At 66.1% G+C, this 57,671-nt stretch carries 47 protein-coding genes, 1 tRNA gene and 1 pseudogene (2 of these 49 cut by a window edge); 18 read left to right on the top strand and 31 right to left on the bottom strand.

Going from position 1 to position 57,671, the window contains the following annotated elements:
* The 11 genes from AB4Y68_RS01820 to AB4Y68_RS01770 all read right to left on the bottom strand — a co-directional run.
* On the bottom strand, positions 1-668 hold the 5' portion of the coding sequence (locus AB4Y68_RS01820; protein WP_441453532.1) for an efflux RND transporter periplasmic adaptor subunit. Its footprint begins 556 nt before the window's first position; 668 of the gene's 1,224 nt are visible here — the first part of the coding sequence; the start codon lies at positions 666-668; its stop codon lies beyond the left edge, outside the window.
* A 301-nt stretch (positions 669-969) separates the two neighbouring features.
* Entirely contained in the window at positions 970-2,010 is a 1,041-nt protein-coding gene (gnd, locus tag AB4Y68_RS01815; RefSeq protein ID WP_441453530.1) for a phosphogluconate dehydrogenase (NAD(+)-dependent, decarboxylating), read from the bottom strand.
* 7 nt (positions 2,011-2,017) lie between these two features.
* Positions 2,018-4,870, bottom strand: a complete 2,853-nt coding sequence (locus AB4Y68_RS01810; RefSeq protein ID WP_441453528.1) for a bifunctional transaldolase/phosoglucose isomerase — start codon at positions 4,868-4,870, stop codon at positions 2,018-2,020.
* A complete protein-coding gene (tkt, locus tag AB4Y68_RS01805; protein WP_441453526.1) occupies positions 4,867-6,930 on the bottom strand; it encodes a transketolase in 2,064 nt (687 codons plus the stop codon). Before tkt ends, AB4Y68_RS01810 begins: the two co-directional genes overlap by 4 nt.
* 173 nt (positions 6,931-7,103) lie before the next feature.
* Positions 7,104-7,832, bottom strand: coding sequence for a ligase-associated DNA damage response endonuclease PdeM (gene pdeM, locus AB4Y68_RS01800; protein WP_441453524.1), 729 nt, complete (start codon positions 7,830-7,832; stop codon positions 7,104-7,106).
* A complete protein-coding gene (locus tag AB4Y68_RS01795) occupies positions 7,829-10,270 on the bottom strand; it encodes a ligase-associated DNA damage response DEXH box helicase (RefSeq protein ID WP_441453523.1) in 2,442 nt (813 codons plus the stop codon). The genes pdeM and AB4Y68_RS01795 overlap by 4 nt, the downstream gene beginning before the upstream one ends.
* A 53-nt stretch (positions 10,271-10,323) precedes the next feature.
* Complete coding sequence (locus tag AB4Y68_RS01790; RefSeq protein WP_441453521.1) at positions 10,324-11,940, bottom strand: cisplatin damage response ATP-dependent DNA ligase; 1,617 nt, start codon at positions 11,938-11,940, stop codon at positions 10,324-10,326.
* Positions 11,940-12,959, bottom strand: a complete 1,020-nt coding sequence (locus tag AB4Y68_RS01785; RefSeq protein ID WP_441453519.1) for a ligase-associated DNA damage response exonuclease — start codon at positions 12,957-12,959, stop codon at positions 11,940-11,942. The genes AB4Y68_RS01790 and AB4Y68_RS01785 overlap by 1 nt, the downstream gene beginning before the upstream one ends.
* Positions 12,960-13,211: 252 nt before the next feature.
* Positions 13,212-13,502, bottom strand: coding sequence for a monovalent cation/H(+) antiporter subunit G (gene mnhG, locus AB4Y68_RS01780; RefSeq protein WP_441453517.1), 291 nt, complete (start codon positions 13,500-13,502; stop codon positions 13,212-13,214).
* A gap of 47 nt (positions 13,503-13,549) precedes the next feature.
* On the bottom strand, positions 13,550-13,834 hold the full coding sequence (locus tag AB4Y68_RS01775) for a K+/H+ antiporter subunit F (RefSeq protein ID WP_441453515.1): 285 nt from the start codon (positions 13,832-13,834) through the stop codon (positions 13,550-13,552).
* Between the two features lie 89 nt (positions 13,835-13,923).
* Positions 13,924-14,958 (bottom strand): proton-conducting transporter transmembrane domain-containing protein, encoded by a 1,035-nt coding sequence (locus tag AB4Y68_RS01770; RefSeq protein ID WP_441453514.1) that lies wholly within the window; start codon positions 14,956-14,958, stop codon positions 13,924-13,926.
* Between the two features lie 166 nt (positions 14,959-15,124).
* Here AB4Y68_RS01770 and AB4Y68_RS01765 point away from each other — a divergent pair, with 166 nt between their 5' ends.
* Positions 15,125-17,203 carry a catalase gene (locus AB4Y68_RS01765; protein WP_441453512.1) on the top strand — a complete coding sequence of 693 codons (2,079 nt, stop codon included), beginning with the start codon at positions 15,125-15,127 and terminating at the stop codon, positions 17,201-17,203.
* 50 nt (positions 17,204-17,253) lie between these two features.
* Here the strand turns inward: AB4Y68_RS01765 and AB4Y68_RS01760 are convergent, their stop codons facing one another.
* The 5 genes from AB4Y68_RS01760 to AB4Y68_RS01740 are packed head-to-tail and all read right to left on the bottom strand — an operon-like array spanning position 17,254 to position 22,661.
* The gene (locus AB4Y68_RS01760) at positions 17,254-18,348 is read right to left on the bottom strand and encodes a serine hydrolase domain-containing protein (protein ID WP_441453509.1); all 1,095 of its coding nucleotides are present in this window, start codon (positions 18,346-18,348) and stop codon (positions 17,254-17,256) included.
* A complete protein-coding gene (locus tag AB4Y68_RS01755; RefSeq protein WP_441453508.1) occupies positions 18,345-18,836 on the bottom strand; it encodes a YybH family protein in 492 nt (163 codons plus the stop codon). Before AB4Y68_RS01755 ends, AB4Y68_RS01760 begins: the two co-directional genes overlap by 4 nt.
* Positions 18,833-19,723 carry a GNAT family N-acetyltransferase gene (locus AB4Y68_RS01750; protein WP_441453506.1) on the bottom strand — a complete coding sequence of 297 codons (891 nt, stop codon included), beginning with the start codon at positions 19,721-19,723 and terminating at the stop codon, positions 18,833-18,835. The genes AB4Y68_RS01755 and AB4Y68_RS01750 overlap by 4 nt, the downstream gene beginning before the upstream one ends.
* A 4-nt stretch (positions 19,724-19,727) precedes the next feature.
* The gene (locus AB4Y68_RS01745) at positions 19,728-21,809 is read right to left on the bottom strand and encodes an alkaline phosphatase D family protein (protein ID WP_441453505.1); all 2,082 of its coding nucleotides are present in this window, start codon (positions 21,807-21,809) and stop codon (positions 19,728-19,730) included.
* Positions 21,810-21,824: 15 nt separating this feature from the next.
* The gene (locus tag AB4Y68_RS01740; protein WP_441453503.1) at positions 21,825-22,661 is read right to left on the bottom strand and encodes a TrmB family transcriptional regulator; all 837 of its coding nucleotides are present in this window, start codon (positions 22,659-22,661) and stop codon (positions 21,825-21,827) included.
* 122 nt (positions 22,662-22,783) lie between these two features.
* Between AB4Y68_RS01740 and AB4Y68_RS01735 the strand changes: the two genes are divergently transcribed.
* Entirely contained in the window at positions 22,784-24,595 is a 1,812-nt protein-coding gene (locus tag AB4Y68_RS01735) for an aspartyl protease family protein (RefSeq protein WP_441453502.1), read from the top strand.
* Positions 24,596-24,632: 37 nt separating this feature from the next.
* Here the strand turns inward: AB4Y68_RS01735 and AB4Y68_RS01730 are convergent, their stop codons facing one another.
* Both AB4Y68_RS01730 and AB4Y68_RS01725 read right to left on the bottom strand, forming a co-directional pair.
* Entirely contained in the window at positions 24,633-25,373 is a 741-nt protein-coding gene (locus AB4Y68_RS01730) for an NYN domain-containing protein (RefSeq protein WP_441453500.1), read from the bottom strand.
* Positions 25,374-25,440: 67 nt separating this feature from the next.
* Positions 25,441-25,779 (bottom strand): hypothetical protein, encoded by a 339-nt coding sequence (locus tag AB4Y68_RS01725; protein ID WP_441453499.1) that lies wholly within the window; start codon positions 25,777-25,779, stop codon positions 25,441-25,443.
* A 378-nt stretch (positions 25,780-26,157) separates the two neighbouring features.
* On the opposite strand from AB4Y68_RS01725, the gene AB4Y68_RS01720 reads away from it, so the two are divergent.
* Together AB4Y68_RS01720 and AB4Y68_RS01715 are read left to right on the top strand one after the other, a co-directional pair.
* Positions 26,158-27,579, top strand: coding sequence for an MFS transporter (locus tag AB4Y68_RS01720; protein ID WP_441453497.1), 1,422 nt, complete (start codon positions 26,158-26,160; stop codon positions 27,577-27,579).
* A 35-nt stretch (positions 27,580-27,614) separates the two neighbouring features.
* Positions 27,615-28,775, top strand: a complete 1,161-nt coding sequence (locus tag AB4Y68_RS01715) for a M20 aminoacylase family protein (protein WP_441453495.1) — start codon at positions 27,615-27,617, stop codon at positions 28,773-28,775.
* Positions 28,776-28,944: 169 nt separating this feature from the next.
* Here AB4Y68_RS01715 and AB4Y68_RS01710 read toward each other — a convergent pair whose 3' ends face one another.
* On the bottom strand, positions 28,945-30,342 hold the full coding sequence (locus AB4Y68_RS01710) for an amino acid permease (protein ID WP_441453493.1): 1,398 nt from the start codon (positions 30,340-30,342) through the stop codon (positions 28,945-28,947).
* A 165-nt stretch (positions 30,343-30,507) separates the two neighbouring features.
* Here AB4Y68_RS01710 and AB4Y68_RS01705 point away from each other — a divergent pair, with 165 nt between their 5' ends.
* The 4 genes from AB4Y68_RS01705 (at position 30,508) to AB4Y68_RS01690 (ending at position 34,566) form a co-directional block, all read left to right on the top strand.
* Positions 30,508-31,131, top strand: a complete 624-nt coding sequence (locus AB4Y68_RS01705; protein WP_441453491.1) for an alpha/beta hydrolase — start codon at positions 30,508-30,510, stop codon at positions 31,129-31,131.
* 300 nt (positions 31,132-31,431) lie between these two features.
* Positions 31,432-32,448 (top strand): transferrin-binding protein-like solute binding protein, encoded by a 1,017-nt coding sequence (locus AB4Y68_RS01700; RefSeq protein WP_441453489.1) that lies wholly within the window; start codon positions 31,432-31,434, stop codon positions 32,446-32,448.
* A gap of 68 nt (positions 32,449-32,516) precedes the next feature.
* Positions 32,517-33,797 carry a surface lipoprotein assembly modifier gene (locus AB4Y68_RS01695; RefSeq protein ID WP_441453487.1) on the top strand — a complete coding sequence of 427 codons (1,281 nt, stop codon included), beginning with the start codon at positions 32,517-32,519 and terminating at the stop codon, positions 33,795-33,797.
* A 388-nt stretch (positions 33,798-34,185) separates the two neighbouring features.
* Positions 34,186-34,566, top strand: a complete 381-nt coding sequence (locus AB4Y68_RS01690) for a hypothetical protein (protein ID WP_441453485.1) — start codon at positions 34,186-34,188, stop codon at positions 34,564-34,566.
* Here AB4Y68_RS01690 and AB4Y68_RS01685 read toward each other — a convergent pair.
* From AB4Y68_RS01685 to AB4Y68_RS01645, 9 genes are all read right to left on the bottom strand, one after another.
* Complete coding sequence (locus tag AB4Y68_RS01685) at positions 34,563-35,501, bottom strand: hypothetical protein (RefSeq protein WP_441453483.1); 939 nt, start codon at positions 35,499-35,501, stop codon at positions 34,563-34,565. The genes AB4Y68_RS01690 and AB4Y68_RS01685 overlap by 4 nt on opposite strands.
* Positions 35,501-37,942, bottom strand: coding sequence for a hypothetical protein (locus AB4Y68_RS01680; protein WP_441453481.1), 2,442 nt, complete (start codon positions 37,940-37,942; stop codon positions 35,501-35,503). Before AB4Y68_RS01680 ends, AB4Y68_RS01685 begins: the two co-directional genes overlap by 1 nt.
* A 10-nt stretch (positions 37,943-37,952) precedes the next feature.
* Positions 37,953-38,645, bottom strand: coding sequence for a fimbrial biogenesis chaperone (locus AB4Y68_RS01675; protein ID WP_441453480.1), 693 nt, complete (start codon positions 38,643-38,645; stop codon positions 37,953-37,955).
* Between the two features lie 182 nt (positions 38,646-38,827).
* A complete protein-coding gene (locus tag AB4Y68_RS01670) occupies positions 38,828-39,424 on the bottom strand; it encodes a hypothetical protein (RefSeq protein WP_441453478.1) in 597 nt (198 codons plus the stop codon).
* A gap of 1,046 nt (positions 39,425-40,470) precedes the next feature.
* Positions 40,471-41,145, bottom strand: a complete 675-nt coding sequence (locus AB4Y68_RS01665; RefSeq protein WP_441453476.1) for a hypothetical protein — start codon at positions 41,143-41,145, stop codon at positions 40,471-40,473.
* Between the two features lie 24 nt (positions 41,146-41,169).
* Positions 41,170-43,212 (bottom strand): hypothetical protein, encoded by a 2,043-nt coding sequence (locus AB4Y68_RS01660; RefSeq protein ID WP_441453474.1) that lies wholly within the window; start codon positions 43,210-43,212, stop codon positions 41,170-41,172.
* The gene (locus tag AB4Y68_RS01655) at positions 43,212-44,747 is read right to left on the bottom strand and encodes a hypothetical protein (protein WP_441453473.1); all 1,536 of its coding nucleotides are present in this window, start codon (positions 44,745-44,747) and stop codon (positions 43,212-43,214) included. The genes AB4Y68_RS01660 and AB4Y68_RS01655 overlap by 1 nt, the downstream gene beginning before the upstream one ends.
* Before the next feature lie 9 nt (positions 44,748-44,756).
* Positions 44,757-45,233: a hypothetical protein gene (locus AB4Y68_RS01650; RefSeq protein ID WP_441453471.1), complete on the bottom strand. Its 477-nt coding sequence runs from the start codon at positions 45,231-45,233 to the stop codon at positions 44,757-44,759.
* A 727-nt stretch (positions 45,234-45,960) separates the two neighbouring features.
* The gene (locus tag AB4Y68_RS01645) at positions 45,961-46,896 is read right to left on the bottom strand and encodes a LysR family transcriptional regulator (RefSeq protein WP_441453469.1); all 936 of its coding nucleotides are present in this window, start codon (positions 46,894-46,896) and stop codon (positions 45,961-45,963) included.
* 531 nt (positions 46,897-47,427) lie between these two features.
* Between AB4Y68_RS01645 and AB4Y68_RS01640 the strand changes: the two genes are divergently transcribed.
* From AB4Y68_RS01640 to benD, 5 genes are read left to right on the top strand one after another with little or no spacing between them, the layout of a single operon-like run.
* On the top strand, positions 47,428-48,318 hold the full coding sequence (locus tag AB4Y68_RS01640) for a dioxygenase family protein (RefSeq protein ID WP_441453467.1): 891 nt from the start codon (positions 47,428-47,430) through the stop codon (positions 48,316-48,318).
* Positions 48,319-48,345: 27 nt separating this feature from the next.
* Positions 48,346-49,728: a Rieske 2Fe-2S domain-containing protein gene (locus AB4Y68_RS01635; protein WP_441453465.1), complete on the top strand. Its 1,383-nt coding sequence runs from the start codon at positions 48,346-48,348 to the stop codon at positions 49,726-49,728.
* The gene (benB, locus tag AB4Y68_RS01630) at positions 49,725-50,231 is read left to right on the top strand and encodes a benzoate 1,2-dioxygenase small subunit (protein WP_441453463.1); all 507 of its coding nucleotides are present in this window, start codon (positions 49,725-49,727) and stop codon (positions 50,229-50,231) included. The genes AB4Y68_RS01635 and benB overlap by 4 nt, the downstream gene beginning before the upstream one ends.
* Before the next feature lie 17 nt (positions 50,232-50,248).
* Positions 50,249-51,277: a benzoate 1,2-dioxygenase electron transfer component BenC gene (gene benC / locus AB4Y68_RS01625; RefSeq protein ID WP_441453461.1), complete on the top strand. Its 1,029-nt coding sequence runs from the start codon at positions 50,249-50,251 to the stop codon at positions 51,275-51,277.
* A complete protein-coding gene (gene benD / locus AB4Y68_RS01620) occupies positions 51,274-52,050 on the top strand; it encodes a benzoate diol dehydrogenase BenD (RefSeq protein WP_441453459.1) in 777 nt (258 codons plus the stop codon). The genes benC and benD overlap by 4 nt, the downstream gene beginning before the upstream one ends.
* A 15-nt stretch (positions 52,051-52,065) precedes the next feature.
* Here benD and AB4Y68_RS01615 read toward each other — a convergent pair.
* A pseudogene (locus tag AB4Y68_RS01615) lies at positions 52,066-52,638 on the bottom strand (transposase); the annotation flags it as partial.
* Between AB4Y68_RS01615 and AB4Y68_RS01610 the strand changes: the two are divergent.
* Positions 52,546-53,202 (top strand): hypothetical protein, encoded by a 657-nt coding sequence (locus tag AB4Y68_RS01610; protein ID WP_441453457.1) that lies wholly within the window; start codon positions 52,546-52,548, stop codon positions 53,200-53,202. The pseudogene AB4Y68_RS01615 and the gene AB4Y68_RS01610 overlap by 93 nt on opposite strands.
* Before the next feature lie 194 nt (positions 53,203-53,396).
* Here AB4Y68_RS01610 and AB4Y68_RS01605 read toward each other — a convergent pair.
* Together AB4Y68_RS01605 and AB4Y68_RS01600 are read right to left on the bottom strand one after the other, a co-directional pair.
* Positions 53,397-53,486, bottom strand: a tRNA-Ser gene (locus tag AB4Y68_RS01605).
* 69 nt (positions 53,487-53,555) lie between these two features.
* Positions 53,556-54,500, bottom strand: coding sequence for a DMT family transporter (locus tag AB4Y68_RS01600; protein WP_441453455.1), 945 nt, complete (start codon positions 54,498-54,500; stop codon positions 53,556-53,558).
* A gap of 126 nt (positions 54,501-54,626) precedes the next feature.
* Between AB4Y68_RS01600 and AB4Y68_RS01595 the strand changes: the two genes are divergently transcribed.
* The 4 genes in view from AB4Y68_RS01595 to AB4Y68_RS01580 are tightly spaced (at most 37 nt apart) and all read left to right on the top strand, a layout consistent with a single transcriptional unit that may run on beyond the window.
* Complete coding sequence (locus AB4Y68_RS01595) at positions 54,627-55,463, top strand: septal ring lytic transglycosylase RlpA family protein (RefSeq protein ID WP_441453453.1); 837 nt, start codon at positions 54,627-54,629, stop codon at positions 55,461-55,463.
* Positions 55,464-55,500: 37 nt separating this feature from the next.
* Positions 55,501-56,127 carry a dTMP kinase gene (tmk, locus tag AB4Y68_RS01590; protein WP_441453451.1) on the top strand — a complete coding sequence of 209 codons (627 nt, stop codon included), beginning with the start codon at positions 55,501-55,503 and terminating at the stop codon, positions 56,125-56,127.
* Entirely contained in the window at positions 56,124-57,104 is a 981-nt protein-coding gene (locus AB4Y68_RS01585; protein WP_441453449.1) for a DNA polymerase III subunit delta', read from the top strand. Before tmk ends, AB4Y68_RS01585 begins: the two co-directional genes overlap by 4 nt.
* Positions 57,101-57,671, top strand: partial view of a TatD family hydrolase gene (locus AB4Y68_RS01580; RefSeq protein WP_441453447.1) — the 5' portion only. It continues 215 nt past the right edge of the window; only the first 571 of its 786 coding nucleotides appear in the window; it begins with the start codon at positions 57,101-57,103; the stop codon falls past the right edge of the window. The genes AB4Y68_RS01585 and AB4Y68_RS01580 overlap by 4 nt, the downstream gene beginning before the upstream one ends.

The following is a 57,671-nucleotide window of genomic DNA, read 5'->3' as shown; positions in this document are numbered from 1 at the left end:
CCGGCTGGCGTGACATAGGCGCCCAGATCCGCCGTCCGCAGTCCGATCCGGCCGCTGACTGGGGCCGAGACCCGGCTGAAGGTCAGGTTCAGCCTTGCTGCGCCGATGGCGGCGCGATCGCCGGCTACGGCGCCCGCCAGTTGCTTGACGGTCGCGGCCTGGGTGTCGACATCCTGGCCGGCGATTGAGTCCTGCGCCGACAGGGTGCGGTAACGGTCCAGGGTCAGCTGGGCGATTTGAAGCTGCGCCTCGTCGCGGGCGAGGGCGGCTTCGGCCTGTTGCAGGGCCAGTTGGAACGGGCGCGGGTCGATCACGACCAGAGGCGCGCCCTTGGCGACGATCTGGCCCTCCCGATAGAGGACGGCGGCGATCACGCCTGAAACCTGCGGCTGTACCGCCACCTCGGCCAGAGGCGTGACCGTGCCGAGCGCATCGACCTGGATCGGGACCGACCCCTTGGTCGCCGCCGCCACGGCGACAGCCAGGGGCGGCTTGTGGCCCGCGCGCGCCTTGTCCGCGTTGGAATTTCGATGGGTCAGAAACCAGGCCAGGGCCAGAAGCGCCGCTATGGACAGGAGCAGAATCCAGATCCCTCGCTTTCGGCCGACGCGCCCGCGTCTTTCAGCGTCGGTCGTCGAGCGTTCAGGGGCGGCGGGATGTTCGTCCATGGTGCCTGACTGAAATGTCTGTGCAGCGTGGGATCAGAGGGAAGGCGCTCACTAATTGGCGCGTTAAGGCGAGGGGCTGGCGGAGATCAGAAGAACACGTCGGCGGGCTTTGGCCAAGGCTTAGGGAGAGATTGCAAAAACGAAGATATGCGACGCTAGATCGTCGGGATGCGCAGGGATGATCTGACCGCAGGTTTGTTCGCCGGGCTGATGTCGCCGGGGGCGGTGGCGGGAAAGGCGCTTTGCTCTGAAGACTTAAGCTGACAGGTCGCATGCGAGCTAACGCATCGCTGGACACGTCCTAGTCCGGCCCGGGCTTCGACGGCGCTCGCCCTGCGGCGCCCGATGCGGGCGCGGGATCAATCGCCTCGGCGCCTTCGATATGGCCGCCGAAGCCGAAGCGCATGGCCGACAGCATCCGGTCGGCGAAGGTGTGGTCCCGGCGCGAGCGGAAGCGTGCATAGAGGGCGGTGGACAGCACGTCCGCTGGTACCGCTTCCTCGATGGCGGCCTCCACGGTCCAGCGGCCTTCTCCGGAATCCTGAACGAAGCCGGAATACTCGTTGAGTTGCTCGTCCTTGACCAAAGCCGCGGCCCCCAGGTCGAGCAACCAGGAGGTAATCACGCTGCCGCGCCGCCAAACCTCGGCGATATCCGCCAGATTCAGGGTGTAGCGTTCGTCCTCCGCTAGATCCTCGGAGATCTTGTTGCGCAGGATGTTGAAGCCCTCGGCATAGGCCTGCATCAACCCATACTCGATGCCGTTGTGCACCATCTTGACGAAGTGCCCTGCGCCGGCGGGACCCGCATGGATGTAGCCGCGCTCGGCCTGGCAAACCTCGCCGGTGCGCCCGAGCGTGCGGGGGATGTGGCCGACACCGGGGGCCAGGGCCTCAAAGATCGGGTCGAGACGGGCGACGGCCTCCTGGGGTCCGCCTATCATCATGCTATAGCCGCGCTCCAGGCCCCAGACCCCGCCCGAGGTGCCGCAGTCGACATAGGCGACACCCTTTTCGCCTAGGAGTTTGGCCCGGCGGATGTCGTCCTTGTAGAAGCTGTTGCCGCCGTCGATGATCGTGTCGCCGGTCTCAAGCAAATCGCGCAATTGATGGACAGTCTCTTCGGTGGCCTGTCCGGCGGGTAGCATGAGCCACACCGCGCGCGGCTTTTGCAGCTTGCCGACCAGGTCCGCCAGCGAGTCGGCGGCCGTGGCGCCCTCCTTGGCCAGGACGTCGCGCGCCTTAGCGTCCAGGGCATAGACCACGCAACTGTGCCCAGCCGCCATCAAACGGCGGGACATATTGCCCCCCATGCGTCCAAGTCCGATCATCGCGATCTGCATGGGGCCGTCACTCCTTCGAGCGGCGCGGTTGCGCGAGCGCCGCGTCCAGGGCTTGGGCCAACTCGGCTAGCCCAGCGTCGACATCGGTCAGATGAACGCGGAGCGCCCGTCGGCCGCGTTCGACCAGCACCTCCAGATCGCCGCGCGCCTGCGCCGCCTTGACCACGCCAAAGCTGTAGCCGTGGCCCGGCACATGGATGTCGGCCGGGTCGTCGCAGGTGAGTTGCAGGAATAGGCCGCTGTTGGGTCCGCCCTTGTAGGTCTGGCCGGTCGAATGCAGGAAGCGCGGCCCGAAGCCCAGGCAGGTTGCGGCCCGGGTCTTGTCGCGGATACGGGCCCGGATCGCGGTCAGCGCCTGGCTGTGGCGCTCGTTGCGCTCGATATAGGCCAGGAGCGCCACGTAGTCGCCCGCGTGAAGACGGTCCAGATGGCTCTTCAGGTAGCCCGACAGGCTGTGGTGCCGGCCAAGGTTGGCGGCGTTGCGCGGATCGGCGTAGAGGGCGACCCCCTTGCCGCGAAACAGCGGCGCCTCTTCGGGCAGGCTTTGCGACGTCTCATAGGCCTTGGTCAGGGCCTTGGTCTTGGCCTTGCTGGCCTCGACATCGAGCTGGTCGAACGGGTTGATGGCGATGATCGCTCCGGCCACAGCCACGGCGATCTCCCAGCGGAAGAACTCCTGGCCGAGGCGCCAGATGTCCTTGATCGTGATGCGTACGACGGGGTGGCCGGCCTGCTCCAGTGCTTGCACCGCCTGGCGCAGTGCGGCCTCGCCCCGACCGTCCAGCTCGATATAGGCGAACAGCCGGTCTTGGCCGTAAAGGTCGGGGGAGGCCAGCGGTTCGTCGGCCAGGGGGACGAGGCCGCGTTCCTGCTTGCCGGTGCTCTCGGCCAGGAGCTGCTCCAGCCAGGCGCCGAGAGGCTCGATGCCCGGCGAAGTGATGATCGTCACCTTGTCGCGGCCGAACTGCCTGGCGGCCACGCCCAGCAGAACTCCAAGCTGCACGCTTGGATTTTCCGCAGGTGGGACGTCGGGTCCGCAGGCGTGCTGCATCGGCTGGGTGGTGCGAAGCAGGCGTGCAACATCCAGGCCCATGGCCGCCGCCGGCGCCAGGCCGAAATTGGACAGCACCGAATAGCGCCCGCCGATGGAGGGCGCGCCGTAGAAGATATGGCTAAAGCCCAAGGTTCTAGCGCGCGTCTCCAGCGAAGACCCGGGGTCGGTTACGGCGATGAACTGCTCGCCCGCCTTGCCCTTGTCCTGGCCCCGCACCGCGACCACGCGGTCCATGAAGTAGTCCAAGAAGATATTGGGCTCCAACGTGCCGCCAGATTTGGAAGAGACGATGAACAGGGTCCGGCCGATATCGACCGCCTGTTCGACGGTCTTGATCTGGGCCGGATCGGTGCTGTCGAGCATATGGAAACGCGGCGCGCCGGGCTGGCGGCCGAAGGTCTCGCCCAGGACGGCCGGCCCCAGGCTGGAGCCACCCATGCCCAGCAACAGCACGTCGGTGAACCCGCGCTGCTGGACGTCCTTGGCCAGGGCCTGCAGCGGTGCGAGCTCGGCCAGCGCCTCGTCCACCGCGTCCAGCCAACCCATCCACTGGTCCTCGTCGGCATCGCTCCACAGCGTCTTGTCCCCGGCCCAGAGCCGGCGAATGCGGCCGTCCTTTCGCCACGCCTCCATCATCCTGGTCACGGCAGCCTCCAGTTCAGGCGAGCCGCAGACGATCTGCTGGTTGGAGCCTTCGCCGTTCAGTTGGCTGCGCTGGCGGGCGATGACGGCGAACAGCCTGTCGAAGGCGTCGGCGAACTGCTGGACGCCATCGGCGACCAGGGCGTTGGTGACGGCCTTCATCGACACGCCCTGCTGCTCCAGCGCCACGAGCAAGGCGCGGGCCTCGTCCACGCCCTGTTCGATGGCGTCGGCCGTGGCGACGCCATGATCGCGGAAGGCGTCCATGGTCGCGGGCGGCAAGGTGTCCACGGTGTCGAGACCGATCACCGCCTCGGCATAGAGGGTATCCTTGTAGGTCGGGTTCTTGGTGCTGGTGGAGGCCCATAGCAGGCGCTGGGTCTTGGCCCCGGCTGCGGCCAGGGCTTGCCAGCGCGGGCCGGAGAACAGAGCCTGGTAGCGGCTATAGGCCAGTGTGGCGCTGGCTATGGCCGCCTTGCCGCGTAGCCCATCCGCCAAGGCCTTGTCGTTCAGCTTGTCCAGCCGCTTGTCGACCGCAATGTCGATGCGGCTGAGGAAGAAGCTGGCGACGCTGGCGATCTTGGACAGGTCGCCGCCCGCCCGTTGCCACTGCTCGAGCCCGGACAGATAGGCCTCGACCACCTGTTCATAGGCGTCCAGGGAAAACAGCAGGGTGATGTTGATGTTCAATCCACGCCCGGTCAGCTCGCGGATCGCGGGGATGCCGGCGGGCGTCGCCGGAACCTTGATCATGACGTTGGGTCGATCCAGCGCTTGATGCAGACGCAGGGCTTCGACGATGGTCCCTTGGGTGTCGTTGGCCAGATAGGGCGAGCATTCCAGGCTGATGTAGCCGTCCCGGCCCTCGGTCTGTTCAAAGACCGGGCGCAGAACCGCGGCGGCCGCCTGGATGTCTTCGATGGCCAGGTGTTCGTAGATGTCCGCGACGCTGTGGTCCGCGTCGGCCTGAAACGCCTTGATGGCGTCGGCGTATTCGTCGCTCTCGGCGATGGCCTTCTCGAAGATCGAGGGGTTGGAGGTCACGCCCTTCAGCCCATCATTGTCGACCAGGGCCTTCAGGCCGCCCGTCTGGATCAGGCTGCGCTTCAGATAGTCCAGCCAGATCGCCTGGCCGCAGGCCTCAAGCTGCCGCAACGGGTTCATGCGCCTTGTCCCTTTGCTTGCGCCAACTGGGCCTTGGCGGCTTCGACCACCGCGTCCGGCGTGAATCCGAACCGGGCCATCAGGTCCTTGGCGGGGGCCGACGCCCCGAAGCAGCGCATACCGATCCTGGCGCCGTCGGCCCCGACGTAGCGGTCCCAGCCGATCACAGAGCCGGCTTCCACTGACACGCGCGCCGTGACGTGGGGCGGCAGCACCCCGTCGCGATAGGTCTGGTCCTGTTGCTCGAACAACTCCCACGACGGCATGCTGACGACCCGGGCGGCCACGCCTTGGTGTTTGAGGGTCTCGAAGGCCTTCACGCAGACGCTGACTTCGCTGCCCGTGCCGATCAGGATCACGTCAGGGTCTTTGTCCTGGGCGTCCGCCATGACATAGGCGCCGCAGGCCAGCCCCTGGGCAGAGCCGTAGAGCGAGCGGTCGAAGGTCGGCAGCGCCTGACGGCTTAGCACCAGGCAAGCTGGCTGATGCTTGAGTCCGCCGATGACCCACCAGGCCTCGACCACCTCGTTGGCGTCTGCCGGCCGCAGGACGACGAGGTTTGGAATGGCGCGCAGGCCAACAAGCTGTTCGACCGACTGATGGGTCGGACCATCCTCGCCGAGGCCGATGGAGTCGTGGGTATAGATATAGACGACAGGCAGTTGCATCAGCGCGGCGAGGCGGATGGCCGGCTTCATGTAGTCGGAGAAGATCAGGAAGCTGGAGCCGTAGGCGCGCAGCCCGGAGAGCGCCAGGCCGCTGAGGATGGCCCCCATGGCGTGCTCGCGAATGCCGAAATGCAGGTTGCGGCCGCCGTATGAGCCGGCTTCGAAACTGCCGGCCGTCTCGAAGGTGAGGTTGGTCTTGGTCGAGGGCGACAGGTCCGCCGAGCCGCCGATCAGCCAGGGATAGCGCGGCGCGATGGCGTTGATCGCCTTGGCCGACGACTCGCGGCTGGCCATGCCCTTGGCGTCGGCGAGGAAGTTGGGGAGGTCGGCGTCCCAGCCCACCGGCGGCTCGCCCTTGGCCATCTGGTCCAGTTGCTCGGCCAGGTCTGGATGCTGCGCACGATAGGCGTCGTAGCCTTTCTGCCAGGCCATTCGCACCTGCCGGCCGCGCAGGCCGATGCCGGCGTCGAAATGCTCGCGCACGCCCTCGGGGACGAGGAACTGGGCGTCTTCCGGCCAACCGTAGCTGCGCTTGGCCAGGCGGACCTCTTCCTCGCCCAGGGGCTCGCCATGGGCGGAGCTGGTGTCCTGCTTATGCGGCGCGCCATAGCCGATATGACTATCGACAATGATCAGGGTGGGCGTGGTCTCGGTGTCGCGGAACTGCGCAAGGGCCTCGGCTATCCGCTGGGTGTCGTTGGCGTCGCCGACATGGATCACGTTCCAGCCGTAGGCGAGGAAACGCGCCCCGACATCCTCGGTGAAGGCCAGATCCGTGTGACCTTCGATGGTGATGTTGTTGGCGTCGTAGATCCAGCAGAGGTTGCCCAGCATCAGGTGGCCGGCGATCGAGGCGGCCTCGCTGCTGACCCCTTCCATCAGGTCGCCGTCGCTGCACAGGACATAGACGTCGTGGTCGAAGACGGCGAAGTCGGGCTGGTTGAAATGCTTGGCCAGCCAGCGCTCGGCGATGGCCATGCCGACGCTGTTCCCGCAGCCCTGACCGAGCGGACCGGTCGTCGTCTCAACGCCCGTCGTGTGGCCATACTCCGGATGACCCGGGCATTTGCTGTCCAACTGGCGGAAGGCCTTGATGTCGTCGAGCGAGACGGCGGGGGCGTCCAGAAGCTCCTGATCCGGGCCCGTCGCCATGACCCCGGCCAGATGCAACATCGAGTAGAGCAGCATCGAGGCGTGGCCGTTGGACAGCACGAAGCGGTCGCGGTTCAGCCACAACGGGTCGGTGGGATCGTAGCGCAAGAAGCGCTGCCACAGGGTGTAGATCACGGGCGCCAAGGCCATCGGCGTGCCGGGGTGGCCGGACTCGGCCTTTTGTACGGCATCCATCGACAAGGTGCGGATGGTGTCGATGCAAAGGCGGTCGATGGTCATGACACCCTGTTTCGCCTCGTCGCAATCCGGCTGCCCCATTTCGAAACTCACGGGGGAAAGCGAAGTTGCAGCGGCCGGAGAAGGCGCCTGCGGAATAAGCTTGCAGCGCCAAGCGGCAAACCGACGCCTGAAGCCGGAATCAGAGATCCGGGTTTCTTTGAATTTCAGCTAGTTCAGCGGGTGAAGGCGGCGCGATCAGGTCTCAAATGTTCATGGGCCACCGCCGTCACGCGCCGCCCGAGAGCGAAGCCGACGGGGAGGGCTTCGAACAGGGGCGTGAAGGCCTCGTCACGCAAGTTCAATCCACCGGCATAGGCGCCGAAGGCGGGCAGGATCAGGCGGCGACCGTCCGAGGCGAAGCAACGGCGCCGCACGCTGCCCGCGGGGCCGTGGATGCGAGCACAGGGGTGCAGGTGTCCGGCGACCTCGCCGAGTGCGGGATAGGGGGAGGGATCGTGGCGGAGGGTCAATCCGGCGACCGCGACAACCGCCGCCGTCTCGCCGCCCAGGTCGCCGGCGCCGTCGGGGTCGTGGTTGCCGCAGACCCAGATCAGCCGTAGCCGATCCGCCAGGGCGGCGATCCGCGCCCGCTCTGATGAGGCGATGCGGGTCTCCGCGTCGCCGTCGTGCAGGGTGTCGCCCAGCAGGACGACCGAGCGAGGCGCCAGTGCGCCGACCTCGCGCTCCAGCCGGTCCAGGGTCTCACGCGTGTCGTAGGGCGGCAGCAACTGACCTCGTGCGGCGTAGGCTGAACCCTTTTCCAGGTGCAGGTCCGCGACGACCAGCATCCGTTCCTGCGCCAGCCAAAGAGCGCCTGAGGCCCGCAGCACGACCTCGACGTTGGCGACGCGGATGGTCAGGGCGCCGTCGTCGGTCGCCGCGCCGATCCCCAAAGCGGTCAAGACATGGCCTCGTCTATTAGGGCGGCGTCCTCCAGCATCATGTCGACCGCCGAAGTCCCCGGCGCCCGCTCTTTTCCGATCTCCATCAGCAGGGGAACGGCAAAGGGGGACAGATGCGCCAGCCGCTCGACGCGGATGCGGCCGGATATCCGCGTCAGCAGTTCGCCCAAACGCGCGACGTCCAACAGGCCTCGCGCTGCATCTTCGCGCGCGCAGGACAGCAGCAGATGGTCGGGGTCGTGTCGGCGCAGGGTGTCGTAGATCAGGTCCGCCGAGAAGGTGACCTGACGGTTGTTTTTCTCATGCCCCGGCATACGTCGCTCGATCAGGCCGGCGATCAGAGCGCACTCCTTGAAGGCGCGTTTCATCATGAAGCTTTCGTCCAGCCAGGCTTCCAGATCATCCCCCAGCATGTCCTGCTGGAACAGGGCGTCGAAATCGAGGCCGTCCATCGACCGCATGGCCCAGACGCACAGGGCGTAGTCGTTGGCCAGATAGCCGATCGGTCCGACCCCGGCGCGGTCCAGCCGCCGCGTGACCAACATGGCCAGGGTGGTGTGCGCCAGGCGCCCCTCGAACGGATAGCAGATCATGAAATGCCGTTTGCCCCGGCTGAAGGTCTCGACCAGCAGATCGTCTTCGCCCGGGAGGCTGGAATGCTCCTTCTGGGCGTGCAGCCATTCGCAGACGTCGGGCGGCAGGCGCGACCAGGAGGCCTCGTCGCTCATCATCTGTCGTACCCGCTTGGCCAGATAGGTCGACAGGGGGAATTTCGAGCCGCCCCAACTGGGGACCTTGGGCTCTGTTTCCGCCGAGCGGGTGACGATGGCGTCGGCGCCCTCGACCCCTTCAAAGCGCCAGACCTGGCCGGCGAACAGGAAGCTGTCGCCTGGCGAAAGTTGCTCGAAATAGGCTTCCTCGGCCTGGCCGATCTTGCGGCCGGCGCCGCGCCGTCCAGGCAGGCGGATGTTCAGCGTCTGGGCGGTGACTATGACGCCGACGTTCATGCGGTGACGCCGCGCCATCTCCTCAGTGCGGACCCGCCACAGGCCGTCAGGACCTCGGATCAGACGCCGGAAGCGGTCATAGGTCCTGAGCGCATAGCCGCCGGTCGAAACGAAATCGACGACCTGTTCGTAGGCCTCCCACGTCAGGTCGGCATAGGGCGCGGCGCGGGTCACCTCGGCGTAGAGCGCCTCCAGATCGAACGGCTCCGAGCAGCCACAGCCCATGACGTGCTGGGCCAGGACGTCCCGGGCGCCGGTGCGGGGCGGATCGCCGTCCAGGGCGTTCTCGGCCACGGCCTCCGCCGCCGCCTGGCACTCGAGCATCTCGAACCGGCTGGCGGGCACGAGGACGGCGCGCGAGGGCTCGTCCAGCCGGTGGTTGGCCCGGCCGATCCGCTGCACCAGTCGCGACGAGCCCTTGGGCGCGGCCAATTGGATGACCAGGTCCACCGATCCCCAGTCGATACCCAGGTCCAGCGTCGAGGTGCAGACCACGGCCCTTAATTCGTTGCGCGCCATCGCCGCCTCGACACGCCGACGCTGTTCGGCCGACAGGCTGCCGTGGTGCAGGGCTATGGGCAGATTGTCGTCGTTCAGCCGCCACAGTTCCTGGAAGGCGAACTCGGCCTGCCAGCGGGTGTTGACGAAGACCAGGGTCGTGCGCGCGCTCTTGATGGTCTCATAGACCTCGGCCATCGCGTGCTGGGCGGTGTGGCCGGCCCAGGGCACGCGGTTCTCGGACAGCAGGACCTCCAGCTGCGGCGGCGCGCCCGGCTGGCCGAAAACGATGTCGTCGCCCCGGTCCGACAGCCAGCGCCGCACGCGCGCTGGATCGTCCACCGTCGCCGACAGGCCGACGCAGCGCAGGTGCGGCGCGAAGGTCCGCAGACGGGCCAGCCCCAGCGACAGCAGGTCGCCGCGCTTGGAGCCGTGGATGGCATGAATCTCGTCGATCACCACGCAGCGCAGATTCTCGAAATAGCCGCGCGCGCCCTCCCAGGCGCAGAACAGGGCCAGCTGTTCCGGCGTGGTCAGCAGGATGTCGGGCGGCGCGACCCTCTGGCGCTGGCGTCGGGCCTGGCCGGTGTCGCCGGTGCGAGACTCGACCACGATGGGCAGGTCCATCTCGCGCACCGGGGTCAGCAGGTTGCGCTCCACGTCGACGGCCAGCGCCTTCAGCGGGGATATGTAGAGGGTATGGACGGACTTGGGCCCGTTGCGCGGCCCGCGCTGGGCCAGGTCGATCAGGCTGGGCAAGAAGCCGGCCAGGGTCTTGCCCCCGCCGGTCGGCGCGACCAGCAGGACGTCGGCGTCTGCGTCAGCCTTTTCGATCATGGCCAACTGATGCGCGCGCGCCGACCAGCCGCGTCCGGCGAACCAGTCGCGGAAACGGGGCGGCAGGAGATCGGGAGCGGAGACGCTGAGATCCAAGTCGGCGGGTCCTGAGGGCGAAGCGACGAATATAGGGGCGTTCCCCTTCCGTTTCATCTCTCGATCTGATCCAGCATCCGCTCCAGCGTCGTCAGTTCGTCGGCCTCCTTGGCCGGCTTGTCCCAGCGGATGCGGCTGATGCGGGGAAAGCGCATGGCCACGCCGGACTTGTGGCGTTTCGACCGCTGCAGGCCCTCGAACGCCACCTCCAGCACCAGGCCGAACTCGCGCGTGGCGGTGACCGAGCGCACCGGGCCGAAGCGTTCGACGGTGTGGTCGCGCACGAACTTGTCGAGCTGTTTCAACTCCTCGTCGGTGAAGCCGAAATAGGCCTTCCCAACCGGGGTGAGGGCGTGGATCCCGTCCACGTCCTCGGTCCAGACGCCGAAGGTGTAGTCGGAATAGAAGCTGGACCGCTTGCCGTGGCCGCGCTGGGCGTACATCAGCACGGCGTCGATCAGGTGCGGGTCGCGCTTCCACTTGAACCACGGACCGCGTGGACGGCCCGCCTCATAGACGCTGTCCAGCCGTTTCAGCATCAGGCCCTCGGCGGATTGCGGATCGCCGGGCGGCGGCGCGGCCCGTCGGGCGGCGAGATCGTCCCAGCGGTCGAAGGGCACCAGCGGCGACAGGTCGATGCGGTCCGATCCTGTCGCGGCGACGAAGCTTTCCAGCCGGGCGCGGCGCTCGGCGAAGGGCAGGGGGCGCAGGTCCTCGCCGTCGGCGGCCAGCAGGTCATAGGCGCGGATGCCCGCCGGATGGCTGGCCATCAGCCTGGCGTCCGCCGTCTTGCGGTTCAGCCGCTGCTGCAGGTCGCCGAAGGGCGCGACCCGGCCCTCGCGCAGCACCAGCAGTTCGCCGTCGATCACGCCGTCATAGGTCAGGGCGGCGACCACGTCAGGGAAGGCGCCGGACACGTCCTCGCCGGTGCGGCTGTAGAGGCGTTTGACGCCGCCCTCGCTGACGGCCTGGACGCGGATTCCGTCCCATTTCCATTCGGCGGCGTAGGCGGCGGGGTCCAGCTTGGGCAGGTCGACGGCCTCGTCGATCGGTTGGGCCAGCATGACGGGGCGGAAGCGGCCGTGGGCCATGGCCGAGGGACGCTCGGCCTTGCCGTCCAGCCAAGCCAGAAGGTCGGCGTAGGGCGGGTTCTGGGCGTGCCAGACCTCCTGAATGTCCGCGACTTCGACGCCGCCGAAATCCGCGGCCGCCTGCCAGGCCAGCCGCGCCGAGACGCCGACGCGCAGGCCGCCGGTCACCAGTTTCAGCAAGGCCCAGCGCCCATCGGCGTCCAGGGCGTCGAGCCAGCCTTCCAGCAGGCCCTGAACCTCGCCGCGTTTGGCCGTGTTCAGCGTGTCGACCACCTCCGACAGCTCCGGCTCGCGGTTGGCCCCGTGACGGGTCGGCCAGATCAGGGCAGCGGTCTCGGCCAGATCGCCGACGTAGTCGTAGGACAGGCGGAACAACTCGGGATCCACCCGCGCCTCGACTGCCTGACGGATCATGGCCGGCTTGGCGGCGGTGAAGGACAGGGCACCGGTCAGGGCGGCCAGGGCCCAGCCCCGGTCGGGATCGGGCGCGTCGGCCAGATGGTCGCGGATCAGCCGCAGCTTGGCGTTGCGCGACGCCGTGAACGACAGGCGGTCCAGCAGGGCGGCGAAGGCGCGCATCAGTCGTCGTCCTCGTCTTCGTAGCCGACAAGGTGTAGGGCGCGCGCCGTCAGCCCCTGCAGTTCAGCCCAGCGGCGCAGGGCGTCGTCGCGGCCATGGGTGATCCAGATCTCCTGTGGCGACAGTTCGGTCAGCGTGGCGGTCAGCTCGTCCCAGTCGGCGTGGTCCGACAGGATTAGCGGCAGTTCGACGCCCCGCTGGCGGACCCGCGCCCGCACGCGCATCCACCCCGAGGCGAAGGCCGTGACCGGATCGGGGAACCGTCGGCTCCAACGGTCGGCGATGGCCGAAGGCGGGGCGATGATGATCCGTCCGGCGAAGTCCGCCTTCGATCCTGTCGCGGGGGCCAGGGATCCCAGGTCGACGCCGAAATGCTCGTACAGCCGGTTCAATCGCTCCAGCGCGCCGTGGACATAGATGGTCTCGTCATAGCCAGTCTCTCGCAGCAGTCTGATCACCCGCTGCGCCTTGCCGAGCGCATAGGCCCCGACCAGGTGGGCGCGCTCGGGAAACTGGACCACCGAGCGCAGCAGGCGACCGATTTCCAGAGTGTCCGGCGGATGGCGAAAGACCGGCAGGCCGAAGGTCGCCTCGGTGATGAAGATGTCGCTGGGCACCGGCTCGAAAGGGGCGCAGGTCGGGTCGCGCCGGCGTTTGTAGTCGCCCGAGGCCGTGACCGTCAGTCCGTCCTGCCGCACCGTCGCCTGGGCCGAACCCAGGACGTGACCGGCTGGCGCCAGAGACACCTCGGCGCTCCCCATCCTGAGCCGTTCGCCATAGGCCAGGGCCTGCGTCCGCCCGGCGAAGTCCGCGCCGTAGCGTTCGCCCATGATGGCCAGGGTCTCGGCGGTGGCCAGGACGGCGCCGTGGCCCGCCCGGGCATGGTCGGCATGGCCGTGGGTGATGACCGCCCGGTCCACCGGGCGCGACGGGTCAATGTAGAAGTCGCCTTCCGGGCACCACAGGCCAGCGGGTGTGGGTCGGAGAACGGAAACGGGACGATGATCGGACAGAGTCATGATCGGGGGGGGGCGGCCTTGGAAGTGATGAAGCAGCGGCAAGCCTTTCAGGCGTCGTCGCATTCAAGACCCAAGAGAAGGCGTCACAGGGGGGAATGACAAGGGCGGGGAATAGGGAACGCGGCTTATGAAGCGGCGTTGCAAATCGCCCGACGGCGCGCGGATGTAAGGGGCTTGGTTCCGCCGCGCTGCCATATGCGCCGCGTGTTCAATCGGCGCAAAAAAGGAAGAGACCGCCGCCGCACCCAGGCCCTATTCAGACGGAGCGTCGTCCTTGCCCTCGACGCGGTCGCGATAGACGGCGGCGCGAGCCAGGAGGATCAGGGTCACGGGCGTCGTGACGGGCAGGAAGACGCCGATCAAAAGATCTTTGAGCGCCAAACGTCCTTCAGAAAGCGACCAGAACGTCACCGAGGCGATGACGATCAGCGCCATGCCCAGCGTGGCGCCGAGCGTGGGCGCATGCACGCGCTCGTAGAAGCGTTTGAGCACGACAAGGCCGATTGAGCCGGTGAGCGCGAGCAGGCTGCCGCCGAGCGTCACGGCGACGATGATCCAGGCCGCCCAAAGCGGCAGGTCCGACGGGGTATTCATTCGATCACCTCGCCGCGCATGAGGAACATGGCCAAGGCGACCGTCGCGGTGAAGCCCAGCATGCCGATGATCAGGGCCGCCTCCAAGTACAGGCCGACGCCGCTGCGCATGCCCTGGACGAGGATCAGCAGCATGGCGTTGACGTAGAGGGTGTCGAGACCGAGCACGCGGTCCTGCGCGCGAGGCCCGCGTATCATCCGCCAGGCCGCCAGTAACATGGCCAGCAGCAGCAGAGCCTGGGCCACGCCCAACCCCCAGTAGAGGATGACGTAGGCGCTCAAGGGAAAATCTCCAGCAACAGGCGTTCATAGCGACCCTTGATCAGGTCGATCCACTCCTGCTCTTCGGTGTGGGGGAGAAGGGGGGCGGATCATGACCCGCTTCCCAGTACGGCGCTGATATAGGCGCGCGGCGAGGCGAGCCATTCGCCGGTCTTCTCGGCGTAGGTCAGGCCGGCGGCGGCTCCGATGCTCAGCCACAGACAGCACAGGACCAGACCGCCAATGGCCAGGAACTCCGGACTGCGGACCTTGTGCGGAGCCGCGTTCTCGCGACGCCAGAAGCCGGCGACGCCAAAGCGCGTCAGCGCGATCAGGGCGGCGAAGCTGGACAGGATAAGGACCCCGACAAGCGTCCAACCAACGGCCGACGAGACGCCGTCGCCGGACAGAAGCGCCGCGAAGATGCCGAGCTCGCCGGCGAATCCCGCCAGCGGCGGCAGGCTGACCGTCACCAGTCCTGCGAGGATGAAGGCACCGCCCAGGAAGGCGGTCGAGGCCGGCAGAACGCGTCCCACCTCCTGCACGTCATCTGCGGCAAAGGGATCGTCATATTCGTCGTCGAACACGGCCTCGTCCGGCGACACAGCCTGATCCTCGCCGCGCGCCAGAATCTCGGCGATCAGGAACAGGGCGCCGGCCGCCAGGGTGGAGGCCGCCATATTGAAGAGGGCGCCGCCGATAGCGTCCGGATCGGCTGTTCCGGCGACCGCCAGAACGGTGCCGGAGGAGGTCATGACCGCATAGCCAGCCGCTTGCTCGAGGCGGCGGGAGGCCACCATGCCGGCGGCGCCGAAGACGATCGTCGCTATACCCGCCGACAACAGCCACAGGGTTCCGAAGCCTGTCGAGGCGCCGGCCTCGGCGCCGAAGAGCAAGGTCGCCAGCCGCAGGATCACATAGACGCCGACCTTGCTGAGAATGGCGAAAACGGCCGCGACCGGAGCGCTGACGGCGGCATAGGCGCCCGGCAGCCAGAAGCCGAGCGGCCAGGCCGCCGCCTTGACCAGGAAGGCCACGCCCAGGATGGCGCAGCCCACGTGGAAGAGGGCCCGGTCATGCTCGGGAATGGCAACCCGGTTGGCGATGTCCGCCATGTTCAGCGCGCCGGTGACGCCATAGATCAAGCTGACCCCGATCGGCCGCCATTGGACGCATCTGGGGTAGGGGCGAGCGTTCCTCTTTGGGGGTGAGCCAGGCCGTTTGCGGCTCTTTCCGCTCTCCTGCGCCGAACGACCTGAGGCCCCGAGCATTAAACCTTCGGTTCCTAACAATCGACCTGAAGGAAACGCCATGGCCAAGCCGCCCGTCGCCGCCCACCCCGGCCAAGCTGGTGAACTCCACCAGACCGCTTCAACCCCCGAGACACGCACCACCACCAACCATGGCGCGCCGATCAGCGACAACCAGAACTCGCTCAGGGCCGGCCCGAGGGGCTCGACCCTGCTGGAGGACTTCATCCTTCGCGAGAAGATCCAGCACTTTGACCATGAGCGCATTCCCGAGCGGATCGTCCATGCGCGCGGCTCGGCCGCCCACGGCTTCTTCGAACTGACCGAGAGCCTGGAGAAATATACGACGGCGAAAATCCTGACAGAGGTGGGCAAGAAGACTGAGCTCTTCACTCGCTTTTCAACGGTCGCCGGCGGCGCGGGGTCAGTGGATACGCCGCGCGACGTGCGGGGCTTCGCCGTGAAGTTTTATACGACCGAGGGCAATTGGGACCTGGTCGGGAACAACATCCCCGTCTTCTTCATCCAGGACGCGATCAAGTTTCCCGACCTGATCCATGCGGTGAAGATGGAGGCGGACCGCGGCTATCCCCAGGCGGCCAGCGCCCATGACACCTTCTGGGACTTCATCGGCCTGATGCCTGAGAGCACCCACATGGTCATGTGGGCCATGTCGGACCGAGCCATTCCGCGGTCGCTGCGCATGATCGAAGGCTTCGGCGTCAACACCTTCCGCCTGATCAACGCCAAGGGGGAGGCGACCTTCGTCAAATTCCACTGGCGGCCCAGGCTCGGGACCCAGTCGACCTGCTGGGATGAGGCGGTGAAGATCGCCGGGGCCGACCCCGACTACCACCGCCGCGACCTGTTCGAGGCCATCGATCAGGGCGACTTCCCGGAGTGGGAGTTCGCGGTCCAGCTTCTAAGCCAGGCCGAGGCCGACGCCCTGCCATTCGACATTCTCGACGCGACCAAGCTGATCCCCGAAGAGGATCATCCTCTGCGGGTCATCGGCCGCATGGTCCTGAACCGAAACCCGGACAACTTCTTCGCCGAGACCGAGCAGGCCGCCTTCCTGCCGACCAACATCGTGCCGGGCGTCGACTTCTCGGAAGATCCCCTGCTGCAGGGGCGGCTCTTCTCCTATCAGGACACCCAGCTGTCGCGACTGGGGACCGTCAACTTCCATCAGATCCCGATCAACCGGGCCAAGGGTTGTCCCTTCCAGAACTTCCAGCGTGACGGCCATATGCAGACACAGGTCTTCAAGGGGCGCGCGAACTACGAGCCCAACAGCCTAGCCGAGGCAGGGGAGGAGGGCGGATCGCGTGAGGATTCGCAAGGCGGCTTCCGCACCGCTGCGGTGCCGATGGACGGCGAGAAGGTCAGGGTGCGCGCGGAGAGCTTCGCCGATCACTACAGCCAGGCCCGGCTCTTCTTCCGGTCGCAGACGGAGATCGAACAGGCCCATCTGGCCAGCGCGCTTGTGTTTGAGCTGTCGAAGGTAACGCTCGACCACGTCCGGGCGCGCGTCCTGGCCAATCTTCGCAATGTCGACGAGACCCTCGCCAAGCGGGTGGCGGAGGGCATGAGCGTGTCCCTGCCCCAGGCGTCAGCGCCGGCCGCGGCACCCATCGACCTCGAACCGTCGCCGGCGCTGCGGATCGTCGGCAAGTACCCGGGTACGCTCAAGGGCCGCAAGGTCGGGATTCTGGTCGCCGACGGCTCCGACGGCGCTGTGGTCGAGGCTGTTCGCAAGGTCGTGGAAGGGGACGGGGGCGCCGTATTCATCGTCGCGCCGAAGATCGGTGGGGCGAAATTGGCGGACGGATCCGTCCTCGCCGCTAACGGCCAACTCGCCGGAAGTCCGTCAGTGCTGTTCGACGCCGTGGCGATCATCCTGTCGGACGACGGCTGCATCCAGCTTCTGAAGGAGGGCGCCGCCGTCGACTTCGCCAAAGACGCCTTCGGGCATCTCAAGGCCATCGGTCACACGCCGCAGGCCCGGCCGCTGCTGGACAGGGCGGGCGTTGAGCAAGGCGACGGCGTGGTGGACGTCGCTGCCTCCGCCAAGGCCTTCCTGTCGCCAGCGCGCACCCGTCAGTGGGAGCGCGAGTCCAGGGTGCGGACGCTGGCCTGAAGACGGCATGCTCCACCCGGGCGAACACCCCGGCCCGACGGGGTGGTCGTTTAGCTCGACGCGTTGCAGGAGGACGATGCGAGCGTTTCCGCAAACTTGCTGAGCGCGCGGAAGCCGTCCTGATTGGTGGTGGCGGCGGCGACAGCCGTGCCTTGCGCGGGGGCATAGTAGGCGACGGTGCCCCAGAAGCCGGAGTGCCAATAGGTTTCGGCCTCGCCGTCGCGTCGGGCCATGAGGCCCAGTCGATAATGATCTCCGCCCGGATGTTCGGCGGGGCGGATCATCGTATTCAAGGTGTCCGGGCGGTCGAAGATCCGTCCTTCGAACAGCGCCGCCATGAAGCGCGCCACGTCGCGCGTCGACATCACCAGACCTCCGCCTCCATACAGATCCATGGAGGCGTGGATGTCGGTGGCGTCGCGTTCGCCAAGAAACTGCCGGGCGCGTGGGGCTGCGCCGGGGGGTGGGGCTTCCATCTCCTCCCACCAAGTCGCGGTCAGACCCAGGCGATCGAGGTGCAACTGCTCGCGTACGGCGGCGGCGATCGTACTGCCGGTGATCCGCTCGATGATGTCGCCCAGCAGGATATAGCCGGTGTCCGAGTAGAGGAATTTCTCGCCCGGCAGGCCTTGCGGGCCGGCGTACTCCATCGACAGCCGCACCAGGTCCTCACGCGACCAGCGCCGGTCGGGCGCGGCGAACAGAGTCTGGATGAAGCGCGGGTCCGAGCCGTGGTCGTAGAGGCCCGAGGTATGATTGAGCAGTTGGCGCACCGTGATCCGCGCCGTGTCGTAACCGCGCTCGCGCAGGATCAGGTCCAGCGCCGGCGTCAGCAGGGGGCGGATCGGCGACTCGATATCCAGCCGGCCTTGTTCCCACAGGCGCAAGGCCGTGGCGGCGGTGAAGGTCTTGGTGTTGCTGGCGATGCGCAGGGGCGTATCGACCGTCATCGGCCGGCCGGTCTCGGGATCGGCTGGGCCGGAGGCCGCGCTTAGCCCGCCCAGCTGGCAGCGCCCTTCGATGGAGACGGCGCTGGGCCGAGGCAGGTCGGCGAGGGCGGATTGAAGATCCCGCTCCGCGGCCACGCTGTCGGTCGGCGAAGCGGCCAGCAGCATGGCCGCCATCAGGCTGAGGGCGCCGGTCACACGGAAGCCGGACGGGTGTCGGGGGTCAGTTGTTCGTAGGCGAGGCGCCAGCCCGCCGGGGTGCGACGCATCAGGTTCACGCCCTGGCCCCCGCCGCTGAGGCGTCGGCCATCGGCCATAGTTCCCCGATAGGTGTAGCGAAACGCGCAGGCGGCGGCGTCCGCGCCGTCGATCAGCCATTCGGGGTCGGTCATCTCATAGACCTCGTCCGGCAGGATTGACCATGTGCGCTCGAACCCGGCGCGCACGGCGGTGATGCCCGCGTCGCGTCGGTCGGAGAAGACGAAGATCGCGTCGGACGCGATCACCCGCTGCTCCAGCAGGTTGAATTCATGGGCGTTGATCAGGCCGCGATAGAGTTCGAACAGGCCTTCGGCCGTGGCGCTGTCTGGGCCGCGAGCCAGGGCACCGCTGGTGGGCAGGGCAGTTGCGGCGCCGGCGGCCAGAGACAGCAGCAGCCGTCGGTTCAGGGGGGCGGGGGGTGTCATGCAAAGGCCTCCGAACGGACCTTGGCGGGCTCCGCGACGCTTGAGGGCGGGTTGAGACGCAGCATTTCGAACCTCTGGGTGCGAGGGGTGGCGCCGAAGCGTTTGAACGCGCGGGCAATGGGGGATTGAGCGGGCTCGTCGGCGAGGCTGAGGCGACGCCCGCGGGTTCGCGCGGCGAGCGAGGCGATCAGGGCCTCGGCGGCCTGGTCGTTTTCCGCCGCTGCGTCGATGAGGTAGGTGACGCCGCTGCGAGCCTGTTCAACCGCATAGGCGGCCAAGCCCGTGGGGCTGCGCCACCCCAGGATGGTCAGGCGGTCCCGCCGCACGGCGCGCTCGACAGCCTCCAGTTCACGCTGCCAGGGCGCGGCGCTGACGCCGACGTGCATGCGGCGATGCAATCGGGCCAGGTCGTCAGGCGGAATAACCTCAAGCGGGTCCGCGCCGCCGCCCACGGCGGCGCTGTTGAAGCTGTCGAGCCGCCGACGGTCGATGAAGCCGGCCGAGGCGTAGAGGCGGCGCGCCTTGTTCGTGGTCATGACCTCCAGCCGCGTCGAGACGATGCCGGCTGCCTCCAGAACGCGGCATTGATGGCGCAGCAAATCCGAACCGACGCCGGTGCGTCGGTGGGCCGCGACGACGCCGAAGCCGCCGATCCAGGCCTCGCCCTGGGATCTCGCGGCCAGGGACAGGCCGACCGGCGTATCGCCCACGGTCGCGACCTGAGAGAGCGGCAGATCGACGCCTGACCCCTCGATGAAGCGCGCCAGTTCGTCCTCGGTGAAGGGCAAGGGGACGGGATAGTTGGCGTAGATTTCACGCCACAGCAGGGTCAGTTCGCCGGGCGGCAGGACGTCTGCGGGATGGTTCCCGGTGGGCGAGGCTTTCAAGGCTTCAGGCTCCCGGATCAAGGTCGAGGATCAGGGGCGCGCGGCCCGCCTGTCGCGTGCGCTCCAGGCGCGGCGTCTCGCCGGTCGTCCAGGCAGGCAGGCGGTGCGCGACGCGATAGGCCAGGGGGATGCCCGCTTCGCCCTCGGTGGAGCGGGTTGGACGCGGCGTGGCGACGAATTCGACATCCAGGGCCTCGTCGGTCGCGGTCACGACGGCAAAGCCGTGGCCGCCCATGTCGGCGAACGCCAGGTGAGGCGCGACGTCGGGATTGGTGGCCGCCAGGGCGTCCTCGATCCGACCCGTCGCCTTCAGCGCATAACAGGCCTTCACGCCGTGCCGGATCGCCAGATTCATCGCCGGCTGAACCGGCGCTGCCTCCGTCGGGCGGTGCAGATAGACAGGCGAAAGGGGGCGGTCCAGCGGCAGGGCCGCCTCGGCGGCCTCGAAACTGGACGGCGTCGATATGGAGCCGACCACGAATTCGGCGGCCACGGGCGCGAAGTCGCCGGGGGGCAGTTCGGGCGCCAGGAGCCCCGCGAAGAAGCTGTGCCGATCACCGACCAGGGTGGCGATATTGGTCACGCCCGCATCGCGGATGAAGTCCAGCAACTCGCGTCGCTCGGCCGGGAAACCGCACCAGTCGTCCGTGTCGTAGAGGCCGTAGCCCTCGGACGGCCAGTCCGCCGCCACCTCGTCCGGCAGATTCTGGAAGTCGGTGCGGCGGTGCAGCATGCCGACCGAATTGCCCCACAGCTTCCAGCGGGCGGTCGAGGTGCGCAGGCGCTCCTTGAACCAGCGCTTCTGCTCGGCCCCCAGCATGCTGCCGGGCGTGGCGTCGCGTCGGGGATTGGGCGCGTCCTTGCCGTCGAAACGCAGGGTGGCCGGCGGCGCGCCCTGGGCCCAGTTTCGCCCGGCATCCAGCACGTCGATCACATCCTGCGCCGCGAACCAGGGAAAGCCCCGGACGGCGAAGGGGGCGGCCGCCTCGCTCTCGGCCACGGCCTGGGCGCGGAAAGAGCGGTTGTGGGTCAGGATCAGCTCGATATTGGCGCCCCAGCGCAGGGACCGCGCGATCTTCAAGCTGTTGATCGCGGCCAGATTGCCGGGCTCATGCGACAGGCCGTCGGCGTCGACGGCGTCCAGCGGCGCGTCTGAGACCGTCGGCGCCAGAAACCGCTCCAGCCTCAGGGTCGCGCCGGAAACCCGGGCGGGGATGTATTCGAACCAGGCCTGATTGGCGGCCAGCTTCAGGTTCTGGGCAGGGCGCGATCCGTCGTAGTTGATCTGGCTCTGCCAGCAGCGGTTAGAGAACTCGTGGTTGTCCCAGACGCAGATGAAGGGCCACAGGGCGCGCGCATCCTGGATGTCGGGATCGGCCAGATAGGCCTGATAGACGTGGCGATAGTCGGCGACCGTGGTCGGAACCTGCAGGGCGCCGACGCGGGCGCCGGTCGGCAGCGGCCCGATCTCGCGCACTACGCGGCCCTGCATCGTCGGCTGGTCCTGGGGCGACCAGATCATCTCATAGATGAAGTCGCCCAGGTGCAGGACGAAACGGATGCGCTCGGCCTCGGGTAGGGCCGCGTCCTCGACGATCATGCGCCGATAGGGGGTGGCGTAGCCCAGGTTGACGTTCTGGCAACTGACGAAGGCGAAGCGGGCAGGGGCGGCGTCGGTCTCGACTGGGGCGGTGAAGGTGCGCCCGGTGCGGCTGGCGGCGCCGTCGGTGTCAATGAAACGATACCAGTAGGCCCGTCCCGGCTTCAGTCCCGCGACCAGCACGCGGCAGGTCCAGTCCGCCGCCGCCTCTGGCGTGACCGAGGCGCGGGCGACCACCCGGCAGAACCCTTCGTCCTCGGACGCCTCGACCGTCAGGGCGCCTTCGACGCCACCCGCGAAGGGCGGGCGGCGGGTCCACAGGATCACGCTGTCCGGGCGGGGGTCGCCGGAGCCCACGCCCTGGGGGAAGCGATCGGGCGCCGGGCGCACGGGGCGCGATCCGGCGACGGCCGGACCGGCGATGGCCAGCACGGCTCCTAAGGATGCCGCGGCGGCGAGGAATTCACGACGGTCCGAGGTGCTCATGGGCAGGGCGCAACTTCATTCATGGGGGATGGGGCTTCCGTCGGACGTCAGGCCGAGGAGGCTGCGCAGACCTGGCGGGTGCATGCCCGCGACGGTCAGCTGCGGGGCGACTTCACGTTCGGGAGCCGGCAGGGCGTGCAGGCGCAGTTCGGCCGACAGGGCGTAGTGCTGCTGTACCGACAGATAGATGCTGTCGCTCCACAGGGCGTGGCGAACTTCGGTCAGGTCGCGGGTCAGCAGGGCCAGCAGATGCTGGGTCGCGTCGGCGGCCAGCCGCAATTCGGCGCCGGGCCAGCGTTCCAGAACCCGTTCGGCCGTCCGTGAACGGACGACCTGATAGCCGCCGTGCCGTGCCTGGGCGTCGTCATAGGCCACGCCAGACACCACCACGCCGCGCTCGACGGCGCGTCCGAGGGCGCCGGCCAGTCGCGCCTCGACCTGAGGGAAGCAGTCGAACAGCAAGGTTTCGGTCGCGGCGTCGATCATCGCCTCGGCCTGGGCCCAGACCTGATCCGGCGAGCGCAGTTGATAGAGGCGATCCTCGGGCTCATGCGATTTCAGGCTCGCCAGGGCGTCTGCGGCGGCTTGGGTTTGGTCCGCGAAACGGGTGTTGAGCGCGGCGATCAACTGATCGGGCGCTACTGCGCGAAACGAGCGCGGATCGCCGCCATCGTCGATGACCGCGCCTTTCTGACTCAGGGTCGACAGGGTCTTGTAGGTGTTGGCCTGCGCTTTCCCGATCCCTTGCGCGATCCGATAGCCGGTCGCAGGGCCGGTGCGCAGCAACTCGCAGTAGGCCAGAGCTTCGGTCTCGGTGAAGCCGAGAGGGATGAGGGCGTCTTCGGGAGCCATGGCATAAACCTATTTGTAATCGCTGCTATCAAAAGTGAAAACGGCGTAATCTGACGCCACAATTTAATCCTTACCATTTTCTCATTTGACGACTAGTCGTTGCTACTAGTCTTCATGGGGCCATGAAGATTCACGCTTTCGCTCTGTCCGCTGCGGCCCTCCTGGCCGCGACCGCGACCGCTTCGGCGGAGACCCCGCCGTCCCCTGAGGAACTGCTGCAACGCCACGCCGCCTGGCGTGGCGGCCCCGCCTTTGAAGGCCTGACGGGGCTGCACCAAACGGGCGTCGTGACCACGACCGGCCTTCAAGGCGTGGCGCAGTGGTGGATCGCCGCCGGGCCCGACGGCGTCCGCCGCGCGCGTCAGGCCTCCGAACTGGGGCCGGTGCACGAGGAGACGGGCGCGACCGAGGGCGACGCCTGGAGCCGCACCATGAGCGGCCAGATCGAAACCCTGTCCCGACTGCAGGCCGAGGACGAGCTGAACGGGGCGGCGTTGATGCTGGGTCTGCTGCCGCGCGGCGCGCGCTCGATCGTGGGCCAGGCCGAAATGCTGGACGGCCGCGCCTGCGCACCCGTGGCGGCGGACGCCGGGCGTCGGCGCTATGAACTGCTGATCGAGGTTTCGAGCGGCGTCCTGTGCGGCGTGCGCGCGTCCTCGCCGGGCAAGAGCCGCACCACCCTCTACTCCGACTGGCGCTGGGTCGACGGCGTGCGCCTGCCCTTCCGGCACGCGGTGGACGATAGCGACGACAACCAGGACGGCCAGATCGTGATCGACAGCCTGTCGCTGAATCCGACGCTGGACGCCGCCACCTTTTCCCGGCCGGAGGCGGCGCGCGTGGTCCGGTTCGATCCGGGGCGGACCGACAGCGGCTGGGTGGATTTCGAACTCTTCTCGCAGCGCCGCATCTTCATTCCGGTGTCCGTTCAGGGGCGTCCTGTCGAGGCCATGCTCGACAGCGGGGCCGAGGTCACGGTGGTGGACCGCGCCTTCGCCGAGTCGATCGGCCTGATCGCCCAGGGCGGGGTCACGGCGATCGGCACCGGAGGCACGGAGACGGTATCCATTGCGCCGGGCTTCGACGTCCGTTTCGGCGAGGCGACGCTGAAGGGCATGACGGTCGCGGTGATGGATTTGTCGGCGATCGCTCAGGCGCTGGGCCGCCCCGTCCCGGTTCTGCTCGGCAAGGAGCTGATGAACCAGTCGATCACCGACATCGATTTCGCCGCAGGCCGGATCAGGCTGGTCTCGGCCGAGGGCTTCGCGCCGCCGCCGGGCACGGTCGAGCTGCCGCTGACGCCGGTCGAGGGCCTGCGTGCCGTGCCTATCACGATCGAGGACGGGCCGCCTGTCCTGGCGATGTTCGACCTGGGCAACGGCTCGGCGCTGTCGCTCTATCCCGGCTACGCCGCCGAGGCTCGTCTGCTGGAGGGTCGCCGGGTCTCGGCCGCTATGGCCGGCGGCGTCGGTGGCGCCGCGCCGTCTGCCTTGGTCAGCCTGAGCCGCATCAGCATCGGCGGCTACGTCTTCGCGAATGTGCCTGCCACCTTGCGCACCAGCGGCGGAGTGTGGGCGCGCGACGATGCGGCGGCCAACATCGGCCTGCCCATCTTTTCCCGTTTCCGCCTGATGATCGACTTCGGCGGCGACAGGCTGTTCCTGCTGCCGGGTCAAAACATGTCGGCGCCCTTGGCGCGCAACCGGTCGGGTCTGAACACCGTGATCAGCAACGGCAAGCGGGTCGTTCGCTACGTGGCGCCTGGCTCTCCGGCCGAGGCCGGAGCCTGGAAGGCGGGCGACGTTATCGTCGATATCGACGGCCAAGGCATCGATCCAGAGAACCACTGGGGCGAGGCGGCGGCCGGGCGGACGGTGACCCTGACGCTCGAGGGCGGGGAACGCCGACAACTCACCCTCGCTGACTATTTCTGACGCGGTGCAAGCGGGGCGTCTGATCAGGTCGCGGGGTCTAGGCCTTGTCGCGAATCCGCATCGACCCGCCGTTGCTGGTCTGGACCTCGAACCGCCCCGTGGCGCGAATGAGATCCGACAGCTTGGGGTAACCGTAGCTGCGCTGGTCGAAATCTGGGTACGCGTTCCGGAGGCGATCCCCCAGGCCGCCGACCGCTACCCAGCCGTCGCCGTCCTCGTCCATGTCGGCGATGACAGTGGCGACGAGCCGTGCGGCTTCCGACGCCGGGCGGCGCGCGTCGGACGACCTGAGCGAACGCCCCGCAGGCGCCGCCCCTTCGGGAGCTGCAGAGACGCTGAGGTTTTCAGTATAGATGAACCTGGTGCAGGCTTGGCGGAAGCTCTCTGGGGTCTTCTGCTCTCCAAACCCGTAGACCGCGACGCCTTCCTCGCGAATTCTCGAGGCAAGGCGCGTGAAATCCGCGTCCGAAGACACAAGGCAGAAGCCGTCGAACCGACCGGAGTGCAGCAGGTCCATGCCGTCGATGACTAAGGCGATGTCTCCGGAATTCTTCCCTTTGGTGTTGGCGAAGTTCTGCTGGGGCTGAATGGCGAACCTCGCCAGAACCTTGGTCCATCCGCTCAACTGGGCGCTGGAGAAGTCGCCGTAAATGCGGCGGGCCGACGCCTCTCCGAGCGTGGCTATCTCGGTAAAGAGGGTCTCCGCTATACGGGCGGAGGCGTTCTCCGCATCGATCAGCACGGCCAGACGAGGCGCATTAACCTGAGAAGACATCATCAACTAATACCAAAGCGCCGCCGCCTCGACTCGAGGGGGCTGACCGAACTGCAGGCTGGCGCGCAACTCAGGCGGCGATCAAACGCAAGGACGGCGACGGGGCCGCAACGGCGTCAAGCGAATCGGCGATTCGGGTCAGGAAGACAAGGCGCCGTTCCGCCGCCTGCACCGGATTTGCATCTTTCAACATGACCCGACCGGTGAATTCAGGCGCCACATCTCGAAGCCGGCGGATCAGGGCGTCCAGATGCCCGGGACCCTTGCGCGCATCCATGATCGCCGCGTGGGCGCGAGCGTCGGCAAGACGCTTGTCGACGGCGGCATGGACATCCTGGCCGAGCTCGGACCGGCCGGCCATCTGCACGAAGTCATGGGCGTAAAGGCGGACGTAGGCGTCTTCGATCATGTGGGAACCTCGGGAGGGGCGGGGTGGGGCGGCTGCGCCGATACAAGGGCTAGAAGTCCTTGTGGCCCGCATTAGTCCTGTGAGATGGGGATGATAGGGCTTTGGCGCAACCATCAGGCGACGATCCGGCGCCGCGCAGTAGGTGCCTCTCAACTTTGCCGGGTTAACCTGACAGTGCTGTCAGATCACCTTGGCGAGCCAGCGGAACGGAGTGTCGGGCCTGGCAGTTCAGCTATCCGGTAGAGTGACGAAAATTCCAGGGCTCCTGCGCCCAACACCTTCTCGCTCTCACCTTGCCGATCCTTGCCTGCGAACAGACGGTAAAAGGAGGCTTTTGTGGACCCCGCCGCAACAGAGGCTTACCGCGGCAACGATAGGTTGCTGTACGGAATTATCCTGGGCGTGCTCGCATTCTGGCTGTTTGCTCAGACGACGCTGAACATCGCGCCCACCATGGCCGCCAACCTGCATCTCGAGCAGTCCTTCATGAACATCGCCGTCTCCATCACGGCGCTGTTTTCGGGGATTTTCATCGTCGTCATCGGCGGCCTGGCCGACCGGGTCGGCCGCGTGAAGATGGTGATGTTCGGCTTTGTGTTCTCGATTGTCGGCTCGCTGCTGGTCGGGCTGGCGCCGTCGGGGTCGCTGGGCGGCTCTTTCCTGATGGTGGGCCGGATATGCCAGGGCCTGTCGGGGGCCTTCATCATGCCGGCCTCGCTGGCGCTGGTGAAGGCATACTGGGACGGGGCGGAACGCCAGCGCGCCATCTCGCTCTGGTCCATGGGGTCGTGGGGCGGTTCGGGTTTTGCGGCCTTGTTCGGCGGGCTCATGGCCCAGAACATCGGCTGGCGCTGGATCTTCATCATCGCCGCCATCGTGTCGCTGATCGGCATGCTGATGGTGCGCGGCACGCCCGAGAGCAAGGCTCCTCCGAAAGAGGGTTACAAGTTCGATTTGCTCGGCGTGCTGACCTTCATGATCGCCATGGTGGCGCTGCAGATCTTCGCGACCCAGGGCGGGCAGTTCGGCTGGGCCAGCCCGGCCTCGCTGGGCTTGCTGGCCGCAGCGCTGATCTTTGGGTTCGTCTTCTACAAGATTGAAAGCCGCAATTCGAACGCCTTTGTCCAGTTCGGCTTGTTCAAGAACCTGACCTTCACCGGGGCGACGATCTCGAACCTGCTTCTGAACGCCACGGCGGGGATCATCATGATCGCCATGCTGGTGCTCCAGGAGGCCGGCGAGATGACAGCCCAGAAGGCCGGCTTGCTGACTATCGGCTACGCCGTCACGATCATGGCGTTCATCCGCGTCGGCGAGAAGCTGCTGCAACGCTTTGGTCCGCGCAAACCAATGCTGTGGGGCAGCTATATCGTCGTTCTGTCGGTCCTCCTGCTGATGCCCACCAACCTGATGCTGGGGACCTATACGGTGCTGGCGATCATCTCGTTTTCCCTGTTCGGCTTGGGCCTCGCGTTCTACGCCACGCCCTCGACCGACGCGGCGATGTCGAACCTGCCCGAAGACCAGGGCGGCGCCGGCGCCGGGATTTACAAGATGGCCTCGTCGCTCGGCGCGTCCTTTGGCGTGGCCGTCTCATCGACGATCTACACGGCGATCGCGGGTCGTAACGAAGGCGTGCGCTGGATCGAGGGCGTGATCACCTTCACCGGCAATCAGACGAACCTCGCCTCGCGCGAGGCTGCGTTCTTCGCGCTGCTGGCCAATCTGGTGATGGTGGCGGTGGCGATCCTTTCGATCCTGATCACCGTGCCCAAGGGCAAGGCCGCCGATCGCGGCTGACCCATCCGGCCTTTTTCATGAAGGAGACGTGAGAGATGACCGCCATCGTCCAAAGGCTGGAACAGAACCGCAGGCTGATGACCGAATGGTTCGAGCATATGCATCGCCATCCCGAACTATCGATGCAGGAAACCAGCACTGCGGATTATATCGCGGAGACGTTGCGCGGGTTCGGCGCCTATGAGGTTGAGACCGGCGTCGGCAAGAACGGCATCGTCGCCTCGCTGAAAGTAGGCGACGGCGACGCGGCGATCGGTCTGCGGGCGGACTTCGATGCGCTTCCCATCCAGGAGCAGAACGACCTGCCCTATAAGTCGAACGTCGATGGCGTGGCGCATCTGTGCGGCCATGACGGCCATTCCGCTATGCTGCTGGGCGCCGCGAAGCACCTGGCCGAGACGAAAAACTTCAACGGAACCGTCCGCCTGATCTTCCAGCCGGGCGAAGAAACCATGCAAGGCGGCCCTGCCATGATCAGCGACGGGCTGTTCGAGCGTTTCCCCGTCGACGCCGTCTTCGGCATGCACAACATCCCCGGCCTCGAGAAGGGCAAGTTCTACTTCCGACCCGGCCAGATGATGGCCTCCGTCGACAACTGGGAGGTCGAGATCATCGGCAAGGGCGGCCATGGCGGCGTGCCCGAACAGACCATCGACACCGTCGTGGCCGGCTCATCCATCGTCATGGCTATCCAGAGCATCGTGTCGCGCAACGTGGCGCCGGCGCGCCCCGCCATCGTCACGATCGGCGCCTTCCTTGCGGGCAATGCCGGGAACGCCGTGGCGGGCAACGCCATCCTGCGCTTTTCGGTCCGCACCACCACGCCCGAGGACCGCGAGCTGGTGCTCGGCAACATCCGTCGAATCGTCGCCCACCAGGCCGAGTCCTTCGGCTGCACCTCGGAAATCCGGGAAGGCGTGCCCGGCGCGGTGCTGGTCAACGACGCCGGCGAAACCGAAAAGGCCGCCCAGATCGCGCAGGCGGCTTTTGGCGAGGATCAGGTGGTCTATCCTGGCCCGTCCTTCCTGGCGTCCGAGGACTTCGCCTTCATGCTGCAAAAGAAGAAGGGGACCTACTGCTTCCTGGGCGGCGGCCCGGGCAAGATGGTCCACCATCCCGAATACTATTTCGACCGGGAGATCCTGCCCGTTGGCGCGGCCTATTGGGTGGCGCTGACCGAGAGCTATCTTCGGTGATGAATTCCACGTCCCGGCCTCCGGGTCATCCTGACAGCGCGGTTCAGGGTCGACCTGGTGGAACGGGGCGTCGGATTTGGCCATAAGGCCACGCTATCCGCTCCGGTCAGCGTCGCTAGCCGGTTGGCCTGACAAGGGCGGGGGCGGTACTGTCCGAGTTTTCGACCGTCTACTTCCCCGCTAGGCTGTGGCGACGGCCATAAGCCAGGTAGAGGCCGACCCCCGCCAGGTTCCAGATCACGAACCATACCTGGGTTTTCTGCGGCAGGCTGGCGAGTAGATAGAGGCATCCTGCTATGGCGATGGGGCCGACGACCCAGGCGAGCGGCGTACGGAATCCACGCGGAGCCTCGGGCGCACGACGGCGCATGATCAGCATGCAGAGGGCCACGGCGCTGAAGGCGACCAGGGTGCCTGCGTTGGCCAGGGCGACGATTTCATCCAGCGGGAAGAAGAGGGCGATGACGCCGACGACCGCGCCCGTGAACAGGGTGATGCGCACCGGCGCGCCGCTCGACGACACCTTGGACAGGCTGTGCGGCAACAGGCCGTCGCGGGCCATGACGAAGAAGATCCGGCTCTGGCCATAGAAGAAGGCCATGATCACGGTCGGCAGGGTGATGACGGCGGTGACGGCCAGGAAATGGGCGGCGCCGGGCTGGTTGATCTCGCGCAGGATCAGGGCAAGTGGCTCGGGGCTGTTGGCGAAGCGGGTGAATGAGGTCGCGCCCAGCGCAGCCAGGGCGATCACCGTGTAGATGGCCGCGCAGGCCAGCATCGAGCCGATGATGCCGATGGCCAGATCACGTTTTGGATTGCGGGTCTCCTCGGCGGCGGTGGCGATGGCGTCGAAGCCGTAGAAGGCGGAGAAGATGATGGCGGCGGCGGCCATGACGCCGCGTTCGACACCGTCGGCGCTCATGTTGCGAGCAAAGCCAAAGGGGCTGAACGGCTCCAGGTTGGCGGCGTTGAAATGCGGCAGGGCGAACCAGACGAAGACCGCCAGCGCCGACAGCTTCACCACCACCAGGATCATGGTCAGGCTGGCGCTCTTGCGCGTGCCGGCGATCAGCAGCCCTGCGACCACGGCGATGATGAAGAGGGCGGGCAGGTTGGCGACGCCGCCGGCATGGGGGGCCTGCATCAGGGCCATGGGGACGCCCAGCCAACTGTTCAGCAGCGGGGCGGCGTAGCCCGACCAGCTGACGGCCACGGCGCTGACCACCAGGCTGTATTCCAGGATCAGGCTCCAGCCGATGATCCAGGCGACGACCTCGCCCATGACCACATAGCTATAGGTATAGGCGCTGCCCGAGGCGGGGATCATGGTCGCCATCTCGGCATAGGCCAGGGCGGCGCAGGCACAGACGAAGCCGGCGATCAAGAAGGACAGAAGGACCGCAGGCCCGGCCTTGTCGGCGCCGATTCCGATCAGGGTGAGGATGCCGGTGCCGACAATGGCGCCGACGCCCATGGCGATCAGATGCGGCCAGCTCAGGGTGCGGGCGAGGTCATGCGCGTCCTGAGCATTGGCTTCGATGCGCTTGCGTACGTTCCAACGGCCCATTCGGGGTTCCTGTGGGGGGAGGCGTCATATTCGACGCCCAGAATGCTAGGCCTCGAAGGCCCGATCGTAAAAGATCGAAGAGGTTGCCTGCCATACCTAAACGGAACATGTGTTGCCCGCTTCGCCCGGATAATCCTTCAACGCCATTTCGGTTGGAGAAAGACCATGATCGACATGAGCGACTCCCTTGTCATTTTCCTGCACGGGGTCGGCAGCAGCGGCGCCTCCCTAGCGCCACTGGCGAACGTCTGGACGAAAGTTCTGCCCGGCGCCGCCTTCGCCGCTCCGAACGGTCCCTTCCCGTTCGATCAAGGCGGCGCCGGGCGGCAGTGGTTCAGCGTCGCCGGCGTCACGCCAGACAATCGCGCCGAGCGCATCGTTTCGGCGCGCGCGGACCTTGACGCCGTGATCCAGGGATTGGTCGCTGATCATGGCCTGGAACAGCGGCTTGATCGGGTCGCCCTAGTGGGCTTCTCCCAGGGGACGATCATGGCCCTCGACGCCGTCGTGACCGGCCGGTGGCCGGTAGGCGCCGTTGTGGGCTTTTCCGGTCGGCTGGCCAGTCCCAAGCCATGGCGGCCGTCGCCGACCCCCGTCCTGTTGGTCCATGGCACGGCGGACACCGTGATTCCTTATGGCGAAGGGCAGGCGGCTGCCGCCTCTCTGGCCGAGGTTGGTGTGCCGGTCGAGACTTTCTGGGTCGAGGGAGGGCGGCACGAGCTACAGGCGGCTGGAGTTGGTGCAGCGGGACTGTTTCTTGCAAAGGCGCTCGGCGAGAAGGCGCGCTGAAAAGGCGAACCGCTATCTGGCCGGATTGATGGTCTCAAGCCATTGATAAGGACCTGAGCTTTGCCACCCCTCTAGAAATGCCGCGCTCCCAAATCTCTATTATGGAAACAATAGTTCCTGTCATGATCTATTGTTCGCGCAGAAAAATTCTGCTGAACGTCGAGAATCTGATCTCTTGCATCCTGTCGCAGGCGATTTAATCGTCCTCCATCCGTCTCATCGAGACAAACTATGCTTGAAGATGGTGCGGGCCGATCTTAGGGTCGTCTATGGTGTAGGCCATTGGGTATGGCTAGCGAAATGCGCCGCCTGAGCAGCGGTGACGGCGCCTTCTCGGGCTATGTTACGGTCGGATCTTCCAAGGCCAATACGGCGGGCGATATCTCGGGGCGCTTCTTCGGTCCGGAGAGCGAAGAGGTGGGCGCCAGTTTCAGCGCATCGAACTCGGACGGCGCGACCGCCGTCGGAAGCTTCACGGGACAGCGTGCTGGGGCGGCTGGCGTGAACTTGCGGATGACGGAAATCGTGGTCCCCCAACTGTTCTATGCGAGCGGACGCGCCCTTTTGGTCAGCAAGGCCACCCCCTCGAACGCTGTTCGAAGCGTGTCGCAGATCCCGTTGATCGGCCAGTTCAATGATCGGACTAATGGCAACTTCAGCTTCGGCCCCGGCCTATCGTCGATGGCAGGAGGCACCTTCACCTCTGGGGACATTGTCGCAGGCGACGACGCCAGCTTCGTCCACTACAGGAAAACCTTCGGCGATCGAGAGGTGCAACTCCAGTTGTACAAGCTCGGATCGGCGAACTCGGAACTGGCGCTGACCTACGTCGGCCTGGGTCGGTGGGCCAGCCAGGTAGTTGAAGTCGCGGAAGTTCAGCTTCAGCGGCACCACTTCGTTTACGGACTGGTGACACGCGACAGCATGCTGACCCGGCGCACGGGCAGCGCCCGCTACGAAGGGGGCGTCTATGGCGCCGGAGCCAATCGGACGACCGGGGCCATGTACGATGTGGGCGGCACGTCGAACTTCGACGTGGATTTCTCAAAACAAACCTATACGGGGGCCCTGGTACTGAACGGCAAGACGCAGGGACAGCCGCTTGATTTCGGTCGTTACGAATTCGGCGGGCGCCTCTTCTGGAATGGCAACACCGGCTCGATCATCGAAGGGAATGCGGAGATCGGCCAGATCAACACCCGCTTCTACGGCCCGACCGGAGAAGAACTGGCGGGCGATTTCCACATCTATGCACCCGGGCGCGTGCAGGCCGGAGGGCTGGTTATCAACGGCGTGACCGTGGCGCGTCGTAAGTGACGCCGAAAGGAGGCGGGCGAAGCGTCCGCTGGCATCGTAAGGCTTGCTGGGGGCTAGCCGCAGCAGCCTTGATCGCCGCCGCCCCTGGCGCCGTCAGGTCGCAGGACGTGGTGGAGGGGGTCCGCGCCGCCCAACTCTTCGCGCTGGCCGATGCCCGAATGGCGGTGGGTCAGGCCGTGGACGCTCTCGTCATTTACGAGGCGCTCGCCAGGGACGCCGACGCCGATATTCGGGCCGAGGCGCGCTATCGGCACGGGCTCCTGCTGGCTGACATGGGCCGATATTCCGAAGCTGCGGTGATGTTCCGCGCCCTGCTGGACGAAAAACCGGACGTGCTGGTGGCCCGGCTGGAGTTGGCGCGGATGCTGGCCGCCTTGGGACGTGAGAAGGACGCGCGGCGCGAACTGCGTCAGGCCCGGGCCTCGGGCGTGCCGGAAGAGGCCGCCGCCATGGTCGATCATTTCGCCCGGGCCCTGCGCAGCGAAAAGCGCATCGGGGGCGTCTTCGAATTCGCCGTCGCCCCCGACAGCAACATCAATCGCGCGACTGAAGCCCGGACCCTGGACACGGTCATCGCGCCCTTGACCCTGTCTGACGATGCGCGGGCGCGCTCCGGAGCCGGGCTTCGCAGCATGGCTCAGGTCTTTGGGCGGATACCCATGGCAGAGGGGTGGTCGGTCCTTCCGCGCGGGGCCGTGCAGGGCAGCGTCTATCGGCAGAGTCAGTTTAATGATGTCTCCGCCTCGGCGCTTCTGGGCGTGGAGCGGCGGGGCGAACGCAACCGCTTCACCGCTTCGGTCGGCCAGACCTGGCGCTGGTTCGGAAACGAGCCCTCCGCTCAAACGTCGGCGTTGGCGTTCGACTGGGTGCGGGCGATGGACGCACGATCGCAGCTGATCACCTCATACAGCGTCAGCGACGCTCGATACGACACCAACGCCCTCCAGGATGGAAACATCTACGACTTGTCGGCGGCCTATGAGCGGGCGCTGGACGCGCGCTCGGGCGTCTCCGCTTCTGCCTCGATCACCCGACAAGGCGCTGTCGATCCCGGCTATGCGACCTGGGCGGGGGGGCTGACCCTGGGAGGGTGGCGCGAGACGCGATGGGGGACGGCCTTTATCTCGGCGGGCCTGCGCCGTACAGAAGGTGACGAACGGCTGTTTCTCTTTCCCGATAGGCGTCGCGAGTGGCTCGCCACGGGCCGCCTCGGCATGACTTTCCGCTCCCTGACGGCTTACGGTTTCGCTCCGACTGTCCGCATCGCCCTAGAGCGTAACGATTCTACGGTTGGAATTTACGACTATCGTCGGGTGGCTGCCGACATCGGCGTGTCGCGGGCGTTCTGACAATGGTTCATCGTTAGGAATTAGCGGAAAGACTGCCGCAAGGAGGCTTGGTCGCGGGGACTATTGGAATCTGCTTCGAAGCAACGAGCCAATGTCCAGACCCTACGCTGAGCCGATTTGCACCCCCCGAGCCACAGCAGGGCGGGGGCAATCGTCAGTCAGCGACTGACGGCGTGGCGGTGCTGCCAGTCCAATGCGAACGTGTCTCCAGCAGGTGCGGCGCCACCGTCACCCCGTTTCGCTTGGCAGAGCTTGAGAGCATGGCGGCGCATCCGTGATTGTCCAAGGGCCGGTTGGGGGCGCGAGCGTTGGGCGGGCAATAGATCCTTAAGCCTAGAGGAGCATTCTACAGGCGATAGCTCGGAGCCTGCTGATGAATTCCCGAACAATGCGGATAGCCGCCGCTGTTGCCGTGAGCGTTTTGGCTAGCGGCGCTTCGGCGCAGTCCGCGCGCTTCGAGGGGAGCGTGCAGCCCATCTGCACCGTCAAGACGATGTCCGGTGGCGCAGCCCTGTCATCCGAGCTGGCGGTGTTCTGCAACGTGTCAGACGGAGCGACGCTTTACGCCAGCCTCGTTGGCGAGGGCGCTCAGGGCTATGTCTTGGTTCTGGACGGTCAGGAAATCGCGATGGACGCGCAATCGGAATCGGTCGTGCGACGTTACCCCACGGCGGTGTCGCGTCGTGAAACCGTTATGTTGCGGAAGCTATCCGAGGATGCGGTGGAGACGCCGCCCCAGTTGAGCTTCCGCATCGTAACCGGCGGCTAACCTTCAGGCACGACGCGAATGGTGATCTCGTCGGAATAGCGGCCGGCGCGCGCTGCGCCGATTCGACCGATGCGGACGTTCAGGGTATCGGTCGCTCCCGACATTTCCGTGGCGCGGAAGGACGATGTGCGTGTCTCGCCCGTGCCCAGGGCCACCTTGGCGCCGCCGAAGGTGACCGCATAGGGAATCTGGGAGGCGCGCCCCAGGTTCTCGTGCCACAGCGCTCCGCCGTTCAGAGACCTGAAACTGATGGCGTATCCGTCATTGGATTGAACCAGCACGCGAAGGTTGGCTTGTTCGCCCTCTTGAAGTGTGTCGAAATCCAGTTGCCGCGTGCGAACGCCGGCATCGTCGCGTGCGCTGGAAGCAGGAATGCCGCCCTCGAACAGCAGGATGGTCATGGCCGATCTGACCGTTGTCGCCAGACGCGCTGGGCGCTCCACGACAAGCATGCCGTTCTCAGTATCGAACGCCCGCACCAGCAGCGTGGTGTCATATACGCCTGAAGGCACGATCTGGTTCGGCGAAATCCTCACGGAAAATCCGAGGACCTGGACGCGACCCGGGGTCAAGGAAAAGGGCACTGCATTTGCCGGCGAGGGTGTTTCGGACTGCGGGCTAACCAGGTCCGACTGTCCGCTTGACGAGGTGAGGCGGTAATCGAGCGTGTCGCCGCCGTAGCCCCGCAAAACTGCCCGGCCGTCGCCGTTCTGCAGCGAAAGGTAGCCGCTGCAGTCGTCCTCGCCGTCGTTGCGGATCATCACGGAAAAATCGGTCTGATAGGTGGAGCGTTCGAAGGCGTCGTAAGCCGCGCCGCCGGCCCCCATCAGATTGACCGTCTCGATCGGGTCCAGGCTCAGCCGGCACGCCGCATGAGCTTGGGCCGAAACGAGGCTCAGGGCGACGGCGACTGGAATGGCCATGATATGCATCATCAGTCTGCGCTTCCTATCTGCTCGCCGACGTTTACGAATCCTGACGCATCCGCCGGGATGGTGATCTGAACCTTGAGCTTCCTGTCAGGGAAGTCGAGGATATAGGTATTGCCCTGGATGAGGCCCGACAGGCTGAAACGACCTGCGCGGTTCGTGAATATCTGCTGCGGCAGGAAGCCCCGATCCGTCGTCGAGGACGCGGAGCCGACCGCCAGCCCCAGGGCCCCGCCGTCCTTGTCCAGGACCACCCCCACCGCCGAGGCCAGTCTGGCGCTGCCGATGTCGACCAGATAACCGGAGCGATAGGGCGGGAAGAACTCCATAGATCCCACGCCGATGTCGTAGCCGACCGGAAGATCGGTCACGTCATAGGGCAGACGCGCGATGGAATAGGATCCCAGGTCGGACACTACGGCCGGGCCGAGCGGGCCAGACCGCGCCCGGTCGCCCTGGCGCTCCCGGCCCGGGGAGACGACGATCGTGCGCCCTTCCAGAGCCGGATGTCCGCGGACGATGGCGAACGAGTCCCGGATCGGGCGCGACACGGCAAACTGATTGCCGGCGAACGCTAGCCCTGAGGCGAGATTGAGCGTCGTGCGCCCTCCGCTAGAGGAACGCTCGCCTTCGATCACCTGGGAATAGCCGGCGGAGGCTTCGAACCGGTTCGCCGTATAGTTCACAAAACCGTCCGCGACAGCATCCTGGCTGTCGGCGCCGCTGACAGAAGCATTGCCGGTCAGGGTGCCGATGCCGCCAAACTGGTTGCTGAAGGCGTAGTCGGCGAGATAGCGACTGTCGCGCGTATCGAAGCTGGTGGAGGCGCGCCCGCTATATCCGAACGACTTGGATAGACCGAAACGCACAGCCGCCTCGCCTTCGCCCTGCGCGTCGCTCCGGTAGTCGGTGGAGGCCCGCAATGTGACGTCGGGGCGATAGCGGTAGGCGAGCGACAGAGACGCCTCAGGACCTTCCCGACCCGTTCTGCCGATCCGGGAATATCCCAGAGAGGCAGTGAAGTTGTAGCGCTCGAACCCGAAGGAGTCGCCATAACGGATGGCGGTGCGGAAGGTCTCGCCCAGGTTAAACAGCGCATTGTCGCCGTACTCAGATGATCGGTATTCGATGAAGCCGTCGATTTGGCGGTTCCGCGCTTCCCAAGCGTCGGGAAGTTCGGGCTGTGCGGTCATCAGTACGGCAAAGCCGGTGTTTCCGGCGCTCTGGCTGATCGAGATGTCGGTCGAGAAGCGGCCCAGGGCGGTGGCGCCCGTCGCCTCGCCGCCGATCAGCCACTGATCGCGAAAATACCGCCCGCTGATCCCCAGCGTCAGCGCGTCAGAGATGCCGCGACGATAAAATCCGGACACGAGGGCGTCGTTGAAATCATATTCGATCCGTCGAGACAGCCGCGTCGCCGCAACGCCGGCGGTGAAATCCCACTGACTGAGCCCCGTGCGAAGAAGATTGGAATCGAAAAAGCTGGTGAAGTTGAAGGCGGTAGTCTGGCCCAGATCGTTTCTGGCTTCGATGCGGACGTCGTTGGCCCCGTCAGTCAGAGGGAAATTGGTTAGGTCATAATTGCCGGCGGGCAGGCGCACCTGCCTGAGGACCGCGCCGTTGACGATGATATCGACGTTCGAGGCTTCATTCAGGATGAAAGACTGCCGCCCCGTCGGACGCGAGGACTGGAAGGGATCGAAGGTTTCGACGTTTCGTACGGCGGATACGCCCAGCACGTCGACCGAGCCTATAAACCCGCGCGATGTGCTGAACAGGTCGCCGGCGGAGACGCGAACGCCTGCTATCGGGAAGTCGCGGGTCACGCGGGTGAACTGGCGGCTGAGCGATCCGTCTTCGTGTCCCCCGGTGGCAAGCACTGAGGAATTCTCGATCGCAAAACCGCCCCATCGCACGGCGCCCTCGAACAGGACAGCGCCGCTGGTGCGGCTGCCGCTGAAGGCAGGATTGTCGACGACCGAGATGTTCGTGTTCAGATAGGCGGTGAAATCTCTAGGCGTCTGACGCGAGCGATCGGGTTCAGGCACTCGACCAGGGGCGGCCAGAGCGATCTCCGTGCGTCCTCGCTGGTTCGCCGGCACATCGAGTCGCAGGGCCGCCTTCTGAGCGTCAAACCGGATGGGCAGGCCTAGTCTTGCGGCCTCTTCCGGGCCGATTTCTCCGAGCGTGGCGACTTGAGGCTCGAGGAGCGCGAACTCTTCAGCGGAATAGACCGGCCGAAGGATGGGGATAAGCGCCGCAGCCGATATCCGATAGGCGCCCGTTCCGTTGACCCTTGCCGACACGGTGCCGATCGGCCGATCGCCGTCGAAAACCGGAACAGTGATAGGCACGAGGCGCTGCGGCGGGGCGATGTCTTGGTCAAGGACCTCGGAGTTCGCCGGAGAAACGGCCAGTAGCGACGCCGCAACGCCAAGGGCGATCATATGCCGCGAGCTAGACCGGGCCAAGATGCCGCAGCCTCATCGCCGCCGCGTCCGGGACGGCGCCATCGCGGGGAATAAAGAAGGTGTTGGTCTGGCCCGGCAGGAGGAAGCCGACGCCGATCGCCTTTTTCAGCGCGGCGCGGTCCATCGTAGGACCACCATCCACGATCAGTTCCTGTTCCGACATACGCGCAAAACGGGATCCCACGTTGCGGACATCAATCTCCACGCCGCGGACGCCGTCTTTTTCGGCCGGGCGAGACGCGGTGATCTGAATGTCCGGCTGCGTCCCAGGCGGAACCACATGAACGGAGATGCCGAACTGGTAGTTGATCCGAACGCCGCTCACGCCGGGCGTGATCTGGGCCGGAACTTGGGTGACGTAGACATAATAGGATTCGGATGTCGGCGGGGCCTGGCCGACCAGCCATTGCATGCGCAACGTCTGCGATGAGCCGGTGGGAATGATCGTCTGGTAGGGGAAAATGGCGAAGTCATCTTCGGCCGGAATCTGCTGTTCTTCGCCATCCACGACGACGCGTTTCATCACCGTGACCTCGAACGGCAGGTCGATGTCGGTGACATTGGTCAGTTCGACGACCGCCGAGGAGGAACTCGGAGTGAGGTAGACGACCAACGGATTAACGCGGAGGCTGGCGACTGCAAGCGCAGGCCAGACGGTCCAGATCAGGCAGCTCAGCAACAGAACGCCGCGAGAAATTAACTTCACGAATTCCCCCGAATTCACAGCCGCTGCATGTCGCGTAATATACTGAGAGCCGCTGCTCAGTTCAGCATAGAGACAAACGCGTTAACAATGACGCAAGACGCAGACGTCGTTCGGGAAGGCGCCGCAGCGACGCCCTCCCGAAGATGGCGTCAACCTTAGCTGGCGTCAGCCACGAAGGTCAGGGTCAGGGTTTCCACGAAATCGCCAGCGATCGGCGGCGTCGTGCTTGCCGGGACGTTGATGTCGAGTTGCGACGTGCCCTCGAAGGCGTCGCTTTGGAACACGCCGGAGCCGCCAGCCGCCAGGTTCACGCCGTTCTGTTGCGTGCCAGCCCCGGTCCCGATTTGCTTGATGGCGAGCGTATAGTCGAGGCTGTTGGTGAAGCCGGCAGGCGCGGTGCTGCTGTTGAGCATGGCGCCGTTGGTGGCGGTCGTCGTCCACGTGAAGTCGTCGTTGCAGAAGGTCTTGAAGCCGACCGAGAAGAACCGCTGGCTTGTGTCGCCGATGGTGGCTTGGGTCGGATCGGTCGTGTTGGCGATCGCGAACTGCCAGCTGGTGGTGACGTTGTCGCCGCTGACCGAATACGGCGTCGAAGCGCCGGCGTTGCCGCCTGCCAAGCCCGCTTGCGGCACAACGGTGCAGATCTGCTCGACCGTGCCCGTCATGGCGATGGTCGCGGTGTCGCTCGACTCAGCCAAGACCGGGGTGGCGAACAGGGTGGTGGCCATGGCGGCCATAAACAGCTTCTTCATGATGTGTCCCTTCGAAAAAATGTTCGGTTGACGGCGCAAAAACGCCGCTACTCACGCGACCTTCCGAAGGGTGTGTGCTGAATGAGTCTTTGCTCGCGACGCCCCCCTTCAACCAAAAGGTTAAGAAAGCGTTACCGGCGTAACGGCGAGATGGCAACGTCGAATAACGTCGAAACGCCATTTTTTTTCGAGCTAGTCGTCAGTTATTTATGAAATTTTCCCCTCATGGGCGAATAGTAACCTTACCGGTCGGTGGCTGCGGATAATTGTTGTCCTCGGGTCGTGGTGCTGTGGCGTTCTGGCCAATGTGACGAGGGGCCGCCTTGCGGGACAAGCCGAGCACGGGGAGGAGCCGGTATTCGGAGCCATCGGCGATGGAGATATTCATGGATCCAGCCTGGTACCAAGCCCGGCTCGACGCGCTTCGACCGGCACGCACCGTGAAGCTCGGCGATCCTGAATACGGCCGCCCAACGCACAATGGCCGTCGATCCGTCCGCTGCAGAGCCTGGTCGAAAACCTGGCCCGCGTCGTCGGCGCGCTGCGCGAGCGCGGCTATAGCCAGGGGGAGATAGCGGCCCGCCGATCTTGTCAAACCCGATACGGTGGAAGGAGGTGGCCGGCGCCGACCATATCGAGCGCGAGAGATTGGTGCGCGAGTTGGCGATGGTGACCCCCTTATGGCGACGACGCCTTGGTTGTTGGTTATCGCGGCGGGGTTCCTGGAACGCCTGCTGTCTCGACAGCCCATCGAGTAATTCTTAGCCACTGATCATTTTGAGGTGTTGGAGACCTTTAGGGGCGTCATCGCCGCCGCTTCGCTCGAGGCGCCGCCAGCGGCGGCCGGAACGCCGGGATAAGCGGACCGGGACCCACAAGCGCCGGGACCATCGGAGAAGCCGCCGTGTGGGGCGGATCAAGGATGGCGGCGGGGATGACGGCCAATCCGTTCGGAGCCCGCTAGACTGATCGCGATCAGATCGGTTGTCGATGAGGGGCGGCTGAACACGCGCGAGGCGCGCTGTGTTCGGCCGCTTTTCAAAGGCTCAGAGTTCGATCGGCTTGGCGCTCGAGGCCGTGGCGTTGGCGGGCACTTCGACGCCGCCGCGGCTGAGCAGGGTGCGCATGGGGCCGACCATGGAGCGGGTGCTCTGGACTTGGTCGCCGAGCAGGCCGGCGGCGGCGCGCAGGCTGCCCAGCTTGGTGATGTGCATGGGATTGGACTGCAGGCCGGTGATGAGGTCCGGCGCCTGTTGGGCCAGTTGGACGTTGCGCATCATGCCGATGGTGAAGTTGTAGGCGGCGTTCAGCATCATCGTGCGTTGCTGCTCGCTGGCGTTGTCGTATTTCGCCTGGAAGGTCGCCGCATCCGCCACGTTGGCGTTCACGGCCGCGACGTTGGCCTCGAAGTTTGCCTTTTGAGTCTGAAGCTCACGGAGCGACGAAGCGCCCTGGATCGCCGCGAGCTGCGCTCGGGCTTCGTCTTGCTTGCCGTCTTCGGCGACGGCGTTCGCGAGAAGCGAAGCGGCGCTCCAGACGAGTTTAGTGGTCTCGACGGTCTCGCTCAGGAAGGCGTCGGGATCGCCAGCGGAGGGGCCGGACTGAGCGCCGCCGGGCACCAGCTTGCGCAGTCCGCCCAGTTGGGCATGAGCGGAGGAGGCGTAGCCGGAGACGGCCAGGGCGCCGGTCAGAGCGACAGCCAAAAGAGACAAGGTCTTCATGAGAAGCTCCAGTTGCAGAGACGGTTAGGGATTGGGGTTCAAGGCCTTGGCCGCGCGTAAGGCGAGGTCTGAGGCGAAATCGGCCAGATCGATCTGAACAGACAGGGTCTGATGCGTGGCGTCGGCGTCCGCAGGGACGGCCGTGGCGGCAAGCGTCTGTTGCAGCCCCTGAGCGCCGACCCTTTGGTCGTTCCGTTTCAGCACATAGCCCACCGTCAGATCATAGGTGTTCTGGACGAAGGTCTGGCCCGACCGCTTCTGGCCGGTGTGGGTCAGATTGTGGACGGCTTCGAAGCACAGGTCGGCGGGCCGCACTGTCAGCGCCTTCACCTCGCGGTATTCGGGCGCGATGGAGGTGAGGGCCAGGGGGGCTGCTTCGTCGCCAAAGCGCGTCGCGTGAACCGCGCCCGGGAAGCCCGCGGCCAAGCGGTTGAAGCTGAGGGCGCGGAACAGCGGCTGTTCCGCCCCGCGGAAAACGACGACGGGATCGCCGGCGGCTGTGGCGCATTGGCCATAGCGGAAACGCGAAGCCGACAGGGAGCCGATCGTGTCGTGGGCCACCTGATCGCCTCGCCGAACTTTGGCGATCTCGACGCCGGATTGACGCGCCGTGGCGATTCCGTCGCCGAAACCGGTCACTTCCAGAGATGCGACTGGCATCCAGACATCCCCTTGAATGCCTGAAACGCGGCCGATGGAGCGCACCACATGAGCGTCCTGACCGATGCCGAGCGCGCCGGTTGGGTCGGCGATCGTGACTTCCCCGTCATCGGCTGAAGCGACAGCCAACCGTACGCGGGACGGCGTGAAGCCGGACTTGAGCGCTTCAGCGGCGCGCTTCATGGCGTTCCGGACGGCCACGTCGCGGCGCTGGGCCGTGGAGGGGGCCATGCCGTCTGCGATTTCGTCGATCTGCTGGTCCTTGCCTTCGACAGCGAAGACGGCGCGGCCGTCATGGTCGATGACCTCCAGGAAGACGCGAGCGTCCTGCACGCGGCGGTCGACGTTGCGCACGTTGGTGGCGGCCTGGACGGGCTCCAGCGGGGCGACGGTGACGCGAAGGAAGTAGTCCGGCAGGGCGGGCGGGCGACTTTCCACGCCGGCCGCCGTCAGTTGGGGCGCGCGGATGGCCGAGGCGGCCGGGTTGATCTGCACGAGAGCGAAGCCGCCCGCAGCGGACAAGGCTTCTTCCATGATGACGGCGGCGTAGCCGCGCGGCATATCGGGCGCCGTGTCAGCCACCACGACCAGCACCGAGGGCCGGCTCAGGGCGTCGAGGGGTTGGGCCACATAACGCGACAGGGTCTGTCCGACGCTGAGCGCATCCAGGGCTGGCGCGACCACGGCGTAGTGGGCGTCGGCGAACACCACGCGGGCGTCGGCGCCGATCTGGTCGCCGGGGCGCAGGCCCTTCTGCAAGCCGGCGTCGACGACGTAGAGATCGCCGTTGCGGCTGCGGACCTGGGTCGTGACCGCGTTGGGCTGGAAGCGGGTCCTGGCTTCATCGACCAGGCGCACCAGGGCGGCGTCGAAATGGCGGTCAAACTGGGCTGCGGCCTCGGCCTGATAGCCGGCGCGCTCCATCAATCCCTGGACATTGGTCGAGACCGAATGGGCGAACATGACCTCGCCGGTCAGCACATTGGTCATCAACAGAGTGACGGTGATGGGCATGTGAGTCTCGACCACGCTGGCCTTGGGCACAACCCACAGGTCGGCTCGCGAAACATGCAGCGATGCGACGAGGGTGCGCGATATCAGGGTTTCGCGCGTCATGCCCGCGGGCGGCAGCGCTGACAGGTCGCGCGTCACCTGATCTGAACCAAAGCGATCGGCGATCAAGGCGTTGAACCGTTCGCCCCAATACTGACGGCGCTCAATCGGTTCGAGCTTGTCGCACAGGGCGGGCGAGATCAGATTGTCGGTGCGGCCCGATTTTCCGCAGGCGGAATCCGCCGGGCCGAACAGACCGCGGATCGGGTACAGCCGGAGGCCGCTTTCGTCAGCGGCGGCGGTCGTCGGCGCGGCGATCACTGCAGCCAGCAGAAGGGGAGCGAGGCGCGACATCAGCAGCCGTTCAGGCAGAGGATCACGTGCTGTGGCGCGGTCTGCGACTGCATGGCGGCGAAGCTCGGATTGCCGCGCAGACGCTGGAACAGGGCGAGGTGCAGGGGCGTCGAGCCGGAATAGCGCACGTGAATGTTGATCTGTTTGGCGTCCTGCCCGAGGAAGGCGTGCTGATCGACGCCTTGGATGGCGCCGAGCGCATCGAGAAGATCGGCCTGAACCCCCATGTTCAGATCATTGCCGCGCACGGTCAGGGTGTATTCGGCCGGGGCCGATGCGGATTGGATCGCCGAGGGTTGGGCGCGGCTGACGTTGCGCCATTCGCGCTGGATCTGCGGGCCCAGCGCCGCCGCCACCTGACCGGCCAGAGCCGTGGTCAGGCGGTTTTCGCAATCGGCGCTGTTGCGGCCTGTGCCGGTCGCCTCACGGAAGGCGGAGCCGACGTTCTGGCCGGTGGCGGTGCTGTAGGCGTCCGCATTGAAGGCTCCGGTGCATTCCACCTCGCCGGTGGCGGGATGGCGACCGCCATGATTGATCTCCAGCGCGCCCGACATGAAGAAGGGCGCCGACTGGCTCTGCGCATACTGGAAGAATTGGCTCAGCTTGCCGCTGGATTGAAGTTCCGAAAACAGCGGCGTCGGGCCGGGTTGGAAGCTGGCCATCAGCGGCACAACGCTGGAAATGCCGATGTCATAGTTGACTAGGCCTTCCGTCAGGGCCGAGACAGCGGCGCGCCCTGTGGCGCTGCTGGCGGCGGACTGGAAGGTGATGCGTTGACGGAAGCGAACGTCGTCGTGGGTGCTGGCCTCGACGTTGGTGCGGTTGATCAGCGAGGTGTCGCTGGAGGAAGCGGACGACGAACGCGAGCGTTGGGCGCTGGAGCTTCTGCCCGACCCGCTGACGGCGACCGAACCCCGCGCGCCGCTGGCGCCGCCAGCGTATCGGCCTTGCGAGGACTGGCCTGACGCTGAGGACGACGACGAACCGGCGCGTTCGCGATTGCCGTACGCCAGCGCCGACTTGTCGCTGAAGGACGAGCCGCTGTCGCGATCATACTCGGTGACGATTTCGGCCGGTTGGCTGAAGTCCGGCGCGACGCCGATGGCTTCGTCGATCATCACCACGATGCGCTGCTGCTGCCTGCCGCCGCGGCGCGAAGAGGAGGCGACGCCGAGATCATCCAGCCCGCGTTGGAACCATTCGCGGTCAATGCTGGCCGACAGGGTGACGTTGAAGGCGGCGCCGACCCGTTCGGACGAGCGATCCACGATCATGTCGTTGCGGATCTGGGTAGCCAACTGGCTGACCATTTCGGGGGTGAGTTCGCTCAGGCGTTCAGCGCCGATGACCTGACGCGCGAAGGCGCGGACCAAATCGGCCTTGGCCAAGGCTTCGGCCTGAGCGCGGACGGCGTTCGTATCGCGCGTGACCGGGGCGGAGCCGCTGCCGGAAACGATTGTATTGGCTTGCGCGAGCGCGGCGGTGCTGACCGCCGCCAAGGCCATGGCGGCGGCGCAAGAGATTTTGAAGGTCATGGGGAACTCTTAGTGACGGGTGTCGAGAACGACGTCGCCGGCGCGGATGACGTCGCCGTCGGCGCTTTCGATGATTTCCACGTCGCCGGCGCGGATGTGGCTGGTGGGGCGGGTGAGCGCAGAGCCCGATGCGGCGAGGCGCGCGCGATAGGGAGCGAAGGCGCGGTGGCCGCGCACGGTGTCGAAGGCCGGCTCCGCCAGTACGTCGGCCACGTGGGGAAGCCCGGCGGCGATCGCGCGGTCCAGCGCCGCAGCGGACGCTTCGGCGTCGCCGAGGCGCGCCTGAGCGCGGGCGGCGGCGGCGTGGACCCGTTGGTCGCCGGGGAAACGGCTCTGGGCGTCGGTCGCCAGGCGGGCGGCTTCACCGTAATTCATGCGCGCGAGACCGTCATTGATCGCAGTGAGCAAGGCGTCGGCGTTGGCTTCCGCCTCTTCGGCGGCGGGCGGCGCGTCGACCTTGTTGCAGGCTGTAAGGGACGATGCCACGATCGCCGCACCCAGGGTCACGCAAACTCGGAAACGAGATTTCATATAAAAAGCTAGGCCCTTAAATCACTGGAGGCGTCTTCTTCGAGAGACGAAGTCAAGCTTGACAGTAATCTCGTAGCTTGGCTTTATCATGACGATCAGCGTTCTTCTGCGCGCCCCTTCATGAGCGACGGGGCCGCGTTGCAACCCCGGCACGGCATTGGCGACGGCGACGTCATGGGACGGCAGGGGCACCGGAGGAAAAAAGGTGTCGGCTCGGCGACGCTACTGAGCCAACATCAGCAGGAAGGGAGAGTCCGTCTCGGCGCGAACCTCAGCCAGCCTGTCCCTCGGGCAGATCCCCCTTTAGTCGAGGTCGGCCAGGGGCGCCGCGCGGGTCGGGGCGGCGGCTTCCCGATGGCGCATCTTGCGGACTTTGGCGTGAACCGATTCGTTGGCGGCGGCTTGGGCCAGCGCCCATTGGCGAGAGCCCGGCGACGCCGCGGCCTTGAGGCGTTCGATCCCGCTGAGGGCGGTGAGACTGCCCCCCCCCTGTGAGCCGCTCCAAGCTTCGGGCCCCGTCTGCGGCGGCCGCGCGGGCGGCTTGGGTTTGCGCGGCGCTCCCTCCTTTCGGAGGCCAGGCCAGAACGCTGCGATTCTCTGTATTTCCCTGTAAACAGGCGAAGGAGTTGGTTCGTGGAAACCCAACCGACGTCGGCGTTCATTGCTCCGCTCCGCGATCCATTCACCCCCGGAGGTTGATGCGGGATTCCGACAGCGCGAGCCAAGCGGGGTTCGCGGCGTACATCTGTTCGATGAGGTCCTTGATATCATCAATCCGGCCGCTGGCGTCATTGACGCGATAGCTCATGATGATGGGCGAGACGGCCTTGGGGTCATTGATCGGGCGGAAGACCACGTCGCTGCTGCGCAGCCGATGCGCGGACGCAGGGACGACCGCGACCCCGAGGCCCGAGGCCACGAGGCCCATGGCGGTCTGGAGTTCACGGACCTCGCGCGTCGCCGCTGGCGAGATGCCGGCGTCCGCCAAAAGCGACAGCACTTCGTCCGCGAAACTCGGGCGAGGCTGGGACGGGTAGAGGATCAGGGTTTCTTCGGTCAGGACCGACCACTCGACCGGGTCGCTGGTGCTGGCGAGCGGATGCTCCGCCGGAAGGGCGAGAACCAGCGCTTCTTCCCGCAAGCGAACCCGCGCGATGGCGGGGTCGGTAAGGCGGACTCGACCGAAACCGAGGTCGATACGCCCTTCCTTCAGGGCCGTGATCTGCTCGCTGGACATCATCTCGAGGATTTCGATCTGCAGGTGGGGCCAGCGCGCCCGCATCCGGCGGATGAGGTCGGGCGTGCCGCCATACAGGCTGGAGGCGACGCAGCCGATGACGAAGCGGGTCCGGCCGGTGGCGCCGATTTCCTGGGTCTGCTCCTTCAACTGCGCCAGACGCCCGAGGATCTGCAGCGCCTGGCCATAGAAGAAGCGGCCCGCCTCGGTCAGTTGCAGCGGACGGGCGCTGCGATCCAGCAGCTTGACCCCCAGTTCCGCCTCCAGGTTCTGAATCTGGCGGCTGAGCGGCGGTTGGGCGATGTGCAGTTCTTCTGCGGCGCGGCTCACATTGCGGGTGCGGGCGACGGCGACGAAATAACGAAGCTGTCTGAGTTCCATTCTACGTCCTCCGCCGAAGCGCCGCGCCGACCGACGGAAAGGGCCCGCTGACCGCCATAGCAGGCCTTGTTGGGCGGTCTGTCAAACCGTCCGACAAGAGCGCCGTTCGCTCGAAGGAAACGGCGGGCGCGGCGACGTTCATCGTGAACCTCTTCCGCCTCTTGAGGACGTGCATCGCGATCATTCACGCCCGCTGCTACCGGCGTCACCAGGCCCGATCCGTGCATGATCGAGTGACGTCGGCATGAGCGGAATGTGTCTCAAAGGTATAATAGAAGACCGCATCGGTTTTGGATTTCGATCCGGGGGGAGATTAGCACTCTGCGGATGATGTCGACCCTGCATCCTCGCCGTAAAGGGCAATCACTTCGCCAAATGCGTGGTCAAGACGGTGCTGTTCGATACCCAGGGCAAACGCTTCGACCCGTCCGTGTCGGAGTTTTGCGGCGGGCGGATGTGGGACGAAACGCGATCTCATCGACAGAATGACCGCTGAAATAGCGGCGCCATATTCTCAAGGGAGACATTCGAATGCACACCGATTTCGTCAAATCCGCTCCTGTTCAGGCTCTGCTCGACCGTGCGGCCGGCCTTGACCGCGAAGGCGGCGATGCGCGCCTGAAGGCCATCGTTCGTGACCTCACCCAGGCGGTGGCCGAGGTCATCGTCCGCTACGACATCAGCGAGGACGAGTTCTGGGGTGGCGTGAACTACCTGTCCGGCGCTGCGCCCGAGTTCGGGCTGCTGATCCCCGGCACGGGCCTTGAGCACTTCATGGACCTCTATCTGGACGCCAAGGACGCCGAGGTCGGCCGCGCCGGCGGAACGCCGCGCACCATCGAAGGCCCCCTCTATGTCGCCGGGGCGCCGCTGGTCGAGGGCGAGGTCAATCTGTCCAAGGACGCCGACGACACCTCGACTCTTCGTATGTACGGCACGGTCCGTGGACCCGACGGCGAGCCGGTGAAGGATGCGATCGTCCATGTCTGGCACGCCAACTCGAAGGGTTGGTACTCCCACTTCGACCCGACCACGGAGCAGACCCCGTTCAACAACCGGGCGCGAATCAAGCTGGGCGACGACGGCGCATACGCCTTCCACTCCAAGATGCCGGAAGGTTACGCCGTTCCGCCGCAGGGCGCGACGGATCGCCTGATGCAGGCGGTCGGGCGCCACGGCAAGCGCCCGCCCCACGTCCACTTCTTCATCGAGGCGCCGGGCTATCGGCAACTGACCACCCAGATCAATTTCGGCGACGATCCCTTCGCCAACGACGACTTCGCCTTCGCGACTCGGGAAGGGCTTCTGCCCATGCCGAACCGTCAGGGCGACACCGTGACCGTATCGTTTGATTTCGAACTGCAGATGGCGGTCGGCGAGAACGATCAAGTCCTGTCCGAGCGCACGCGCGTCGCCGCTTGAGAGCGGCGATCAGATGAGGAAATCACAATGAAGCAGACCCTGCGCGAACGCCTTGAAACCGCTGTCGTCGAGAACCCGGAACAGGGCCTGTTCCGGTGCCGTCGCGACGTTTTCACCGACGCTGAACTGTTCGAGCTGGAGATGAAGCACATCTTCGAGGGCAACTGGGTCTTTCTGGCCCACGAGAGTCAGATCCCTGAACCGAACGACTATTTCACCACCTGGATCGGCCGTCAGCCGGTCGTGGTCACGCGGGATAAGGGCGGCGAGTTGCACGCCGTGATCAACGCCTGCGCCCATCGGGGGGCCACCCTGTGCCGGCGCAAGCACGGCAACAAGGGCAGCTTCACCTGTCCCTTCCATGGCTGGACCTTCAGCAATACGGGCAAGCTTTTGAAGGTGAAGGACGGCAAGACCGGCGACTATCCGGAGAGCTTCAACACTGAAGGCTCCCACGACCTGACGCGCGTCGCCCGTTTCGAGAACTACCGCGGCTTCCTGTTCGGCAGCGTCAATCCAGATGTGAAGCCGCTGGATGAGCACCTGGGTTCGACACGAGTAATCATCGACCAGATCGTCGACCAGGCCGCCGAGGGGCTGGAAGTGCTGCGCGGCAACTCCACCTATGTCTACGACGGCAACTGGAAGCTCCAGATGGAGAACGGCGCCGACGGCTATCACGTTAGCGCCGTGCACTGGAACTACTCCGCCACCATGGGGCATCGGAACTACGAGGCCGAAGGTACCCGCACGGTGGACGCCAACGGCTGGTCCAAGAGCGTCGGCGGGGTCTACGGCTTCGACAACGGCCACATCCTGTTGTGGACCGACACGCTCAATCCGGAAGTGCGTCCGATCTACGCCCACCGCGAGGAACTGGAGCAGCGCCTCGGCAAGGCACGGGCCGACCTGATCGTGGGCCAAACGCGCAATCTCGGCCTCTATCCCAACGTCTATCTGATGGACCAGTTCTCCACCCAGATCCGGGTCGTTCGGCCGATCAGCGTCGATCAGACCGAGATCAGCATTTACTGCTTCGCGCCCAAGGGCGAGGCGGCGGCGGAGCGTGCCTTGCGCATCCGCCAGTACGAGGACTTCTTCAACGTCAGCGGCATGGGCACGCCCGACGATCTGGAGGAATTCCGCGCCTGTCAGAACGCCTATACCGGCGCGGGCGCGCTCTGGAACGACCTGAGCCGCGGCGCCGTCCACTGGGTCGAAGGCGCCGATGAGAATGCGAAGGCGATGGGGCTTGAGCCGTTGATCAGCGGCAATCGCAGCGAGGACGAGGGCCTGTTCGTGCGTCAGCACGAATACTGGGCCCAGACGCTCATCGAGGCCCTTGACCGCGATGGCGGCGGTGATGGCGGCATGGCCGCGCCCAAGCCCGCTCTGGAGGCAGCCGCATGACCGCGACCCTGAACCGCAGCCTGACGCGCGCCGAGGTCGAGGCCTTCCTCTATCGCGAAGCGCGGCTGCTTGACGACCGTCAATGGGACGAGTGGATCGCCCTTTATTCACCCCAGGTCGAATACTGGATGCCGGCCTGGGACGACGACGATCAACTGGTCGAGGATCCCCAGCAGCATATCTCGCTGATCTACTATCCCAACCGCGACGGGCTGGAGGACCGGGTCTTCCGCATCAAGACCGAACGGTCCGGCGCCAGCACGCCAGAGCCGCGAACCAGCCACAACATCTCCAATGTGGAGATCACGGAGGAGCGCGACGGCGAGCTCGATATCCGCTTCAACTGGTTCACGCTCAGCCACAGGTACAAGGACACCCTGACCTTCTTCGGGACGTCCTACTACAGCCTGGATGTCCGCGGGCCGTCGCCGCTGATCACGCGGAAGAAGATCGTTCTGAAGAACGACTACATCCGCCAGATCATCGATGTTTACCACGTCTGATTGGGCGGAGAATTAGCATGACTTACCGTATCGCGCTCAATTTCGAGGACGGCGAGACCCGTTTCATCGCGTGCAATCCCGGCGAAAAGGTTCTGGACGCCGCCTACCGGCACAAGATCAACCTGCCGATGGACTGTTCCGACGGCGTCTGCGGCACCTGCAAATGCCGCTGCGAACAGGGCGACTATGACCTGGGCGACGACTATATCGAGGACGCCCTCACCCAGGACGAGGCGGAGGAACGGATCGTCCTGACCTGCCAGATGACGCCGTCCAGCGACTGCATCATCGCCGTGCCGGTCCCGTCGTCGGCCTGCAAGGTCAAACCGGCGGCCCACGAAGGCGTCATCACATCGGTGGAGACAGCGTCGGACAGCACCGTCGTCCTGCGTCTCGCGCTCGACAATCCTGCGGGGCTGAACTTCCTGCCGGGCCAGTATGTGAATCTCGGCGTGCCAGGGGCCGAACAGCACCGTTCCTACTCCTTTAGCTCCAAGCCGGGGGCGAGCGAGGCCAGCTTCCTGATCCGGAATATTCCGGGTGGCCTGATGAGCGGCTGGCTCACGAGCAAGGCGGCGGTCGGCGACCGTATGACCTTCTTCGGCCCCAGCGGTAGCTTCTTCCTGAGGCCGGTGGATCGGCCGGTCGTCATGCTCGCGGGCGGGACGGGGCTGGCGCCCCTGCTGTCTATGCTGGAAGTGTTGGCGGATCAGGGCAGCGACCAGCCGATCCATCTGATCTATGGCGTGACCCACGACGGCGACCTGGTCGAGACCGATCGACTGGTGACTCTGAAGACGCGCCTGCCGTCCCTGACCTGGGCGGCTTGCGTCGCCGACGAGGCCAGCCAACATCCGCTCAAGGGCTATGTCACCCATCATCTGGCCGATGAGCACCTGAACGCCGGCGACTGCGACATCTATCTGTGCGGCCCCCCGCGGATGGTCGAAGCGGTGCGCGTCTTCCTGCGCGAAAAGGGCGTCACGCCCACGCACTTCCACTACGAAAAGTTCGCGCCGAGCGAGACCGAGAGGGCCGCCGCATGAGCGTCCAGGGTCGCTTCGCCGGCAAGTCTGTGGTCGTCACCGGGGCCGCCCAGGGCATTGGCCGGGGCGTGGCGCTCCGCATCGCCGCCGAGGGCGGGCGTGTCTTCCTCGTCGATCGCGCGGATTTCGTGAGCGAGGTCGCCGCCGAGGCCGGGCCCGAGGCCCGTCATTTCTGCTGCGACCTGGAAACCTACGAAGGCGCGGCAGCGGCGATGGCGGCCGCTGTCCAGGCGTTCGGCCGGATAGACATCCTGATCAACAATGTCGGCGGCGCCATCCGCATGCGGCCCTTCGCGGCGTTCGAACCGGAACAGATCGACCAGGAGATCCGCCGCTCGCTTTTCCCGACGCTCTACGGCTGCCGCGCCGTCCTGCCGACCATGCTCGACCAGGGCGGCGGCGTGATCGTCAACGTCTCCTCCAACGCCACGCGGGGCATCCGCAGGGTTCCCTATTCGGCCGCCAAGGGGGGGATCAACGCCCTGACCCAGAGCCTGGCGATGGAGTATGCGGAGCAGCGTATCCGCGTCGTCGCGACGGCTCCGGGCGGGACGTCGGCCCCGCCTCGTCGCACGCCACGGAACGCCGAGGGGGACAGCGCCCAGGAACTGGCCTGGATGGCGGAAGCCGTCGATCAGGTCACTAGCTCGGCCTTCATGAAGCGCTACGGCACGCTCGACGAACAGATCGCGCCGATCCTGTTCCTGGCCTCCGACGAGGCCAGCTACATCACAGGCGTTGTCCTGCCTGTCGCCGGCGGCGATCTGGGGTGAGCGAGGCGGTTTGAACCGTACTCTCCCGTTGAAGGATTCCACAAACCCGTTCTGGGTCGGCTTGCGGGGCGCGATGTAGTGCCAGTCGACGCCATGATCCTGGCCCAGGCCAGGATGGCCGTGGATGTGAACTCCGTGCCGTTGTCGCTGACGATCATGGCGGGACGGCCCAGCCGAGCGATCAGCGCTGTCAGCTCGCGCGCGACGCGGCGTCCCGAGCGCGCCGACTTACGGTCCGCCTTGATAATGGAGCAGGCCCGTCGCTCGCTGACGCCGAACGCCGCCTTCAGATGGGCGACGGCCTGGCGCAGCGCCGCGGGCCCTACCACTTTTTGAAAGCAGATCGTTCAGCGCCGCCTTGTCGAGCATGGCGTCGGCCAAAAGACGCTTCAGCCTGCCGTTCTCGTCTTCCAGGACCCGGAGGCGCTGGGCGTCCGACACGCTCATCCCCCCGAACTTGGCCTTCCAGGCGTAGATCGTGCCCTCCGACACGCCGTGCTTGCGCGCCAGCTCGCCCGCTTTGGCGCCGGCCTCGTTCTCCCGCAGGATCCCAATGATCTGCTCTTCCGTGAATCTCGCTCGTTTCATTCCGTCCGTCCTTTCAAGGGTCGGACTCTAGCTCCGCGTGGAGGAAATTCTCAGGGGCACGTCACTTACGCCACGGACGGCATCCTGCCCTTCATCAGCTCGATTGATGCAGGCCTGCGTTGGAACGAGACGAGCGTGCTCAACGATAGCGTCACCGGCACCACGAATTTCACCAACGTCACCTCGTCCTTCTTCCGGTCGAGCGGCGATCGATTCTCGAGCCTCATGATCGCCGGCCCGAACAATTTCAACGCCGCCTATGATCGGCGCCTATATTTTTCGGACTTCCTGATCATCGACGGCGCCCGCGCCTTCCGCGATCCCGCGGGAACGCTGGCGGAGCTCAATGCCGCGATCGCGGTCAGCAATACCGCCAACGGATCCATTGCGGAGTCCCGCGGCTCGAATCCCCGCGGCGCTCCTCGGCCGGCGGACGTAGAGACAAAGGGCGACCTGGTCTTCGCCCCCGCCGGTGAGTCAGTCTCGGTCCTCGCCGATCGTGAATCCGCGCGCCCGCAAGGCCGTCAGCAGCGCGCAGGTTTGCGCGGCGCGCTATTGTTCTGAACGCTAGGCCAGACCGCCGCGATCCCCTGTATTTCCCTGTAAACAGGCAATGAGCATCGATCGCAGAAAACCCAACCAAATTAGTTCCAATTATCATTGGAAATGTCTTCGATTTTTACTGTATCTTTGGTGCTGTTTTTACAACCAAAGCTAGGCCGTACTTAAAAAGTACTTCCTAGTTGTTGATGAGTGAGTGGCGGACAGGGTGGGATTCGAACCCACGGTAGGCTTCCACCTACGGCGGTTTTCAAGACCGCTGCCTTAAACCACTCGGCCACCTGTCCAGCGCGAGTCGAAACAGCGCGCGGAGGCTCCATAGCCGCAACCTTGGCTCTGCCCAAGCGGAAACCGCGTCAGGCCTGAGCAGCCGCGGGAGCGGTGGGGCGAGACGGGCGCGTCACCAGCCAGATGCCGGCGCAGACCAGGACCAGTGCCGCCACATAGCTCCACCGCAGCAGGGATTCGCCCAGGAAAATGGCCGACAGGGCGACGCCGAAGACGGGGATCAAGAAGTTGAAGGCCGCGATCAGTCCAACGGGATTGTGCTTAAGCAGCAGGCTCCACACCGCGAAGGCCACCGAGGACAGCAGGGCCATATAAAGCAGCAGCGCGCCCGATTGCAGGTCCAGCGCTTCCAGATGACCGCCCCCCGCCATGCCGATCCCCGTCAGGATCACCCCGCCGATGAACAACTGCCAGGCGGTCATCACCATCGGATCCATGCTGGCCGAGATTCGCTTTCCGTAGATGGACGCCGCCGCCAGCACCAAGGCGGCGATGATGACGAAGCCTTCGCCCAGCAAGCTGAAGTCGAAGCCTAGCGCGCCGCCGCCCAGGTTGACCACCACCACGCCGAGGAATCCGATCAGACAGCCGAGCGCCTTGCGTCCGCTGAGCCGGTCGTTCGCGTAGATAAAGTGGGCCAGGACCACGCTGAAGAAGACGCCGGTGGCGTTCATGATCGACGACTTCACGCCCGTGGCGTGGGCCAGGCCGATATAGAAGAAGACATACTGGATCGCCGTCTGCATCAGCCCAAGCAGAGCGACTTGGCGCATCTCTCTTCCGTTCAGGGCCAGGATCGGCTTTCGCATCGCCGCCGCGACGATCAGCAGGATCGCGCCGGCCAGGGCGAAGCGCCAGCCGGCGAACAGCATCTGGCTGGCGATGTCGCCCGGCGCGATATGCAGCAGGGCATAGCCGTTCTTGATGGCCGGATAGGCGCTGCCCCACAGAATGCAGCACAGGGTCGCCAGGGCGAAGACCCCCGAGCGGGTCTGGTAGAGGGAGGGTTTCAAGGCGCTCGCTTCAAGAACTGGGCGCGGACGCGAAAGCGTCGCTGCGACGCCGGGACGCATAGCCTCAAACGGCCTGTTAACCAAACAGGAAACGTCCTTAGCGATGATCGCCCCGAGTGACCGGGAGTGCGTAAGGCCATGATGGCGAGATTGCTTAGGGGCGCGTTGATCGCCGCCGCCTTTTCCACGCTGGCGGCCTGCGCCAGCCTTGGAGGAGGGCGCGAGGCTCCGTTGCCGCCGCCGGTCGTGACCGACCCCGCCCCCATCGTCTCGGGCACGATGCGACCCTATCAGATCCGCGGCCGTTGGTACCGCCCGGCCGAGGAGCCGAACTATGACGAGGTCGGCATAGCCTCCTGGTACGGGGCGCAGCACAACGGCCGCCCGACCTCGACCGGCGAGCGGTTCGACATGAACGCCCTGACGGCGGCGCACAAGACCCTGCCTCTGCCGAGTCTGGTCGAGGTGACGAACCGGGCCAACGGTCGCCGCGTCATCCTGCGCATCAACGACCGCGGGCCGTTCGTCGACGGGCGGATCATCGATCTGTCGCGCGCCGCCGCTGAAGAACTGGGCCTGTTGTCCCAGGGCGTGGGCGAGGTGCGGGTGCGTTATGTCGGACGCGCGCCGAGGGCAGGGGGCGGGACGTCTCTGCGGCGGGCGGAAGCCGCACCGGCGCAGCCGTCGAGGCCCTATTCGCAGCCTCTGGCGCCGATCGCGCCCGCGGTTTCGGACGGATCGGCCTATTGGGTTCAGGCTGCGGCCTTTTCCGACCGTCGGGCGGCCGTGCGAATCGCTGGCCGCCTGGGCGATCGGGCCACGGTTCAGGACCTGACCGGCGGCGGACAGCCCCTGTTTCGGGTGATCGTCGGTCCGTGGGCCGACGCCAACGCCGCCGAACAGGCCCGTCAGGCCGTGGTGGCGCGCGGGTTTGGCGACGCCCTGTTGATATCAGGTCGTTAAGGCTTGCCTGTCGCGCCGCGCTCGCCATTGTGCGCGGGTGCAGCGTGGAAAATTCATCACATTCGAGGGCGGCGAGGGCGCCGGTAAGACCACGCAGGCGCGCCTGTTGGTCGATCACCTGCGTTCGCGCGGAATCGACGTCGTCCAGACGCGCGAGCCGGGCGGTTCGCCGGGCGCCGAGGTCATCCGCAACATCGTCGTGGCCGGTGACGCCGAGCGCTGGTCGCCGCGCACCGAGACCCTGCTGATGTATGCGGCGCGCTCCGACCATCTGGAGCGCACTATTCGCCCGGCGCTGGACGAGGGCAAATGGGTCGTCTGCGACCGTTTCGCCGATTCCAGCCGCGTCTATCAGGGCGCGGGCGGCGGTGCGCCGGAAAGCCTGATCGAGGCGCTGGACGCCGCCATCGTGGCCGACGACCAGCCGGATCTGACCCTGGTGTTCGACCTGCCGGTCGAGGTCGGGCTGGAGCGCGCGTTTGGCCGCGGCCTGTTCGAGACCCGGTTCGAGTCCAAGGGCCTGGCCTTCCACCAGAAGCTTCGTGAGGGCTTCCTCGGCGTGGCGCGTCGCCACCCGGAACGCTGCGTCCTGATCGACGCGACCGGCGAGGTCGAGATCGTTTCCGAACGCCTGTGGAGCGCCGTGTCGGAGCGGCTGCTATGAGCGAACACCCGCGCGACCGGTTCGACCTGATCCCGGACGCGGCGGCCGAAGAAGCCTTTCTTGACGCCCTGGGCCGGGGACGTTTGCATCACGCCTGGCTGCTGTGCGGGGTCGAGGGCAGCGGCAAGGCGACCTTCGCCTATCGCGCCGCGCGTCGGTTGCTGGGCGCGGCTCCTGATCCGACGCGCGGACCGCTGGGCGCTGCGCCGTATGATCCGGTCAGCCAGTTGGTCTCCGCCCAGTCCCATCCCGATCTGCTGGTGCTGGAACGACTGGTCGAGGGCGGCAAGCAGAAAAAGACGATCTCGGTCGATCAGGCGCGCGACCTACCCGGTTTCTTCGCCAAGAGCCCGTCCCAGGCCCAGCATCGCGTGGCGATCATCGACGCCGCCGACGACCTGAACATCAATGCCGCCAACGCCTTGCTGAAAATTCTTGAGGAGCCGCCTGAGCGTGGCGTCCTGCTTCTGGTGACCCATGCGCCCGGTCGGCTGCTGGCCACGATCCGCTCGCGCTGCCGTCGCCTCAGCTTCCCGATCTGGACGCCGGATCAACTGGAGACCCTGGTGCGCAACCGCACGGGAGCGGAGCCCGATGACGCACGCCTCGCCGCCGACATGGCCGGCGGGTCGCCCGGCGCGGCTCTCGCCCTGTCGTCCGGCGCGATGCAGGAGGTCGACGCCCTGGCTCGCTCCTGGGTATTCGGCGACGCCGTCGATCGGGCCGAACAGCTGGCGGTCGCAGACGGTTTTCGCGGCGCCGAGGGTCAGGCCCGGTTCGAGGCCCTGATGGATCGGCTGATCGCGGCGGTGAAGGCCCGCGCACTCGAGGCGTCGGCGGGGCAGGGCGCGCGCTGGGCCGAACTGTGGACCCGACTGGCCGAACTCCCCGATCGCACGGCGGCCATCAATCTGGACCGCGCCGACGTTCTGGCCGGCGCCCTGGCCGACATCGCCCGCACCAAGGCCCTCGGATGATCATCGATAGTCACGTCAACCTGCACGCCCCTCAGTTCGACGAGGACCGCGACGCCGTCATCGCCCGCGCCCGCGAGGCGGGCGTGCGCCTGATGGTCGAGATTTCGGACAAGCTGTCGACCTTCGAGGCGACGCACGCTCTGGCCATGGCCCACGACGACATCTGGTGCACCGTCGGCGCCCATCCGCACGAGGCCAAGGACCACATCGAACTGACCGCCGATGAACTGGTCGCCCTGGCCCAGCGGCCGCGCGTTATTGGCATCGGCGAATGCGGACTGGATTTCCACTACGACCTCAGCCCGCGCGATATCCAGGCGGCGGTCTTCCGCCAGCATATCGACGCCGCGCGCCGGACCGGCCTGCCGCTGGTGGTGCATACGCGCGAAGCTGACGAGACCATGGCCGAGATCCTGCGCGAGGAACATGCGCGCGGGCCGTTCAAGCTGTTGATGCACTGCTATACTAGCGGCATTGAACTGGCTGAAACTGCGGCGGAACTTGGGGCCTGGTTCTCCGTTTCCGGCATCGCCACTTTCAAGGCGGCGGAAGACGTGCGTGAGGTCG

This window comes from Brevundimonas sp. 2YAF1 (assembly GCF_052114745.1).
GTDB lineage: Bacteria > Pseudomonadota > Alphaproteobacteria > Caulobacterales > Caulobacteraceae > Brevundimonas.
The sequence above is the reverse complement of the archived record's forward strand: the minus strand, read 5'-3'. Positions and strand labels throughout refer to the sequence as shown.

Coding starts and splice junctions, on each gene's coding strand:
- gnd (WP_441453530.1), bottom strand. CDS start 2,010: ATGCAGATCGCGATGATCGGACTTGGACGCATGGGGGGCAATATGTCC.
- AB4Y68_RS01810 (WP_441453528.1), bottom strand. CDS start 4,870: ATGAACCCGTTGCGGCAGCTTGAGGCCTGCGGCCAGGCGATCTGGCTG.
- tkt (WP_441453526.1), bottom strand. CDS start 6,930: ATGACCATCGACCGCCTTTGCATCGACACCATCCGCACCTTGTCGATG.
- AB4Y68_RS01790 (WP_441453521.1), bottom strand. CDS start 11,940: ATGCGCGCCTTCGCCGCCCTGCTGGACCGCCTGTCGTTCACGGCGTCG.
- AB4Y68_RS01785 (WP_441453519.1), bottom strand. CDS start 12,959: ATGACTCTGTCCGATCATCGTCCCGTTTCCGTTCTCCGACCCACACCC.
- AB4Y68_RS01765 (WP_441453512.1), top strand. CDS start 15,125: ATGGCCAAGCCGCCCGTCGCCGCCCACCCCGGCCAAGCTGGTGAACTC.
- AB4Y68_RS01755 (WP_441453508.1), bottom strand. CDS start 18,836: ATGACACCCCCCGCCCCCCTGAACCGACGGCTGCTGCTGTCTCTGGCC.
- AB4Y68_RS01745 (WP_441453505.1), bottom strand. CDS start 21,809: ATGAGCACCTCGGACCGTCGTGAATTCCTCGCCGCCGCGGCATCCTTA.
- AB4Y68_RS01740 (WP_441453503.1), bottom strand. CDS start 22,661: ATGGCTCCCGAAGACGCCCTCATCCCTCTCGGCTTCACCGAGACCGAA.
- AB4Y68_RS01735 (WP_441453502.1), top strand. CDS start 22,784: ATGAAGATTCACGCTTTCGCTCTGTCCGCTGCGGCCCTCCTGGCCGCG.
- AB4Y68_RS01730 (WP_441453500.1), bottom strand. CDS start 25,373: ATGATGTCTTCTCAGGTTAATGCGCCTCGTCTGGCCGTGCTGATCGAT.
- AB4Y68_RS01725 (WP_441453499.1), bottom strand. CDS start 25,779: ATGATCGAAGACGCCTACGTCCGCCTTTACGCCCATGACTTCGTGCAG.
- AB4Y68_RS01715 (WP_441453495.1), top strand. CDS start 27,615: ATGACCGCCATCGTCCAAAGGCTGGAACAGAACCGCAGGCTGATGACC.
- AB4Y68_RS01710 (WP_441453493.1), bottom strand. CDS start 30,342: ATGGGCCGTTGGAACGTACGCAAGCGCATCGAAGCCAATGCTCAGGAC.
- AB4Y68_RS01705 (WP_441453491.1), top strand. CDS start 30,508: ATGATCGACATGAGCGACTCCCTTGTCATTTTCCTGCACGGGGTCGGC.
- AB4Y68_RS01700 (WP_441453489.1), top strand. CDS start 31,432: ATGCGCCGCCTGAGCAGCGGTGACGGCGCCTTCTCGGGCTATGTTACG.
- AB4Y68_RS01690 (WP_441453485.1), top strand. CDS start 34,186: ATGCGGATAGCCGCCGCTGTTGCCGTGAGCGTTTTGGCTAGCGGCGCT.
- AB4Y68_RS01685 (WP_441453483.1), bottom strand. CDS start 35,501: ATGATGCATATCATGGCCATTCCAGTCGCCGTCGCCCTGAGCCTCGTT.
- AB4Y68_RS01680 (WP_441453481.1), bottom strand. CDS start 37,942: ATGATCGCCCTTGGCGTTGCGGCGTCGCTACTGGCCGTTTCTCCGGCG.
- AB4Y68_RS01670 (WP_441453478.1), bottom strand. CDS start 39,424: ATGAAGAAGCTGTTTATGGCCGCCATGGCCACCACCCTGTTCGCCACC.
- AB4Y68_RS01665 (WP_441453476.1), bottom strand. CDS start 41,145: ATGAAGACCTTGTCTCTTTTGGCTGTCGCTCTGACCGGCGCCCTGGCC.
- AB4Y68_RS01660 (WP_441453474.1), bottom strand. CDS start 43,212: ATGTCGCGCCTCGCTCCCCTTCTGCTGGCTGCAGTGATCGCCGCGCCG.
- AB4Y68_RS01655 (WP_441453473.1), bottom strand. CDS start 44,747: ATGACCTTCAAAATCTCTTGCGCCGCCGCCATGGCCTTGGCGGCGGTC.
- AB4Y68_RS01645 (WP_441453469.1), bottom strand. CDS start 46,896: ATGGAACTCAGACAGCTTCGTTATTTCGTCGCCGTCGCCCGCACCCGC.
- AB4Y68_RS01640 (WP_441453467.1), top strand. CDS start 47,428: ATGCACACCGATTTCGTCAAATCCGCTCCTGTTCAGGCTCTGCTCGAC.
- AB4Y68_RS01635 (WP_441453465.1), top strand. CDS start 48,346: ATGAAGCAGACCCTGCGCGAACGCCTTGAAACCGCTGTCGTCGAGAAC.
- benB (WP_441453463.1), top strand. CDS start 49,725: ATGACCGCGACCCTGAACCGCAGCCTGACGCGCGCCGAGGTCGAGGCC.
- benC (WP_441453461.1), top strand. CDS start 50,249: ATGACTTACCGTATCGCGCTCAATTTCGAGGACGGCGAGACCCGTTTC.
- benD (WP_441453459.1), top strand. CDS start 51,274: ATGAGCGTCCAGGGTCGCTTCGCCGGCAAGTCTGTGGTCGTCACCGGG.
- AB4Y68_RS01585 (WP_441453449.1), top strand. CDS start 56,124: ATGAGCGAACACCCGCGCGACCGGTTCGACCTGATCCCGGACGCGGCG.